52 protein-coding genes (1 of these 52 running past the window's edge) are annotated in these 57,671 nt (G+C 54.2%); 12 read left to right on the forward strand and 40 right to left on the reverse strand.

The annotated features are described in order from the left end of the window. Window positions 1-347: 347 nt before the first annotated feature. The 4 genes from pssA to FFI61_RS16115 form a co-directional block, all read right to left on the reverse strand. The gene (pssA, locus tag FFI61_RS16100) at window positions 348-1,199 is read right to left on the reverse strand and encodes a CDP-diacylglycerol--serine O-phosphatidyltransferase (RefSeq protein ID WP_200371736.1); all 852 of its coding nucleotides are present in this window, start codon (window positions 1,197-1,199) and stop codon (window positions 348-350) included. An 89-nt stretch (window positions 1,200-1,288) separates the two neighbouring features. Further along, entirely contained in the window at window positions 1,289-2,305 is a 1,017-nt protein-coding gene (ilvC, locus tag FFI61_RS16105) for a ketol-acid reductoisomerase (protein ID WP_200204793.1), read from the reverse strand. 67 nt (window positions 2,306-2,372) lie between these two features. Beyond that, a complete protein-coding gene (gene ilvN, locus FFI61_RS16110) occupies window positions 2,373-2,864 on the reverse strand; it encodes an acetolactate synthase small subunit (RefSeq protein WP_200204794.1) in 492 nt (163 codons plus the stop codon). Window positions 2,865-2,866: 2 nt separating this feature from the next. Next, window positions 2,867-4,585 (reverse strand): acetolactate synthase 3 large subunit, encoded by a 1,719-nt coding sequence (locus tag FFI61_RS16115; RefSeq protein WP_200371737.1) that lies wholly within the window; start codon window positions 4,583-4,585, stop codon window positions 2,867-2,869. Window positions 4,586-5,046: 461 nt separating this feature from the next. On the opposite strand from FFI61_RS16115, the gene FFI61_RS16120 reads away from it, so the two are divergent. After that, window positions 5,047-5,511 (forward strand): DUF4124 domain-containing protein, encoded by a 465-nt coding sequence (locus tag FFI61_RS16120; RefSeq protein WP_200371738.1) that lies wholly within the window; start codon window positions 5,047-5,049, stop codon window positions 5,509-5,511. A gap of 74 nt (window positions 5,512-5,585) precedes the next feature. Here the strand turns inward: FFI61_RS16120 and clpB are convergent, their stop codons facing one another. From clpB to rluD, 3 genes are all read right to left on the reverse strand, one after another. Continuing rightward, on the reverse strand, window positions 5,586-8,162 hold the full coding sequence (gene clpB / locus FFI61_RS16125; RefSeq protein WP_200204797.1) for an ATP-dependent chaperone ClpB: 2,577 nt from the start codon (window positions 8,160-8,162) through the stop codon (window positions 5,586-5,588). Window positions 8,163-8,296: 134 nt separating this feature from the next. Continuing rightward, on the reverse strand, window positions 8,297-9,064 hold the full coding sequence (gene pgeF / locus FFI61_RS16130) for a peptidoglycan editing factor PgeF (RefSeq protein ID WP_200204798.1): 768 nt from the start codon (window positions 9,062-9,064) through the stop codon (window positions 8,297-8,299). Beyond that, window positions 9,054-10,031, reverse strand: coding sequence for a 23S rRNA pseudouridine(1911/1915/1917) synthase RluD (rluD, locus tag FFI61_RS16135; protein ID WP_200204799.1), 978 nt, complete (start codon window positions 10,029-10,031; stop codon window positions 9,054-9,056). Before rluD ends, pgeF begins: the two co-directional genes overlap by 11 nt. A 165-nt stretch (window positions 10,032-10,196) precedes the next feature. On the opposite strand from rluD, the gene FFI61_RS16140 reads away from it, so the two are divergent. Next, window positions 10,197-11,030 (forward strand): outer membrane protein assembly factor BamD, encoded by an 834-nt coding sequence (locus tag FFI61_RS16140; protein ID WP_200371739.1) that lies wholly within the window; start codon window positions 10,197-10,199, stop codon window positions 11,028-11,030. A 12-nt stretch (window positions 11,031-11,042) separates the two neighbouring features. Here the strand turns inward: FFI61_RS16140 and FFI61_RS16145 are convergent, their stop codons facing one another. Beyond that, on the reverse strand, window positions 11,043-12,707 hold the full coding sequence (locus FFI61_RS16145) for an NAD+ synthase (RefSeq protein WP_200371740.1): 1,665 nt from the start codon (window positions 12,705-12,707) through the stop codon (window positions 11,043-11,045). 93 nt (window positions 12,708-12,800) lie between these two features. Here FFI61_RS16145 and FFI61_RS16150 point away from each other — a divergent pair, with 93 nt between their 5' ends. The 3 genes from FFI61_RS16150 (at window position 12,801) to FFI61_RS18080 (ending at window position 16,478) form a co-directional block, all read left to right on the forward strand. Continuing rightward, complete coding sequence (locus FFI61_RS16150; RefSeq protein ID WP_200204802.1) at window positions 12,801-14,441, forward strand: sensor histidine kinase; 1,641 nt, start codon at window positions 12,801-12,803, stop codon at window positions 14,439-14,441. A 20-nt stretch (window positions 14,442-14,461) separates the two neighbouring features. After that, window positions 14,462-15,835, forward strand: coding sequence for a sigma-54-dependent transcriptional regulator (locus FFI61_RS16155; RefSeq protein WP_200371741.1), 1,374 nt, complete (start codon window positions 14,462-14,464; stop codon window positions 15,833-15,835). 85 nt (window positions 15,836-15,920) lie between these two features. Continuing rightward, window positions 15,921-16,478, forward strand: coding sequence for a GspH/FimT family pseudopilin (locus tag FFI61_RS18080; RefSeq protein WP_227715014.1), 558 nt, complete (start codon window positions 15,921-15,923; stop codon window positions 16,476-16,478). Window positions 16,479-16,481: 3 nt separating this feature from the next. On the opposite strand, the gene FFI61_RS18000 is transcribed toward FFI61_RS18080, so the two are convergent. From FFI61_RS18000 to murJ, 13 genes are all read right to left on the reverse strand, one after another. After that, a complete protein-coding gene (locus FFI61_RS18000) occupies window positions 16,482-16,940 on the reverse strand; it encodes a type IV pilin protein (protein ID WP_265092154.1) in 459 nt (152 codons plus the stop codon). Then, entirely contained in the window at window positions 16,937-17,329 is a 393-nt protein-coding gene (locus FFI61_RS16170; protein WP_200371743.1) for a hypothetical protein, read from the reverse strand. The genes FFI61_RS18000 and FFI61_RS16170 overlap by 4 nt, the downstream gene beginning before the upstream one ends. Further along, window positions 17,326-20,724, reverse strand: a complete 3,399-nt coding sequence (locus FFI61_RS16175) for a pilus assembly protein (RefSeq protein WP_200371744.1) — start codon at window positions 20,722-20,724, stop codon at window positions 17,326-17,328. Before FFI61_RS16175 ends, FFI61_RS16170 begins: the two co-directional genes overlap by 4 nt. Continuing rightward, on the reverse strand, window positions 20,721-21,290 hold the full coding sequence (locus tag FFI61_RS16180) for a PilX N-terminal domain-containing pilus assembly protein (RefSeq protein WP_200371745.1): 570 nt from the start codon (window positions 21,288-21,290) through the stop codon (window positions 20,721-20,723). Before FFI61_RS16180 ends, FFI61_RS16175 begins: the two co-directional genes overlap by 4 nt. Before the next feature lie 15 nt (window positions 21,291-21,305). Then, window positions 21,306-22,379, reverse strand: a complete 1,074-nt coding sequence (locus FFI61_RS16185) for a PilW family protein (RefSeq protein ID WP_200371746.1) — start codon at window positions 22,377-22,379, stop codon at window positions 21,306-21,308. Then, entirely contained in the window at window positions 22,380-22,784 is a 405-nt protein-coding gene (gene pilV / locus FFI61_RS16190) for a type IV pilus modification protein PilV (protein WP_200371747.1), read from the reverse strand. Window positions 22,785-22,797: 13 nt separating this feature from the next. Continuing rightward, entirely contained in the window at window positions 22,798-23,283 is a 486-nt protein-coding gene (locus tag FFI61_RS18085) for a GspH/FimT family pseudopilin (RefSeq protein WP_413785040.1), read from the reverse strand. Between the two features lie 101 nt (window positions 23,284-23,384). Further along, entirely contained in the window at window positions 23,385-24,335 is a 951-nt protein-coding gene (ispH, locus tag FFI61_RS16200) for a 4-hydroxy-3-methylbut-2-enyl diphosphate reductase (protein WP_200371749.1), read from the reverse strand. Between the two features lie 2 nt (window positions 24,336-24,337). Next, window positions 24,338-24,790, reverse strand: a complete 453-nt coding sequence (fkpB, locus tag FFI61_RS16205) for an FKBP-type peptidyl-prolyl cis-trans isomerase (RefSeq protein ID WP_200204812.1) — start codon at window positions 24,788-24,790, stop codon at window positions 24,338-24,340. 5 nt (window positions 24,791-24,795) lie between these two features. Further along, window positions 24,796-25,320: a signal peptidase II gene (gene lspA, locus FFI61_RS16210; protein WP_200371750.1), complete on the reverse strand. Its 525-nt coding sequence runs from the start codon at window positions 25,318-25,320 to the stop codon at window positions 24,796-24,798. Next, a complete protein-coding gene (gene ileS / locus FFI61_RS16215; RefSeq protein WP_200371751.1) occupies window positions 25,320-28,139 on the reverse strand; it encodes an isoleucine--tRNA ligase in 2,820 nt (939 codons plus the stop codon). The genes lspA and ileS overlap by 1 nt, the downstream gene beginning before the upstream one ends. 49 nt (window positions 28,140-28,188) lie before the next feature. Next, window positions 28,189-29,166, reverse strand: coding sequence for a bifunctional riboflavin kinase/FAD synthetase (ribF, locus tag FFI61_RS16220; protein WP_200371752.1), 978 nt, complete (start codon window positions 29,164-29,166; stop codon window positions 28,189-28,191). A gap of 83 nt (window positions 29,167-29,249) precedes the next feature. Beyond that, entirely contained in the window at window positions 29,250-30,830 is a 1,581-nt protein-coding gene (murJ, locus tag FFI61_RS16225) for a murein biosynthesis integral membrane protein MurJ (RefSeq protein WP_200371809.1), read from the reverse strand. Window positions 30,831-31,140: 310 nt separating this feature from the next. Here murJ and rpsT point away from each other — a divergent pair, with 310 nt between their 5' ends. Next, window positions 31,141-31,410, forward strand: a complete 270-nt coding sequence (gene rpsT, locus FFI61_RS16230) for a 30S ribosomal protein S20 (RefSeq protein WP_200204816.1) — start codon at window positions 31,141-31,143, stop codon at window positions 31,408-31,410. Between the two features lie 82 nt (window positions 31,411-31,492). Here rpsT and proB read toward each other — a convergent pair whose 3' ends face one another. From proB to rplU, 4 genes are all read right to left on the reverse strand, one after another. Continuing rightward, window positions 31,493-32,617 (reverse strand): glutamate 5-kinase, encoded by a 1,125-nt coding sequence (gene proB, locus FFI61_RS16235; protein WP_200371753.1) that lies wholly within the window; start codon window positions 32,615-32,617, stop codon window positions 31,493-31,495. A gap of 58 nt (window positions 32,618-32,675) precedes the next feature. Then, a complete protein-coding gene (gene cgtA / locus FFI61_RS16240) occupies window positions 32,676-33,875 on the reverse strand; it encodes an Obg family GTPase CgtA (RefSeq protein ID WP_200371754.1) in 1,200 nt (399 codons plus the stop codon). A gap of 89 nt (window positions 33,876-33,964) precedes the next feature. Beyond that, entirely contained in the window at window positions 33,965-34,228 is a 264-nt protein-coding gene (rpmA, locus tag FFI61_RS16245) for a 50S ribosomal protein L27 (RefSeq protein ID WP_200204819.1), read from the reverse strand. A gap of 35 nt (window positions 34,229-34,263) precedes the next feature. Then, window positions 34,264-34,575: a 50S ribosomal protein L21 gene (gene rplU / locus FFI61_RS16250; RefSeq protein ID WP_071265462.1), complete on the reverse strand. Its 312-nt coding sequence runs from the start codon at window positions 34,573-34,575 to the stop codon at window positions 34,264-34,266. Between the two features lie 250 nt (window positions 34,576-34,825). Here rplU and ispB point away from each other — a divergent pair, with 250 nt between their 5' ends. Further along, window positions 34,826-35,794 (forward strand): octaprenyl diphosphate synthase, encoded by a 969-nt coding sequence (gene ispB, locus FFI61_RS16255; RefSeq protein ID WP_200204820.1) that lies wholly within the window; start codon window positions 34,826-34,828, stop codon window positions 35,792-35,794. Between the two features lie 7 nt (window positions 35,795-35,801). Here the strand turns inward: ispB and FFI61_RS16260 are convergent, their stop codons facing one another. Beyond that, a complete protein-coding gene (locus tag FFI61_RS16260; RefSeq protein WP_200371755.1) occupies window positions 35,802-36,785 on the reverse strand; it encodes a glutathione S-transferase family protein in 984 nt (327 codons plus the stop codon). Between the two features lie 118 nt (window positions 36,786-36,903). On the opposite strand from FFI61_RS16260, the gene FFI61_RS16265 reads away from it, so the two are divergent. Beyond that, a complete protein-coding gene (locus FFI61_RS16265; protein ID WP_200371756.1) occupies window positions 36,904-37,815 on the forward strand; it encodes a LysR substrate-binding domain-containing protein in 912 nt (303 codons plus the stop codon). A gap of 125 nt (window positions 37,816-37,940) precedes the next feature. Continuing rightward, the gene (locus tag FFI61_RS16270; RefSeq protein WP_200204823.1) at window positions 37,941-39,470 is read left to right on the forward strand and encodes a WS/DGAT/MGAT family O-acyltransferase; all 1,530 of its coding nucleotides are present in this window, start codon (window positions 37,941-37,943) and stop codon (window positions 39,468-39,470) included. Window positions 39,471-39,493: 23 nt separating this feature from the next. Here FFI61_RS16270 and FFI61_RS16275 read toward each other — a convergent pair whose 3' ends face one another. Next, a complete protein-coding gene (locus FFI61_RS16275) occupies window positions 39,494-40,186 on the reverse strand; it encodes a DUF2057 family protein (RefSeq protein ID WP_200204824.1) in 693 nt (230 codons plus the stop codon). A 249-nt stretch (window positions 40,187-40,435) separates the two neighbouring features. Between FFI61_RS16275 and FFI61_RS16280 the strand changes: the two genes are divergently transcribed. Next, window positions 40,436-40,639: a DUF6316 family protein gene (locus FFI61_RS16280; protein WP_200371757.1), complete on the forward strand. Its 204-nt coding sequence runs from the start codon at window positions 40,436-40,438 to the stop codon at window positions 40,637-40,639. A 45-nt stretch (window positions 40,640-40,684) separates the two neighbouring features. On the opposite strand, the gene FFI61_RS16285 is transcribed toward FFI61_RS16280, so the two are convergent. From FFI61_RS16285 to glyA, 8 genes are all read right to left on the reverse strand, one after another. Beyond that, window positions 40,685-41,212, reverse strand: a complete 528-nt coding sequence (locus FFI61_RS16285) for a phosphatidylglycerophosphatase A (RefSeq protein WP_200204825.1) — start codon at window positions 41,210-41,212, stop codon at window positions 40,685-40,687. Further along, the gene (gene thiL / locus FFI61_RS16290; protein ID WP_200371758.1) at window positions 41,209-42,165 is read right to left on the reverse strand and encodes a thiamine-phosphate kinase; all 957 of its coding nucleotides are present in this window, start codon (window positions 42,163-42,165) and stop codon (window positions 41,209-41,211) included. The genes FFI61_RS16285 and thiL overlap by 4 nt, the downstream gene beginning before the upstream one ends. Window positions 42,166-42,168: 3 nt before the next feature. Further along, on the reverse strand, window positions 42,169-42,645 hold the full coding sequence (gene nusB / locus FFI61_RS16295) for a transcription antitermination factor NusB (RefSeq protein ID WP_200204827.1): 477 nt from the start codon (window positions 42,643-42,645) through the stop codon (window positions 42,169-42,171). After that, entirely contained in the window at window positions 42,645-43,121 is a 477-nt protein-coding gene (gene ribE / locus FFI61_RS16300; RefSeq protein ID WP_200204828.1) for a 6,7-dimethyl-8-ribityllumazine synthase, read from the reverse strand. The genes nusB and ribE overlap by 1 nt, the downstream gene beginning before the upstream one ends. A 47-nt stretch (window positions 43,122-43,168) precedes the next feature. Further along, entirely contained in the window at window positions 43,169-44,284 is a 1,116-nt protein-coding gene (gene ribBA / locus FFI61_RS16305; protein WP_200204829.1) for a bifunctional 3,4-dihydroxy-2-butanone-4-phosphate synthase/GTP cyclohydrolase II, read from the reverse strand. Window positions 44,285-44,360: 76 nt separating this feature from the next. Continuing rightward, window positions 44,361-45,476: a bifunctional diaminohydroxyphosphoribosylaminopyrimidine deaminase/5-amino-6-(5-phosphoribosylamino)uracil reductase RibD gene (gene ribD, locus FFI61_RS16310; RefSeq protein ID WP_200204830.1), complete on the reverse strand. Its 1,116-nt coding sequence runs from the start codon at window positions 45,474-45,476 to the stop codon at window positions 44,361-44,363. Beyond that, on the reverse strand, window positions 45,473-45,991 hold the full coding sequence (gene nrdR / locus FFI61_RS16315) for a transcriptional regulator NrdR (protein WP_200204831.1): 519 nt from the start codon (window positions 45,989-45,991) through the stop codon (window positions 45,473-45,475). Before nrdR ends, ribD begins: the two co-directional genes overlap by 4 nt. A 70-nt stretch (window positions 45,992-46,061) precedes the next feature. After that, complete coding sequence (glyA, locus tag FFI61_RS16320; protein ID WP_200204832.1) at window positions 46,062-47,315, reverse strand: serine hydroxymethyltransferase; 1,254 nt, start codon at window positions 47,313-47,315, stop codon at window positions 46,062-46,064. A 304-nt stretch (window positions 47,316-47,619) separates the two neighbouring features. Here glyA and ettA point away from each other — a divergent pair, with 304 nt between their 5' ends. Together ettA and radA are read left to right on the forward strand one after the other, a co-directional pair. After that, on the forward strand, window positions 47,620-49,281 hold the full coding sequence (gene ettA / locus FFI61_RS16325) for an energy-dependent translational throttle protein EttA (protein ID WP_200371759.1): 1,662 nt from the start codon (window positions 47,620-47,622) through the stop codon (window positions 49,279-49,281). Then, on the forward strand, window positions 49,281-50,657 hold the full coding sequence (gene radA, locus FFI61_RS16330) for a DNA repair protein RadA (RefSeq protein WP_200371760.1): 1,377 nt from the start codon (window positions 49,281-49,283) through the stop codon (window positions 50,655-50,657). Before ettA ends, radA begins: the two co-directional genes overlap by 1 nt. Window positions 50,658-50,819: 162 nt before the next feature. Here the strand turns inward: radA and FFI61_RS16335 are convergent, their stop codons facing one another. The 5 genes from FFI61_RS16335 to gltB all read right to left on the reverse strand — a co-directional run. Further along, window positions 50,820-51,188 carry a PilZ domain-containing protein gene (locus tag FFI61_RS16335; protein ID WP_200371761.1) on the reverse strand — a complete coding sequence of 123 codons (369 nt, stop codon included), beginning with the start codon at window positions 51,186-51,188 and terminating at the stop codon, window positions 50,820-50,822. A gap of 107 nt (window positions 51,189-51,295) precedes the next feature. Beyond that, window positions 51,296-52,576: an MFS transporter gene (locus tag FFI61_RS16340; protein WP_200371762.1), complete on the reverse strand. Its 1,281-nt coding sequence runs from the start codon at window positions 52,574-52,576 to the stop codon at window positions 51,296-51,298. 15 nt (window positions 52,577-52,591) lie between these two features. Further along, complete coding sequence (gene hemE, locus FFI61_RS16345; protein WP_200204838.1) at window positions 52,592-53,656, reverse strand: uroporphyrinogen decarboxylase; 1,065 nt, start codon at window positions 53,654-53,656, stop codon at window positions 52,592-52,594. Window positions 53,657-53,784: 128 nt separating this feature from the next. Continuing rightward, window positions 53,785-55,203, reverse strand: a complete 1,419-nt coding sequence (locus FFI61_RS16350; protein WP_200204839.1) for an FAD-dependent oxidoreductase — start codon at window positions 55,201-55,203, stop codon at window positions 53,785-53,787. Window positions 55,204-55,293: 90 nt separating this feature from the next. Then, window positions 55,294-57,671 carry the 3' portion of a glutamate synthase large subunit gene (gltB, locus tag FFI61_RS16355; protein ID WP_200371763.1) on the reverse strand. It continues 2,071 nt past the right edge of the window, so only the last 2,378 of its 4,449 coding nucleotides appear in the window; its start codon lies off the right edge, out of view — the gene reads right to left on this strand; it ends in the stop codon at window positions 55,294-55,296.

The following is a 57,671-nucleotide window of genomic DNA, read 5'->3' on the forward strand; positions in this document are numbered from 1 at the left end:
CTCCAGCCAGCGCCCACACGAATTACTTGGTCAATTTGTTAAAGAGCGTTTGAGCCGTTGCTCAATCAAGGTGGCGTATTCTACATCGTCTCGCCGCCTTGTCAACCGTTTAATTAAAGAATCTTTAAACTCGTTTTCTTTAATACTTTCAAACAGTTGCCCTTCTTAATCCACCCCGTCTCAGCGGTGTGCCCCTCGAAGGAGATGCGCATTCTACAGACACACGCAGATCTGTCAACGGCCATTTTCAATTTATTTCAGAGAACCTCGGTTTCCACCTATGAATTAGCCAGAACAAGGCAGAAACCGATTAAAAACCGTACAGAACCACTAATAGTCTAAGCGCTTTACTTGCCAACCTTGGCTGACCGACGAGTCTTCCCCCGGAACAATGCGCGAACCGGCCCAGAAAGCGCATAAACCAGGAACCCGGTAAACAACACAGTAGCCGGATCCAGCGCGACCACCACAAGAATCAGCACCACAAGAAGTATGGCTGCAAACGGCACCCGACCACGAAGGTCCAGATCCTTGAAGCTGTGATACAGCACATTACTGACCATCAACACACCAGAGCCACCAACAACCACTATTGTCAGGAAGGTGAGCCATGCTGCAGGCTCGAATGAATGGAAGCACCAAACGAGACCAGCAACACACGCAGCAGCTGCAGGGCTGGGCAATCCAACAAAATACTTTTTGTCTACGGAACCGATCTGGGTATTAAACCGGGCCAGACGCAACGCTGTGCCGGCAACGTAGATAAAGGTTATGGCCCAGCCGATTTTATCCAATCCGTTCAGGGACCAGAAAAAAGCAACGAATCCGGGCGCAACACCGAAGGCAACCATATCCGCGAGGCTGTCATATTCCTCGCCAAACTTGCTTTGGGTGTTGGTCATTCGCGCAACGCGACCGTCCAACCCGTCCAATATCATGGAAACAAAGATTGCAATGGCAGCATTATCAAAAACGCCACCTGCCGCTGATACAATGGCATAGAAGCCAGAGAACAATGACGCGGTAGTTAGTGCGTTAGGGAGTAGATATATCCCTTTTTTTCGCACTGGCGCTCCCCCAATCAACTCTTCCTCCACAACCTCACCAGGCTCGATGTCGCACTCGCCCGCGGGGCCGGTAGTAATCTCCGGTTCTGCGGCCGGAGAACTCACTTCTTTATCTTTTCTTTCGTTAGTCATTCCCACTACTCCGGAAAGCATTTGGGCGAAGTATATACGAAAAACGCGGCCACCCGGGCCGCGTTTCATTAAACCAAGCGAAGCTCCACTCAGTTTTTGTCTTTATCTACGATCTTGTTGGCAGAGATCCAGGGCATCATTCCGCGAAGCTTTTCACCTGTCACTTCAATCTGATGCTCGGCATTCTGACGACGACGCGCAGTCATTGAAGGGTAGTTAAGAGCCCCCTCAGAGATGAACATCTTCGCGTACTCACCACTCTGGATACGCTTGAGCGCGTTGCGCATCGCTTCGCGTGACTGCTCGTTGATAATCTCCGGGCCAGTCACATACTCACCATACTCTGCGTTATTAGAGATGGAGTAGTTCATATTGGCGATACCGCCCTCGTACATCAGGTCTACAATCAGCTTCAGCTCGTGCAGACACTCAAAGTACGCCATTTCCGGAGCATAACCTGCTTCGGTCAAGGTCTCGAAGCCCGCCTTAACCAGCTCAACTGCACCACCACAAAGAACAGCCTGCTCACCGAACAGATCGGTTTCTGTCTCGTCCTTGAACGTGGTTTCGATGATACCGGTACGACCACCACCAATGCCGCTTGCATAAGAAAGAGCCACGTTCTTGGCGTTGCCAGACGCGTCCTGGAAGATAGCGATCAGGTCAGGAATACCACCGCCGTTAGCGAATTCGGTGCGAACAGTGTGACCTGGCGCCTTAGGGGCAACCATGATTACATCCAGGTCTTTGCGCGGAACAATCTGGTTGTAGTGAACAGCAAAACCGTGGGCAAATGCCAAAGTAGCGCCCTGCTTCAGGTTTGGCTCGATTTCGGCAGCGTACAACTGGGACTGAAACTCATCTGGCGTCAGAATCATTACAACGTCAGCCGCAGCAACTGCAGACGGTACGTCACTAGTCTTCAGGCCATAGGCTTCTGCCTTGGCGATGGACGAGGATCCTGGACGCAGACCTACAGTTACATCAACACCGGACTCTTTCAGGTTGCACGCATGTGCGTGACCCTGTGAGCCAAAACCGATGATGGCAACTTTCTTGCCCTGGATGATAGAAAGATCGCAATCCTTATCGTAATAAACCTGCATGACTAACCTCTATGATTTGTGATGGCCTTTTCAAGCGGCCAAAGCTTTCGTTAAACACTAAACCGTTTTAAAGACTTAAAACCTTTTCGCCTCTGGCGATTCCGGAAATCCCCGAGCGTACCACTTCCAGCACGCCAGATGCTCCAATCGCCTGAACAAAGCCATCCAGCTTATCGCTTGGCCCTGCCAGCTGAACTGTATAGACCGAACTGGTCACATCAACGATCTGCCCCCTGAAAATATCCACAGTACGCTTGATTTCAGCGCGCTGAGAACCGGTTGCTTTCAGCTTGATCAGCATTAGCTCTCGCTCGATGTGTGGGCCCTCAGTAAGGTCCACCAACTTAACCACCTCAACGAGTTTGTTGAGCTGTTTGGTAATCTGCTCAATCACTCGATCCGGGCCAGTTGTTGTTACCGTCAGGCGAGACAGAGTCTCGTCCTCCGTTGGCGCAACAGTCAGGGTCTCAATGTTGTAGTTACGCTGCGAAAACAAACCAACTACTCGGGACAGAGCCCCCGGTTCGTTTTCCAGCAAGACAGAAATGATTCGACGCATGATCACACCCTCTCCGTTTTGCTGAGCCACATATCTTTCATGCAGCCGCGAGCTACTTGCATCGGGTATACATGCTCAAAGCGGTCAACCTGAATATCCACGAAAACCAGCCTGTCCTTCATAGCCAGAGCTTCCTTGAGCTTGGGCTCCAGATCTTCTTTCTTATCGATCCTGATACCCACATGACCGTAAGCTTCAGCCAACTTGATGAAATCAGGCAGGGACTCCATGTAGGAATGAGAGTGCCTGGACTCGTAGTTCATGTCCTGCCACTGCTTCACCATACCCAGAGCCTGATTATTCAAGTTGATAATCTTCACCGGCAACTTGTACTGGTTACAGGTGGAGAGCTCCTGAATATTCATCTGGATACTGCCCTCACCTGTAATACAGAGCACTTCGTCATCCGGATGGGTCAGCTTGATGCCCATAGCGGCTGGCAAGCCAAAGCCCATGGTGCCGAGTCCACCGGAGTTGATCCAGCGATTCGGCTTATCAAACTTGTAGTACTGAGCCGCGAACATCTGGTGCTGCCCCACATCAGAGGTAACAAATGCATCCCCATTCGTGAGGCGGTGCAGCATTTCGACGACTTCTTGCGGCTTGATTACATCCGGGCTGGTTTCATAGCGCATACCATGGAAAGCGCGCCATTCATCAATCTGCTTCCACCAGGATGCGATAGCCTCTGCATCCGGCTTTTCCTTGCTCTCTTTTACCAGTGCGAGCATTTCCTTGAGAACCGCATCCACCGGCCCCACGATCGGCACGTCGGCGTCGATGGTCTTGGAGATTGATGCCGGATCAATATCAATATGAATAATCCGTGCACCAGGGCAGAACTTCTCTGTTGCGTTGGTGACGCGATCATCAAACCGCGCACCAACCGCCAGAATAAGGTCCGAGTGGTGCATCGCCATATTCGCTTCGTAGGTTCCGTGCATGCCAAGCCAGCCAAGGTGCTGCTTGTCGCTGGCCGGATAACAACCAATCCCCATCAGGGTATTAGTAATCGGATAACCCAACTTGCGCACCAACTCTGTTAGCTGACCGGATGCCTTGCCCAGAATGACACCGCCACCGGCATATATAACAGGGCGTCGCGCCGCCAGCATCATATCGACCGCTTTTTTGATCTGGCCTGCATGGCCACGGATAGCCGGATTGTATGAGCGCAGCTTTACTTTTTTCGGATAAGCGTACTCGAAGCGCTCATTAGGCGCGGTCATATCCTTGGGAATATCCACAACAACAGGACCAGGGCGACCGGTAGAGGCGATGTAATACGCTTTGCGGATAATTTCCGGAATCTCTGACGGATGACGCACACTGAGGTTGTGCTTAACGACAGGCCTGGAAACACCCATCATATCGGTTTCCTGAAAGGCATCTTCGCCAATCAGAGTGGATGCAACCTGCCCGCACAGAACCACCATGGGGATGGAGTCCATGAATGCAGTTGCAATACCGGTAATGGTATTGGTGGCTCCAGGGCCAGAGGTCACAAGCACAGTTCCTGGCATGCCAGTCGCGCGTGCATAGCCATCAGCCATGTGCACCGCCGCCTGTTCGTGCCTTACCAGAATGTGTTTGACCTCGTCCTGCCTGAACAGCGCATCATAAATATGAAGGGCTGCACCACCCGGATAGCCATATATGTACTCGATCCCCTGATCCTGCAGGGAGCGGATCAGCATATCGGCGCCAGACAATAACTCCACGATTTTATACCCTCTTCTACGAGTGAATGAGCCGGGCACACGCCCGGTTGCCTGGGTTCACGGTTACCCTGCTTCTTTTGAAAGCGGAACCGGCTGCTCCACACTTTGTTAAGAGGTTGTCTCCTGGCCAGCCGCCCTCCTGAGGGTTGCGGAGAACGGCCAATCGACGGGTTGCACGTAAGCAACAACCATTCCGCGACAGATGCGCGGCACGCTCAGTGTGGTAAATAACGGGGGATACTTGCACGGGATTGCCTGCCGTTAGCCCCAGTCTTCAGGCAATCCGTAATTCTGACAGCGCTAAACTCCCTGTCAATAGCCACTGTTGCATTCTGTACCCATTGTGTTGGATGCTCTGCGTTAAATAATTGAAACTCAGGTGCGGAGTTTTGAACCAAGCGGAAGAAAATTCCTCGCTCAGGTGGCATGATAGGCGCACGTAAAACACAACGAGTAGAGCCATGAACAGAAAAACCCTGATGCTGACATTATTAATCGCCGTAGCACCCGGCATGGCAATGAGCGCCTCTGTGTACAAATGGACGGACGACAATGGTGTTACCCATTATGGCGACCGTCAGCCGGTTGGAGCCAGCTCCGAGACTGTCAACGTTCGCTCTGGCACATCTTCTGGATCTGACAGCAGCCGCACTAGCCCCCAGCAACGCCTGAACGAGTTACAAGAGCAACAGCAGAAAAAAGCCGAGCGGGAAAATGAGACTGCGGTTGAAGCGGCGCGCCGCAAGCAGCGTGAGGCGAATTGCGAGACAGCACGGGCAAACCTGGAAATCATCGAGAGCAACGCGCGTATCCGAATCGAGGAAAATGGCGAGCAACGCTACCTTGCACCTGAAGAAATCGCTGAACAAAAATTGAAGTTCGAAGAAGTTGTCGCTGAGAACTGTGGCCCAGAGCCCCAAAAATAGGCCTTAAACCCAAGCGCCAAGACAGCAAAAAGTGGGCAGGGCCGAAGCCATGCCCACTTTTCCCTAGTTTTTAATCATGCTTTTTCGAACACCAGCACACTGCCGTCCGCAGAGGCACGAATGGTGTCACCAGAGACAAAGTCTCCCCGCAACAATCTTTGCGCCAACGGGTTTTCAATCATCCGCTGAACGGCTCTCTTCAGCGGCCGGGCTCCGTATACGGGATCGTAGCCGACTTCGCCCAGAAGATTCATCGCAGCATCATCCAGCTCCAACTTCACTCCCTGTTCCTGCAGGCGCCTGTTGAGTATCTCAACCTGAATTTTGGCGATTCCATGAATCTGGTCTCCAGCCAGCGGATGGAACACAACCACTTCATCCACACGGTTAATAAACTCAGGCCGGAAGTGAGCTCCTACCTCCACCATAACCGCAGCCTTCATGGCTTCGTAATTTTCAGCTCCCGCTTTTTGCTGAATGATGTCTGAGCCCAGGTTTGAGGTCATCACGATAACTGTGTTGCTGAAGTCCACCGTTCTACCCTGACCATCTGTAAGACGACCGTCATCAAGAACCTGAAGCAGTATGTTGAAGACATCCGGGTGCGCTTTTTCAACTTCGTCCAGTAACAGCACGGAATAGGGGCGCCGACGAACGGCCTCGGTAAGGTAGCCGCCCTCTTCATAACCCACATACCCTGGGGGCGCACCGATCAGCCGGGCAACGGAATGCTTCTCCATAAACTCCGACATATCGATTCGCACCATAGCGTCATCGGTATCAAAGAGGAACGAAGCAAGCGCCTTGCACAGTTCGGTTTTACCGACTCCTGTTGGCCCAAGGAACAGGAAGGAACCATTAGGCCGCTGCGGATCTGCCAAGCCGGCCCGGGAACGGCGTACGGCATTCGATACCGCCTCTACCGCCTCACTCTGACCAATCACACGTTTGTGCAGGGCCTCTTCCATACGCATCAACTTATCGCGCTCGCCTTCCAGCATTCTGGATACAGGAATACCTGTCCATTTCGAAACAACCTCTGCGATCTCCTCGTCGGTGACACGATTTCGCAGCAACTTCATTTCCATCATTTCTGCCTGGCTTGCCATATCGAGCTGACGCTCCAGCTCCGGGATGCGGCCATACTGCAACTCGGACATTTTGCCCAAGTCACCTGCCCGACGGGCGGTCTCCAGATCAATACGCGCCTGCTCAAGCTGGCTCTTTATTTTCTGGGAGCCGTGCAAGGCAGCCTTTTCCGTATTCCAGATTTCCTCAAGATCAGCGTACTCGCGTTCCACACCCCCGATAACACTGGAAAGCTCTTCAAGGCGCTTCTTTGACGCGGCATCGGTCTCCTTTTTCAGAGCCTCTCGCTCGATTTTTAGCTGGATGAGCCTGCGCTCCAGGCGATCCAGGGGCTCCGGTTTGGAGTCCATCTCCATCCGGATCTGGCTCGCCGCTTCATCGATCAGATCAATCGCCTTGTCCGGCAACTGGCGGTCTGTAATGTAGCGCTGAGACAACTTGGCCGCGGCGATAATCGCTCCATCCGTCACCTCAACACCGTGGTGTACTTCGTAGCGCTCTTTCAGACCCCGGAGAATCGCGATGGTGTCTTCTTCATTCGGCTCATTCACCAGCACTTTCTGAAAACGGCGCTCCAGAGCGGCGTCTTTTTCAATGTTCTCACGGTATTCGTTCAACGTGGTGGCACCCACGCAATGCAACTCGCCCCGGGCCAGCGCCGGCTTGAGCATGTTACCCGCGTCCATGGAGCCTTCGGCTTTACCTGCACCCACCACCGTATGGATTTCATCGATGAACAGAATGATCTGACCTTCCTGTTTGGCGAGTTCATTGAGCACCGCTTTCAAACGCTCCTCAAACTCGCCCCGAAACTTGGCGCCAGCTATAAGCGAGCCCATATCCAGAGACAACACTCGCTTGTTTTTCAGACCTTCGGGTACTTCGCCGTTTACAATCCGTTGGGCCAAGCCTTCGGCAATGGCGGTTTTACCAACGCCCGGCTCGCCGATAAGTACCGGGTTGTTTTTACGGCGGCGCTGCAGCACCTGAATAGTGCGGCGTATTTCGTCATCACGACCAATTACCGGGTCAAGTTTCCCGGCTTCGGCCCGCTCGGTCAGATCAATCGTATATTTGGAGAGCGCCTGACGGCTTTCCTCTGCACCTGCATCATCCACAGTTTCACCACCTCGAACGGTATTAATAGCGTTTTCCAGGGCAGCTTTATCTACACCCTGTTCACGCAACACACGACCAAGCGTGCCACGGTCTTCCAGAGCGGCCAAAAGCATCAACTCACTGGATATAAATTGATCTTTTCGCTTCTGCGCCAATTTATCGGCAATATTGAACAGTCGCCCCATGTCGTTCGACATAGCGACATCGCCTGCGCTGCCACTCACTTCAGGCAGGTTTTCTATTTCTTGCGCGACAGCCTTGCGCACACGACCAGGTTCAGCGCCAGCCTGCTTAAGAAGCGGGGTGATGGAGCTGCCTTGCTGATCCAGCATGGCCTGCATGAGGTGGAGAGGCTCAATAAAGTTATGATCCTTGCCAACCGCCAGTGATTGCGCGTCAGCCAGTGCGGTTTGTAACAGACTGGTGAGTTTATCGATTCTCATGAATTCGTTTCCCCGATTTGTCCAGCGAATGCGATCAGTTATTGCACATTCGATTAGCATTGGGAACTAATGTAGGGGCTATCAGGGGAAGTTCAAGGTCACCACGGACAAAACCGTCAGAAAATTGACAGAGCTCAGGTTTTCCAGATGGCGGTGGCCATGCGACCGGTCTTGCCATCGCGGCGATAGGAATAAAAACGCTGTTTATCGGTAACCGTACAAAAGCCGCCGCCGAAAATCTTTGTAACGCCCATATTCTGCAGGCGCTGCCGGGCAAGCAGATAGATATCGGCCATATAATGCCCCTCTCGAGCACCCTCAGAACTGAATGCACTTTCGGCTTCTGGATCATGCGCCATAAACGCCGCTTTCACTTCCGGGCCTACTTCAAATGTCCCTGGGCCTATGGCTGGTCCCAACCAGGCCATCAAGGTGTTGCCGGGCAACCCCATAGCGGAGACCAGATTTTCCAGAACGCCACCACACAAGCTGCGCCAGCCTGCGTGGGCAGCTGCCACGGTAGTCCCATTCAGGTCACAGAGCATAACCGGCAAACAATCTGCCGTAAGGATAGTGCAGGCGTTATTAGCCGCCTGAGTCCAGCTTGCATCCGCATCAGGAATACTCACACCCTCTGCTGGAGGAAGGCGGACAACGTCAGTACCGTGGACCTGGTTGAGCCACACGAAAGCATCTGCCGGAAGGCTACAGGCACGGGCCAGCCTCAGGCGATTTTCCGCCACGCGTGCAGGTTCATCGCCCACATGACTCCCAAGGTTCATACTAGCCCAAGGCGGCATGCTAACGCCGCCCAACCGGATAGTACACACTGCATGGATGTTCGAGGGAGCAGGCCAATCCGGACGGATCAGCGGCACTTCTGAAACCCAGTCAGAACTCATCGCTCTCCAAATCCTTAACATGCTTGCGCAACGCTGCTAACAAACCCAGGAAGTCTTCCGGCAAAGGCACCTCCCAGCTCAGGATCTCACCGGTTTCCGGGTGTTCCAGCGTGAGCTGTCGCGCATGCAACGCTTGCCGGTGAAATGCCGAGAGTACCTGGCGCAACTCTTCTGTTGTGCCTTTCGGTAATCGAAGGCGGCCGCCATAGAGGGGATCACCCACCAACGGGTGCTTAACATGAGCCATGTGGACTCGAATCTGGTGGGTGCGACCGCTTTCAAGCTTGCAGCGCACATGAGTATGAGCCGCAAAGCGCTCAATCAGGCGATAATGGGTTACCGCGGGCTTGCCACTTTTGACAACACCCATTTTCTTTCGTTCATGGGGATGACGGCCAATGGGCGCATCCACCGTGGCACCACCTGTGAGGGTACCAACAACTACCGCCTCGTACTCCCGACCCATGCTGCGGGTTTGCAGCTGATCAACCAGCGATGTGTGGGCAATCAGGCTTCGAGCAACCACCATAATCCCTGAAGTATCCTTATCGAGACGATGGACAATGCCAGCTCTTGGCAGGTTTTCCACCTCCGGTGCATAGTTCAACAACGCATTGACCAAGGTGCCATCTGCGTGGCCAGCTGCAGGATGAACAACTAAGCCCGCCGGCTTGTTGATCACAAGCAGATGCTCATCTTCATAGACAATATCCAGGCTGATGGCTTCGGCCTGCCAGGTCACCTGAGCTTCAGGCTCTGCGTCCAGCTCTATCCGGTCGCTGAGCATCACCTTGTCTTTCGGCCTGCGAACTTCCCCGTTTACTGTTAACGCACCGCTGCGAATCCAGGATTGCAGGCGCGAGCGCGAGTGTTCGGGCATAAGTTCTGCCACCGCCTGGTCCAGGCGCCGATCGCTCAAAGCGGGTGGCACAGCAAAACTGGCAACTATTCGGTTTTCAGATGACATTAAGCCCCCAGGGCCGGTTTGAGTTAGGTTTTGGTCAGTATATTTGAAACAGTCGGGCTGTGCTTTCCACATTCATCCACATGTAATCATGTGAGGCTGCACATAAGGCGAGTTCCCCGCTACAATAGCGCCCTTGAATTTATCGACATTATACGGGATTCCGGCATGAGATCAGGTGTTCGTTTATTGCTACTTTCAACACTGGTTGTGCTGATCAGTGCCTGCGCCTCTAAAGGGCCAGAGGAAGTGCTTCCGGAAAAAACCTATTATGATAATGCGCGCCAGGCAATGAACTCCGGCAACTTCAATGAAGCCGAACGAAATCTTGACTCCCTGGAGACCTACTACCCTTTCGGCCGGTACGCGGAACAGGCTCAGCTTGACCTCATATATGCCCGCTACCAAAACCTGGATCTTGAAGGCTCCAGAGCTGCTGCAGACCGCTTCCTACGTCTGAACCCTCAAAGTGATCACGCGGATTACGCACTCTACATGCGCGGGTTCGCCTCGTATAACCTGGATATCGGCCTGGCCGCTCGCTACTTTGCAATTGACGTTGCTGCCCGGGATGCCGGGGAGCAGCTCCAGTCTTTCCGTGACTTCAGTGAACTGTTGAACCGTTATCCGGAAAGCGAATACGCAGCAGACGCTCGCCAGCGCATGATCGCCGTTCGCAACCGCATGGCGGAACTGGAACTTCACGCGGCGCGCTATTACATCAAGCGGGAAGCCTATGTGGCAGCCAACAACCGGGCACGCTACATCGCAGAGAACTATCCTACATCACCCGCGGTTGAAGAAGCTCTGATTATCCTCGCAGAAACTTTTGATTTTCTGAAATTCAAAAAAGGGTCTCAGGACGCTATCGCTCTGCTGCGACAGAACTTCCCCGAAAGCGACGCCTTCAACAGCGATGGCGAGTTTGAAGCCAACTTGCTGAAACGCGAAAACCGCTCACTCTCCAGCGTGGTTACCTTCGGGATTCTGGGCGACGAATAACACCCCGCCCGGTCAATTGCCGCTTTTCCATCCACTGGTGATGGGATAGCGGCGATCTTTGCCAAACCCGCGCTCAGTAATGCGAATGCCAATAGGTGCCTGGCGGCGCTTGTATTCGTTGAGGTCCACCAAACGGACAACACGGGTAACATCCGCCGGATCAAAGCCCTCCGCAATAATCGCATCCGCACTGAAATCCCGCTCTACATACAAGTTCAGGATCTTATCCAGCACATCGTAACCTGGAAGATTGTCTTCATCTTTCTGGTCCGGGGCCAACTCCGCCGAAGGTGGCCGCGTAATGACTCGCTCGGGAATCACCGGAGAGACGGAGTTGCGATACCAGGCAAGACGGAAGACCAGTGTTTTGGGAACATCCTTGAGCACATCAAAACCGCCCGCCATATCGCCATAAAGGGTTGAGTAGCCTACCGCCAACTCACTCTTGTTACCGGTGGTCAGTACCAGGGATCCAAATTTATTGGAAAGCGACATGAGCATAACGCCGCGAATACGGGCTTGCAGATTTTGCTCGGTGGTATCGACCGCTGTGCCCTCAAACGGCTCCGCCAAAGCAGTCATAAAGGATTCATACATAGGCTCGATCGAGTAAACATCATACTGAACGCCCATGGCCACCGCCTGAGCCTCCGCATCCTCCAGACTGATATCCGATGTATATCTGAAAGGCATCATGACAGCGCGAACACGCTTCGGCCCCAGTGCATCCACCGCCACAGCCAGAGCAACAGCAGAATCTATACCGCCAGAGAGGCCAAGCACCACAGACTTGAAACCATTCTTGTTCACATAGTCTCGAACACCTGCTACCAGTGCGCTATACACGTTTTCTTCAAGGGTGGGCTCTATGGGCAGGGGCTGGGAGACCGGCTGACAGTGATGCTCACACAGGAAATCCACCGAAAACAGACCCTCGGCGAATTGAGGGGTTTGTACTGCCAGGGAGCCGGAATGATCGTAGACCATTGAGCCACCATCAAACACCAGTTCGTCTTGAGCTCCCACCAGGTTGGCGTAAACAATGCTCACCCGGTTATCCCGGGATTTGCGCTCAAGTAACGCTTTTCTTCGGGCCTGCTTGTCGATGTCATAGGGTGATGCATTCAGATTAATAATTAGCCGTGCGCCCGCAGCCGCAGAGTCTTCAACAGGCCCGTCTGACCAAATATCCTCACAAACAGTCAGGCCAACCGGCACACCACAGATATCGACTACAACAGCACCCTCACCTTCGGCAAAGTACCGTTTCTCATCAAACACCTGATAATTTGGCGGGAACCGCTTGAAGTAATGCCCTGTTATTTCGCCGCCCTCAATCACTACCGCGGCGTTGAAAAGCCTGCCATCCTTCCGAAACGGAAGACCAACAACAATGGCTGCCCCCAGATCTGCACCTTGCAGGCGCCCTAAAGCCTCATTTACCCGAAGATCCATACTGGGCCGAAGCAACAAGTCTTCCGGCGGATACCCGGTAATACAGAGCTCCGGGAAGACAACAATGTCGGCTTCTTGTTCGGCGTAGGCACGCTTTGCTGCCTCAATGATCCGACCGGTGTTTCCTGGAATATCCCCCACAAGAAAATCCAACTGCGCCATCACTACCCGCAGGTTACGGGGGGATGAAGGTGAAAACGGGGTGTTCCCGGAAACAGACATACTTTGGCTCCTGTAACTCATTGCCACGAAAAGGCTATTATACCCTCCCAAAGACCCGGATTTCTTCCGCTCGACAACGGATTTCCAAAAACCATGGCTACAGACTCGGTATCAGCAGTCAAGACCGGCAAACGATCCCCGGGGATCCAACAGGCCAAGCTATTCCGCATCTACAATCATTATCGGGTTGTAATCAGCCTGATGCTGGTGGCACTGCTGTTTGTTGAACCGGTTAATTTTGACACCCGCTTTCGGTTCCTTGACTACTACCAGTTTGGAGTGATGGGTTATTTTGCTTTAAACGGCTTTCTTGCATTCATCATGCTCGCAGGCTTTCAGCCGCGGCAGCAGCACATCACGATATCTATTCTTCTGGATATCCTGATCATGCACGGGCTGTTATTTGCCAGCACGGGCATCACCAGCGGCTTGGCTAATCTTGTGATCATCTCGGTTGCAGCGGGTAATATTCTTACACCCAGCAGAATGGGCACCTTCTACGCAGCTCTTGCCGCAATTTGCTCACTCGGTATTTCAGGCTGGGCGATTCTGACTGTTGATGGGAACGGCGATGACATAGTCCGCGCCGGCTCCTTCGGCATTCTGTACTTTGCGGCCGCATTCGTTCTACAAAACATTTCTCGGAGAATGATGCGCAGCGAAGCGCTCGCCACCAGCCGCGCCAAGAGCATTGTAGAGTTGGAGCAGATCAACCAACAGATTATTCAGCGCATGCGTACCGGCATTCTTGTGCTCGATCGATATGGGCAGGTGAGGCTCGCAAACGCTGCTGCAGAGGAGTTACTTTTCGGAATCCCAACAGATCTAGCCCGACACACCACGCGCTCCCGAACCCTTCCCCAGGCGCTGAAATCGGGGCTGGACGCTTGGCTAAAGCACCCTGAAATGCGCACAAAACCGTTTCAACCGGCGCCTACCTCGCCACTTTTACAGGTAAGCTTCACCCAGCTTGATCAGGAACCCGGGGAACAGATTCTTGTATTTATTGAAGATATGAGCAAAGTGACCCAGCAGGCACAGCAAATGAAACTGGCCTCTCTGGGGCGCCTGACTGCAGGCATTGCTCACGAAATTCGCAACCCGCTTGGCGCCATAAGCCACGCGGCCCAACTAATGGAAGAGTCGCCTCACCTTGATGCAAGCGACCTGCAAATGCTGGACATAATCCAGCGACACTCTCGGCGGGTCAATGGCATTATAGAAAACGTTCTCAGTCTCTCCCGGCGCAGACCAGCAAATGCGGATTTGGTTGATGTGGCCACGTGGCTGGAAGAGTATCGGGCTGACTTTCTGCAGACTCAGAAAGAATCCGACCCACCTACCGATGTAGTTTTAAGCATTGAACCGCACATTCCCGATGCGCGATTTGATAAAAGCCAGATTGAGCAGGTACTGGTAAACTTGTGTGACAACGGTTTGCGGTACAGCCAGCAGCACTCTGGCGAACGAAGGATCGAGCTACGCGCGGGAGCCACTGCTGATGGAGAGCGCACCTATTTGGATGTGAGGGACTTTGGCCCCGGCATAGCTCCTGAATTCAGCCATTCAGTTTTCGAGCCATTTTATACAACGGACAAAGGTGGTACTGGCCTCGGGCTTTATCTGGCCCGAGAACTGTGCGAGGCTAACCAAGCCCACTTGTCCTTGATCGAAGACGATCAACCCGGCTGCTGTTTTCGTATCACCTTTGCCCACCCGGGGCGAATGATCTGACATGGAACTCTAACGACAAGATGACCACTCATACTGCGCTGATTGTTGATGATGAACCGGATATCCGGGATCTTCTTGAGATTACCCTTACCCGCATGGGTATAGAAACCCTGACCGCTCCCGATATTACCAGCGCACTCAAATTGCTGGAAAACCATAGCCCACAGCTTTGCCTGACAGACATGAACCTGCCAGATGGTAACGGCATAGAACTAGTGCAATGGATCCAGAAACATAAGCCAGCCACACCGGTAGCCGTCATCACGGCCTATGGCAGCATGGACACAGCCATCGAGTCGCTCAAGGCTGGTGCATTCGATTTCGTTTCCAAGCCGGTTGAGTTGTCGAGACTCAGAGAACTGGTAAACAGCGCACTTAAACTTACCAAAACCGAGCCAGACGCTGACGATGTTTCGGATGAGCCGGGGCTTCTGCTTGGCAACTCCTCGCAGATAAAGAAACTCAGGAACCAGACTCGCAAACTCGCCAGAAGCCAGGCACCGGTGTTTATCAACGGTGAATCCGGCAGCGGTAAAGAACTCGTGGCCCGTATGATTCACTTACAGGGCCCGCGCAGCGACGGCCCTTTTATAGCCGTTAACTGTGGCGCCATTCCTTCCGAGCTGATGGAAAGTGAGTTTTTCGGGCATAAAAAAGGCAGCTTTACAGGCGCCGTTGATAACAAGGACGGACTCTTTCGCTCTGCAAACGGCGGCACGCTGTTTTTGGATGAAGTGGCCGACCTGCCACTGGCCATGCAAGTAAAACTGCTGAGAGCCATTCAGGAAAAGGCCGTGCGGCCGGTAGGTGATACCAAAGAACTGCCCGTCGACATACGCTTGCTGAGCGCGACCCACCAAAACCTGGCGGAACTGGTTCAGGAGGGAACCTTTCGACAGGATTTGTTTTACCGGATTAACGTGATTGAGTTAGCAGTGCCTCCCCTTCGGGATCGCAAAGATGATATCGAATTACTGGCAAACCACATTCTTGAGCGCATTGCGCGGGAATATGAATGTGATGCAGCTACCCTCAGCCATGACGCCATAGACAGACTCAAAGAGCATGACTTTCCCGGCAACGTAAGGGAGCTGGAGAACATACTTGAACGGGCCTTTACCCTGTGTGATGCAGACCAGATAAATGCCTCTGACCTGCACCTTGGCGGAGGCATGGCTTCTGATGGATCACCATCTCCCGGCATATCTGAGGCTTGCCCATCCTTAGTGCCGGATGGCGATATTGACCTGGAGGGCTATCTTGAATCCATTGAGCGCCAGGCTATTGAGAAGGCGTTAGAGGCGACCCGCTGGAACAAGACGGCGGCGGCGAAGAAACTGGGAATCAGTTTTCGGGCGTTGAGGTATAGGTTGAAGAAGTTGGGGATGGAGTGAGTTTCAGGCTATTCTAAGCACTTAAAGACGGCGATACGCAGGATGCGATCGCTATATAACCCTTAAGACATGGACGTTGAAAAAAATGATTATACGGAATTCTCGCGGGTTTTCGCTTTTGGAGTTAGTGATTGTGGTGGCAATCGCAGCAGTTCTTGTAAACATAGCACTCCCCTCATTAACATCTCTTATAAATAGCCAAGAGCGTAGAGGTGCATTACACGACTTGATGGGCGTGTTTGCTTTTGCCCGCCAACACGCTGTGATGAATGGAGCCATTGTCACAGTCTGTCCGCTTGATGCAACCAATTCTTGCGGCAGGGATTGGAATAGTGATATTCATGCTTTTCTGGATCCTGACAACACCAGAACACTCAACTCAAACGAAAACCTTCTCAGGACCATCTCACCTAATGGCAGTGGACGCTTAGTGACCCGTTCGCTAAGCCGAAGCTTCTTTCAATTCAGACCGACCGGGTTCGCCCACAGCGATTTGGGCAACATCACTTGGTGCCCGGAATCCGGAGACAGCAGGCTGGCAGGTCAAGTTATTATCAGTAGGGGTGGTCGAGTAAGAATCGCCAAGGATACCAATAACGATGGTATCCCTGAGGATTCAAGAGGCCGTCCACTGCGCTGCTAGTTTTTACCAGCAGTCAGCTAGCGCCGCCGATTTGGCCCCAGTCTGCGTGAGACCCATGGTACCGCAACGATCGTTAGACTGAGCCCCTGTCGGAACAGCCCGTAATGCAAAGGTGTTTTGCGTTACGGCGGCCGTAAAGCTCAAATTGTAAAATGTTGTGCCGTTGCGAGGAGACCGAGTGAACGGCAACACCGGCTGGGCCAGAGGGGACCCTTCAAGGTAAGAGAAATCAGCGGCATATTGCCTTTCCATCCACTGCGCAAGCTCCATCAGGTCTGCCTGTGCCGCAGCCCTGCGGGCCTGTCGAACATTCTCCGTGTACGACGGGTAAGCAACAGCAGCTATGATGCCAATGATTGCGACAACAATCATCAGCTCGATCAGCGTAAATCCTGCCGAACGGCTAGAACGGCTAGAACGGCTAGAACGGCTAGAACGGACTGAATATAAGTGCGTGTTCAAAGCGTATCTACTCCTTTCAGCACCAGACGTCCACTCTCACCTTCAGGCTCAGACATCACGTTCATCAGGCGCTGCCCTTCACGCAAAACAGCAGTTGCTCCACCTGCTGAAATCGCCTGGCCGTTGATAATGACGGAGCCTTCCAGGAAGTACTCTCGATCATCTATCACCACCCTTCCCTGCTTGGGATAGATTGCATCCAGAACTGCAGCTTGCTCTAGCCCTTCGGTATCAGAATCGTTATAACCGCGAACACCTTTATGCTCCCCGTCCTGTGCCATGGAGCCTAAGCTCCAAGCACCCAGTGACATAGCAACTATGGTCAAAAGCAATACTCTCATGCTGTTACCCTCTGGTTCTTTGTCGGCGACGCTTTCTACCAGCCTCACTCATTAATCAGCTCGTTCCAACCTCGGCGCCCAGCGTTAACTACGGCTCCGCTAAGTGGGGGGATTTCTACCACGTCTACAGGGTCTTTACTGTTGCTGCCTGGAGTGAAGCGGAAATTGCCCAATATAGTTGATTGGTTAGGGAGCCCACTGCTTTGATAACCCGCAACTTTGGCTCCAAACTTGAGGAAGGCACGTTTTTCCGGCGTCAGTCCATCAAGCCCAAGCGACATCAGCCAACCACTACCGCCGCCCAAGCAAGGGTTTTGATCTGGAATCATCGTATTCAAATACAAAAATTCACCTCGTACCTGCGGACTAACAACAGCCCTTTCCCCACTAACTGGCAAGTCAACATACCACCCTTTGGCTGTTGCGAAATCCATCTTGCCACCGGTTGAATATCGCACTTTTGCTGTAGTTGAACCAGATACGGTCAGTGTTCCCTCTGTGATACTGCGGGATTCCAGAGTGGCGCGAGTTAACCCGGAGGTCCCTTTATCCCATACACCATATACAGATTGAGTCTTGTTGGACGTAACGTCATCAGATTCAAGATACTGGCCAGTTCCGAAATAAACCATCAAGTTCGGCATATTCCCCGCTCTCGGCATGGTTTTGTTCGCCGCCACAGCTGGCGCCGCGGTAATCGCCTGATTTGCTTGAGTAGTGAACAAAGGCTGTGCTAAAGAACCCGTATTATACGATGAAGCCCAAGAACCAGAACTGCTCAGGTTAGCAACCCACAAATTGCCATCCAAATCGCCGGCATAAACACGGTCTACGAGGTAGTCACCTGTTGTATCCAGAGCCGTTAATGGCGATAGACCGTCCCCACCAGATTTAAACTCAACATAGCGGACATCATCATTATCCCAGGTTCCATCCATGCCACCTTCAATATCAAGCATGAAGAACCCGGTGCTAGCTGTAGCTGAGTTATACCCGTTAGACACAAAAGCCGTCCAGCGTGTGTCTGTCCCCCACTTGGTCAAGCCAATCACGGGTGCCTGGGTTACATAGCCCATCTTCGCATTATCAGTGCCAGCGAACTCCCAGAGCACAATTTTCTCTGCGTTTGCCTCTGTGAATTCTGTAGGGTCCGTAACATCCAGTGCAAAAATACCCTTTGCTCCTGCTCTGCCCCCACCAACAATAATACTTCTCCAGTCCTCATCTGAGGTTAATGTGCCATCAGCCTTCTTGCCTTTGGTAAAGATATCCTGCTGCCGTATTTCCAGATCCACATAGTATCGATGCTGATATCCCGGATCTGTCAGGAAATGCAAACCCGCATTAGCATCTGTTGAGTTGTAAACAAAGCCAGGGATATAGGCGAGTACCTCATTCCCACCAGTCTCAGTTCCATTGAAACCATGGAGCATGCCATCGTTCGAACCGGTATATACAACTGGAGCACGAGACTTTGCACTTGCCGCAAAATCAGAGAAGCGGTTAGTCGCAGAACCGAAAGGCTCAGCGTCTGGCCATATTGCTCGAGGCTCACCAACAAATTCCGGTGAGGAGTTAACGATTGACCCCAAGCGACTTCCCCGCTTACGCCAGCCCGCAGTACCATCCAGAGAAATATCACCGCGAATGTACTCAAGCCTCTGCTCTGCCTCTGTGTCACTTACAGAGCCATACTTGAGATCGTTTTTCTGTGCGGTTGACAAATTTGCCCCCCAGCGGAAGCCTTTGGCCCCATTACCGTAAGTAATAATTACACGGTCATCTGCTGATAAATCGCGATTGTCCAGAATCGTTCTAGCAGACCAGCCGTTGCCATTTTTAACTGCATCATTGATATCTGGAACGACCGGAGAGTTAGTACCACCCAGCTTTGCCGCTTTGAGATCGCCCGTCCAGCCATTGGGATCAAACTGGGAGGCAAAGATCAGTGCACCTTGCTGGAAAGACGAAACGTCAAATTCAACCGCCGTTGATGACCCAGCTTCAGCAATTATTGCATTTACGGTTCCCGAGAGTTCCTTTGCAAACTTTTCAGGATCTGCTGCGCTAAAGAACCCACCCCTGCCATTAACCGCCGCATGCAGCATGTCATTAACTGTGTTTTCGGCATCCGAACCGGCCCACCAGTCAACCTTGCTGCCGCTTTCTATAGCTTTAAACGCATCGACTGGATCAACAGAGCCCTCTACACCCAGGCCCACAGTGTAGGTCACCATATGCTGCCAGAACGCCGGGTTTTTGTTCGAGGTTGGAACATAGTTGTTTATATCCGTCCTCAGATCACGCTTCCAAAAATACATGGCCACATCGGCAAGAGTTCCCTCCCCTTTTCCTTCTCCATCTTTGAACGGATCACCAGCTACATACTTGAACGAATCGCCTCTGTTATTAGTGATTTCAGAGCCATCTTTATCATCCGCTTCGTAAACACTGGAACGCGGATCGCTACCGTTGTAATACCCATCTGACATCAAAATCGTATAGGCAAGACGGCATTCCCTGACAGGGTTAGTGCTGCTCACAGACTTCTCAGGGTCATCAGACCAGGCACGCTCGCTGCGCTCGTAGTACCTTCCAGCACCTTCCAGAGCACGCCGGAGCGGGGTCCCACCATTTGCGGGGGCAACATACAGCCAGTCAAGAAACTGCTTTCTCCTCGCCGAGCTATATTCCCTTACTCCCTCTTCGACAGCCCGAATGTTTGTCGCGTCATCAATTTTGTTCTCGTCTCCATCATCGTAGTTGATGCGCCCCCAGCCAAGCCGGAAGTTTGTAGGAAGACCATAGAACGCAGCGCTGATACCTGCTCTCGATGCCTTTACACGGGTGTTATAATAGGAGTACCAATTTGCAAAGTTCTGTTTCTCGGCAGCTGATAGGTCATTGACAGAAACGTGATTATAACAGGCAGCCTGCAGGGGGTTCGCATCACATGATGATGAGCTGTTAAAAGTCCAATAAAACCCACCTCCTTCGACGTAATAACTTCTTATACGAAAATTGTTACTCAAATTATATTTAGAGCTACTTGAGTTATACCCATCTTCAGGTGCAGATGTATATGAAGATGCCGGCAATGCACCTGTTCCATCCGACTTAAGAGGTGGTTCATAGGTCACGCTTGGGTTGTACCACATCTTGTTCACATGGGATGAATAGTAGTACGGATAAGATGCGTCTTTGCCATCCTGATAATTTCTGTTGCCTTTACTCGACTGTATATTGTTGAAACTACTAAGCGCATCCGGCATGTACTCCCAGCCCATAGAACCGGAGTCATCCAGAATAAACATAAGGTTGGGCCCTACAGCACTCCCGATAAACAGTGGTTCCTGAGCCAAGTCGGGCCGAGCTGAATAACCCGCGGCTGGGAGAATGAGTAAAGCTGTGGACATGATAACTTTAAAGTTTAGTGTGCTCATGGATTTGCTCCTGCCAACCCACCGGGCTGAAATACATAGAAACCCTCGAGTAAGCGCATGCTTGAGCCCGATGGCCCAGCTGTTCTTACAAGGATGCGTGCATAATCGAATTCTGCGGGACCAGCGCTGCCATACTGGCTGAAATCACGCGGCAGTTGCCCTTGGGAATCCACAACAACTTTGCCTTTATATTCAAACATGAATTGCGGATCGACACCGTTCACAGCGGCTCCTTTGATAGCATTTTTGGGATCCCCGGATCCGTCCAAGGCCCAGGTAGCTGCGCTAAAAGGTGCTGGCACAGTTGTACTGGCAAGGGTCCCATCATAAAACCCGGTCGTTGAGCCAAACGCAGACAGATCAGAAAGCCCATCAAGCCTTGCTTCGGCTTCGCGCATAGCCGTTTCCGCAATCTCCAGAGCAAACATGCCATCTCTCTGGGCTGTCGACATTCGTTCTTGCATGGTGCTGCCTTGCATCCCCGAAACCGCGAGGAGTGTCAGTACCAGCAAAATAACAAGGGACAACAACAGTGCCGCACCCTTTTGCTTAATCATCATTCGCATGTTTATGTTACCCCGTTAAAACGGATTTCTGAGCGCATTGGTAAATGTATAAACTCTATACATCCGCCGGTCCGCTGCAGTAGTCACTAAGCCCGCGTTGGCAACACAGTCCTGCCAACCTGGAAAACAATACGTCTGAGCGCTGTCCATAATATTGTCATTTGGCGACGCAACAAGAAGACTCACCTCCACTGCGATTACGTTATCCCAGTTAGTCCCAGCCGCAGCAGCGCTCCAGCTTTGAACACCTGTCGCCGCAGTACCTTCACCAAACCGTATCTGCATATCTTCAACGCCTGCGACCAACTCAACGCTTGCTCCATTTGCCTGCCTCATGAATAACGAGCGCCCACCTCCTGCAGCATTGCCTATGAAATAGGCTTCGCTGTAGGGTTCAAAAATCTCTGTACCCCGCCGATAGTCTGCACTCAGGCAGGAACCTGCTGCTGTGCAAGCCGGAGGAGAGTTGCTGCTCAAATCATTTCCGGGGTTACCACCCGCCCCTGCAATGGCGCCAGCAGTTATCTGTATGTTGCCGCCAGAGTTGCTTAGCGTAGATATCTGAAATATATCGCCAAGCTCGCAATTCGATATAAAGACCAAATCGTTAACTGCAAGGTTACCCGCATCTGTAAGCCTGATGTTGCTGGTCGCGGTTACATCCGCAGCCAGTTGCACGATTGCCCCAGGCCGCCTCACTCCTGTGGCGTTAAAAAAATCTGTGCCAGCAATCGCTGTACCAGGCCGCTCGGTTCCAGCTGCCGATACACCTAAGGTGGAAAACCCGTGCAATGCCGCATCGTATAAACCATCAGATCCATCAAGATTATTAGTAATGCCATTCAACGGAAAACAGCCAAAAAATCCAGCGTTGCGTATTGCTCGGGACAATATATCGGCAGCGATCCGCCCAGACTCAAGCGCTCTAGCAGAGGCTTCATTGTGCCGAAACGACTGACTATTGGATGTAAAAACCTGAACTAATCCTACGGTTAACAGCGTGCCCAAGAGCAACGCAATCATCAGCTCGATTAGCGACAATCCTGCTTGCGCTCCGGAAGCGGCTGAAAGTCGATTGAGGCGTTTCATTTACAATCTCGCATCCACAGTGAGTGTTTGGGTGGCCAGGCTGCCGTTCGTAGCAAAGGGATCACGCTCTGTCCATGTTATCTGCACTTGGGCAACGGTTGAGTTTCCGTTCATCGTGACCGTTACGTCAGCGCCCGAACCAAGGTCCGCCAACATTTGTGTTTTCAATTCCGTCAGTTGACCAGCCGTTAAAGTTACTCCACCGTTTGCCCGCAACCTTTCAGCAACAGTCTGGGCATACATTGTGGCTTCTGAGCGTAGCGTTGAGTTGACTGTTTGTTGCATGGAAACCAACTGAACACCAGCCACCCCAAGCAAACCAATTGCAAGCACAAGAACTGCAACTAAAATCTCGATCATGGTAAAACCACGCTGAGGCTTTCGATACAAAAAAGGTTTAATCATTGCAACGACCTCGTTATGGACAAGTTATCCGAGCGGACCTGATTTGACCGCCAGCCGTTAGAGTTATCCGGGTTCCATCCTCACCAGACGTACGGCAGATATCAAATTGGGACCCCCCACTCAGTAGCAACCCTGTAGCGCTAAAACGTGGGTTGGCACCCGTCAGCGTGATCGCATACGCACCTGATGCCCCACCAAAATCACTAATTACAGCCCCACCACCTGCAGTGACCTGGTAACGTTCAGTAAACGTCGGATTGGGTACAACAGAAACCGCAGCACCTCTTCGCACAGCCTCAGAGCGAGCCATATTTAATGCTCCCACGAGGTCGTTATTGGTTGTTGTTAACTGGTTGTTCTGTATCAGCCGGGAGAAATTAGGTATGGCAATTGCTGCCACGACTCCGAGTACCGCCATGAGTATGAGAAGCTCTATTATCGTAAACCCACGCTGCGTCGTTGACCTGCGCATGAACCAACTCCCTGAATATTTTTTCATGTTTATAGAATACGAAAGCACAAAAAAACCGCCAGGCGTTCTCGACAAGTGGCGGTTTAGAAAGGACGAGCGGTAACCAGGAGTTCAGTTCGTGAAACCCATCACACGTTCACCGCATCAATCCGCAACTCCTTAGGCATAGAAAAAACAATATTCTCCTCCCGCCCCGCAATCTCCTCTGGCACATCACCCCCAAGATCCCGTAAGCGGGCAATCACATCATTTACGAGTACTTCGGGGGCAGAGGCTCCAGCAGTTACGCCAACGGACTTCTTGCCTTCCAGCCATTGCGGATCAATCTGGGAGGCTTCGTCGATTAAATAGGCAGGTGTACCCATGCGTTCCGCCAGTTCGCGCAAGCGGTTGGAATTCGAGCTGTTGGGGGAGCCAACCACCAACATCAGGTCGCAGTCGCCAGCCAATTGCTTTACAGCATCCTGGCGGTTCTGGGTGGCGTAGCAGATGTCGTCTTTGCGCGGGCCTTCGATCAGCGGGAATCTTTCACGCAGGGCGTCGATGACGCGGGCGGTATCGTCCATGGAGAGGGTTGTCTGGGTAACGTAGGAGACGTGGGCCGGGTCTTTTACTTCCAGCTTTGATACGTCTTCTTCGTTCTCCACCAGGTAGATATCGCCGCCGGTACTGTGATCGTACTGGCCCATGGTGCCTTCGACTTCCGGGTGACCGTGGTGGCCGATGAGCACGCACTCGCGGCCGTCGCGGCTGTAGCGCATTACTTCCATGTGTACTTTGGTGACCAGCGGGCAAGTTGCGTCGAACACTTTGAGGCCCCGGCGCGCTGCTTCGTTCTGCACGGCCTGGGATACGCCGTGGGCACTGAAGATGACCAGTTTGTCGTCTGGCACTTCGTCCAGCTCGTCCACAAAGATGGCACCGCGGTTGCGGAGGTTATTGACCACAAACTTGTTGTGTACCACCTCATGGCGAACGTAAATAGGCGCACCGAACACATCGAGGGCGCGATTTACGATCTCGATGGCGCGGTCTACGCCTGCACAAAAGCCACGGGGGTTTGCCAATCTTATCTGCATAGTCAATGCGCCTGCCCTGCCGGTTCTACGTCAATTACTTCCACATCGAAGGTCAGTGTACGCCCCGATAGCGGGTGATTGAAGTCCACCTCCACTTCGTCGCCCTCCACACGGCTGACAACACCAGGCAGTTCCTGCTGGCGCGCGTCGGCAAAGGAGATCATCACCCCCGGCTCCAGCACCATATCGGCGCTGAACTCGTGTCGTTTGAAGGTTTGTACGTTATTCGGATTGCGCTGACCAAACGCCTTTTCTGGCGGCACCTGGTAACTGGCCTTGTCGCCGGCTTTCATGCCCATCAGGTAGGCTTCAAAGTTCTCAGGCAGATTTTCATCTCCGATTTCCAGAGAAGCCGGATCTTTGTCGAAGGTGGTATCAATCACTTCGCCACTTTCAAACTTGAGCGCGAAGTGCAGGGTTACGCGGGTACCTTTATCTACAGGCAGTTCTTTCATGGGCTTTATTCACTCCCGTTCGCAGGCGTGCCGGAATCAGCGGGCTTGCGAAACATATCAAGAATCATCATGGCAGCACCTATGGTAATGGCGGTGTCAGCCAGATTAAATGCGGGAAAGTGCCAGTCCTGCCAATAGAAATGCAGGAAGTCGACCACGTAGCCGTGCACTACTCGATCGTACACGTTGCCAAGCGCGCCGCCCAGTATCAAAACGATGGCGATGGCGGTCCAGGTTTCATGGCGCTGGAGGTTTTTCAACCAACCTACCAATACCACACTGACAACCAGCGCCAACGTCACAAAGAACCAGCGTTGCCAGCCAGCGGCACCCGCGAGAAAACTGAACGCCGCTCCGGTGTTGTGCAGCAGCGTGAGGTTGAACATGGGGACAACAGGCACCGGATTGCCGTAAGTCAGCATGGCCGTAGCCATGGCTTTGGTGCCAAGATCGATTACGATCACCAGCACTGCCAGCCAGAGCCACTTGAGCTTTGTTCCTGTTACCTGCTCATTCATTGCCGCATCCATCAAGCAAACGAGCGGGTTTCGCCCGTTCCTTCCACATTGGTGATGCAGCGGCCACACAAGTCTTTGTGCTCGGCATGGCTGCCTACATCTTCACGGTGGTGCCAGCAGCGCTCACACTTGGCATGGGAAGCCGGAGTTACCTTCACGCGCAGGCCTTCGTAGCTGGTCATTTCAGCACCTTCAGCTTCCGACACCGGCCTTACGGTGGCTTCGGAGGTAATCAGCACAAAGCGCAGTTCGTCGCCCAGGAACTCCAGATCAGCGGCCAGATCGCCTTCACAATAGAGGGTGACTTCAGCGCTCAGAGAGCCTTTGATTTCGCCCCGGGCACGGGCTTCTTCCATGCACTTGTTGACGGCTTCCTTGATACCGAATATCCGACGCCAGTAGTCACGGCCCAGCTCGGCATCTTCCGGTAATGCTGTGAGGCCTTCATACCAGGTTTCGTAGAACACGGTCTCGCCGCGCTCACCTGGCAGGTGCTGCCAGATTTCATCGGCGGTGAAGCTCAGGATGGGTGCGATCCAGCGCACCAGCGCTTCAGCAACGTGATACAGCGCCGTTTGGCATGAGCGACGGGCCAGGCTGTCTGCTTGTGTGGTGTACTGGCGATCTTTGATGATATCCAGGTAAAATCCACCCAGTGTAGCTTCACAGAAGCTGTATACCTTCTGATAGATCCGCAGGAAGGCGTAATTCTGGTAGTCCTCATGGAGCTCGTTCTGCAGCTGCAGCGCGCGATCCACCATCCAGCGATCCAGCGCAATCATATCCTCCGGCGCAACCATATGTTGCTTGGGATCAAAGCCGGTGAGGTTGCTCAGCAGGAAGCGCGAAGTGTTACGAATACGGCGATATCCGTCTGCAGTCTGACGCAGGATATCCTTGGACACCGTCATTTCACCACTGTAGTCGGTTGCTGAAACCCACAAGCGCAGAATGTCGGCACCCAGCTCGTTCATAACTTCCTGAGGCGCGATCACGTTGCCCATTGACTTGGACATCTTCAGGCCTTTGCCGTCCACCGTGAAGCCGTGGGTCAGCACCTGCTTATAGGGCGCGACACCATTCATGGCGATGGAGGTCTTCAATGATGACTGGAACCAGCCACGGTGCTGATCCGAACCCTCCAGATACATATCCGCCGGGAACTGTCCCAGTTCCGGGCGCACGCGCAGAACGGAGTCGTGGGTCACACCGGAATCGAACCACACATCCAACGTGTCCGTCACTTTCTCGTAGTTATCCGCCTCTTCACCCAGCAGCTCGCGCGCATCGATCTCATACCAGGCATCAATGCCGTCGGTTTCGATAGCCTGAGCCACTTTTTCGATCAGGTTTTGAGTATCCGGGTGCAGCTCCTGTGTTTCCTTGTGGATAAACAGGGTGATCGGTACGCCCCAGGTGCGCTGACGCGAGATACACCAGTCAGGAGATTGCTGGAACATACCCTCAATACGGTTTTGCCCCCAGGCCGGCACCCAGCGCACGCCCTTGATAGCTTCCAGTGCATCTGCGCGGAGGTTTTCTTTCTCCATACTGATAAACCACTGCGGCGTGGCACGGTAGATCAGTGGTGTTTTGGTGCGCCAGCAGTGGGGGAAGCTGTGACGGAATTTTTCCTTCCGCACCAGCTTGCCTTCACGCGCTAGTGCGTCGCAGACGGGCTCATCGGCCTTATAAACATGAATACCTGCAAACTCGCCAGTCGCACTGGTGTAGGTGCCGTCGGCCTGAACCATGCTCAGTGTGCCGATGCCATAGGTTTTGCCAACCACGAAGTCTTCCATGCCGTGATCAGGTGCCGTATGAACGGCTCCGGTACCGGCATCGATCGAGACGTGGTCACCCAGAATCGCAGGCACCTGTTTGTCGTAGATCGGGTGATGCAGAGCCAGGTGTTCAAGGTTCGTACCGAGGCAGTGGCCCAGCACTTCGTATTTTTCGATTTCCCAGCGTGCCATGATGCCTTCGACCATGGCGGAAGCCAGAATCATCCGCTCGGGGCCGTTGCCTGCGTCAACCTGCACCAGTGCATAGTCCAGATCTGCATTGAGAGACACCGCTTGGTTAGCCGGAATAGTCCAGGGTGTGGTGGTCCAGATCACCACGGACACATCACCTTCGCCTTTGTCCGTTGCAAAAAGCGACAGGGCTTTGGCCTGGTCGACGGCGGTAAAGCGCACATCAATCTGGGTTGAGGTTTTGTCCTGGTACTCCACTTCGGCTTCTGCCAGCGCGGACTGACCCACCACACTCCAGTAAACCGGTTTGAAGCCACGAACCACATGCCCCTTGGCGACGATCTTGCCCAGCGCACGCACAATGCCGGCTTCCACTTTCGGATCCATGGTGAGGTAGGGCTTATCCCACTCACCCATGATGCCAAGGCGGATAAAGTCGGCTTTCTGGCCGGCAATCTGCTTGGTGGCGTAATCGCGGCAGGCCTGGCGGAAGGTTTTGTGGTCGACCTTCACACCGGCTTTGCCGATTTCCTGTTCAACCTTGTGCTCAATCGGCAGACCGTGGCAATCCCAACCCGGCACATAGGGCGCATCAAAGCCCATGAAACCGCGGGATTTGACGATCATGTCTTTCAGAATCTTGTTGACCGCGTGACCAATATGAATGCTGCCGTTGGCGTAAGGAGGGCCATCATGAAGGATGAACTTGTCACGCCCTTCGCGCTGCTTGCGCAGATTGGCGTATACGTTCAGATCCTGCCACCGCTTGAGCATTTCAGGCTCGCGATTGGCCAGGTTACCACGCATGGGAAACGCGGTTTCCGGCAGATTCAGAGTGTGCTTATAGTCGCTCATGGTTTGTGTGCGTACTCTTCAGGTCAGTTTGTTTGGTCTGCTTATGTATTCAATTCGGATCGGTGATGCTTTTCCCGGGGTGTTCGGCCAACCAGGCTCTAGCGGCATCAAAATCTTTGGCTATCTGCGCTTTTAGCGCGTCGATGGACTCAAACTTCTCTTCATTCCGCAGTCCGTGGCGGAAAACAACATCCATTCGTTGGCCGTAAAGTGTGCCAGCAAAGTCTAACAGGTGCACTTCCAGCGCAGGCTGCTTGCCATCCACTGTTGGGCGCAGGCCGATATTGGCAACGCCGTCCTGCTTCTGTCCGTTTCCAAGCGTAACACCAACCACATACACACCGCGCAACGCAGGCATCTGGCGGAGCAGGATATTTGCCGTGGGCGAACCAATTTGCCGGCCCAACTGCCGCCCGTAAACCACCCTGCCCTGAATATGGTACGGGCGTCCCAGCAAAGCCTCGGCTTTTTCCAACTGGTTCTCCAGTAGCAGGTTACGGATTCGGGTGCTGCTTATACGTTCGCCAGCAACGGTTACGGTGCGGGTGTTTTCCACTGAAAAACCGGCGGCTTTACCCACCTTCTCCAGGAGCGCGAAATCCCCGGCCCGATCACAGCCAAAGCGGAAGTCATCGCCGACAACAAGGTGGCGCACCGCGAGGCCATCAATAAGCACATCGTCGATGAAACCCATGCCGGAATAGCTGCGAAAGGTTCCATCAAACCTCAGGCAGAGTACTATATCTATACCCGCCGCACGCAGGGCTTCAAACTTTTGCCGAAACCCCATTAACCGGGGAGGCGCTTCCATTCCCTGAAAGAATTCCCGTGGCTGAGGCTCGAATATCATTACGACCGAAGGCAGGCTCAACGCATTTGCCTTGTTTTTTACCTGGTCGATAATGGTTTGATGGCCCAGATGAACGCCATCAAAGTTGCCAATTGTGGCAACACAGCCTTGTGCCAGCGGGGAATCCGCTTGCCTTGAAAGCATTTTCAGGTTGGTCAGGCCCCGGATCAGACGCATGCAATGCGAACCTTCATTTGCCAAGTGGCTTTGCGCGCTCAATCAATGCGCAAAGCGCTGGTGAGAAAACGCGCGATTATACCTTACCTCTGGCGAAAATGTCTTACCCGCACCCCGGTTAGCGCCAGAACAGTGAAGTAGGCACCGGCACTCGCCACGACTATTACGCCCATATACAGAGAACGCTCGATACCATCTGCCGACAGCCAGCGCATAACGGGGTAGTTCAGCCAAAGGATAACCGCGACCATGGCCGCATTAGCCAGGCTTATCTGCAGGAGATATTTGCCCCAGCCTGGCTGGCTTTTCCAGGCACCCTGGCGCTTGAGGCCCTGCCAAAGCAAAATCGCGTTAAGCCAGGCCGAAAGTGACGTAGCCAGTGCCAGGCCAGCGTGGGCCAGAGGAACAATAAGAGCCAGATTGAAGATCATATTGGCAACCATGGCAATAATGCCAATCTTCACCGGCGTGCGGGTGTCCAGACGCGCAAAAAAGCCCGGAGCAAGCACCTTTATCACCATAAAGGCCAGCAGTCCTGCGGAATAAGCTCTCAAGCTCTGAGCCGACATAGCCACATCCCTGTCGGTCACCTCACCATAGTGGAATAACGTTGCAATGAGAGGCTCTGCCAGCAACGCAAGCGCAAGCGCGGCAGGCACCCCGATAATCAACACCGCACGAACGGCCCAGTCCAGAGTGGCGGAGAACTGGTCAGTCGAGGCAGCGGCGTGTTTGCGGGATAAACTCGGCAAAATAACCGTAGCGATGGCAATGCCAAATACACCCAAAGGCAACTCGGAAAGCCGGTCTGAATAATACAGCCAGGACACACTCCCGGTTTGCAGAAAAGACGCCAGAACCGTGTCGAGCAACAGGTTGATCTGGCTGACCGATACACCAAACAACGCCGGCACCATAAGTTTGAGAATCCGGCTGACGCCTTCATGCCTGTAATCAACCCGAGGCCGAGGCAAAAGCCCTAGGCGCATAAGGAACGGTAGCTGGAAAAACAGTTGCAAGGCACCGGCGATGAACACCCCCCAGGCCAAAGCCATAACTGGCTCGCTCATCAAGGGAGTAAGGTAAACAGCGGCACCAATCATCGCGAGATTTAGCAGCACTGGCGTAAAGGCAGGCACTGCGAAACGATCGTAGCTGTTGAGAATGCCGCCAGCAAAAGCCGTCAGGGAAATCATCAGCAAATAAGGAAAGGTGATGCGCAGCATGTCGCTGGTCAGCGCGAACTTTACGTCATCACCAAGAAACCCCGGGGCAAATACCGCAGTCAGAAGCGGCGCGCCCAGCATGGCCACCAGCGTGATACCCAGCAGAACCAACCCCAGCGAGCCCGCAACCGCATCCACCAATCGTTTTACATCCGAGGCCGACTGATTCTCGCGATAGGATGACAACACCGGCACAAACGCCTGAGAAAACGCACCCTCGGCGAAAAGCCGGCGCAGAAAGTTAGGGATTTTGAAGGCTACAAAAAAAGCATCAGCCCCCGCGCCCGCACCAAAATAGCGCGCAATGACCATATCCCGAACCAGCCCCAGAACCCTGGAAAGCATGGTCATAACGCCGACCAGACCAGACGAGCGCAGCAGCCCGGGCGCTTTAACCGGCGGCTTGTTTTCAGGCGGGATTGAGGGTTGCGACGACATGCGGGTTCGTATCCGGGTTATGCATTGTTTTCGGTCGGGTGTCTCGGGAATTACCTGCTTCCCCGCCATACCCTTATCCGGCGAGCCGCGAGTTTAGCACAGGCCTTTTATACCGGGGGACTATCTGTCACCCTGACGGGGTTTGGTATTGACATTTCCGGGTTTGAGCGGCATAGTTCCGCGTCATTTATTTCGACGCGCTGGTTATGGGCGCGCCCGCGATTTCAGGGTCCCTCTGGATGGTATTTTGCCCAGAGTTTCCCGTACGAATCATTCAGTAACGAATTTAAGTACTTTCAGGAGTTTTACGGTGGCAAATTCCCCGCAAGCCAAAAAGCGCGCACGTCAGAACGAGAAGAACCGCAAGCACAATGCCAGCCTGCGTTCCATGACCCGCACTTACATGAAAAAAGTTCAGGCCAAGATCGAAGCTGGCAACTATGAAGAAGCTCAGGCTGCTTTCCAGGCCGCACAGCCGATCATGGACAGCATGATCAACAAAGGCATCTTTACCAAGAACAAAGTTGCTCGCCAGAAGAGCCGCATGGTCTCCAAGATCAAGGCTCTGAAGAGCGCCTGATAGCGTCCAACGCTTGAAAGCTCTTATTGCGAATCAAAAAAACCGGCCATGAGCCGGTTTTTTTGATTCAGATTCTTTTGCTTCAGATGATGATCATATTATCCCGATGAATCATCTCCTCCTCTGAGATATACCCCAGAATATCAGAGATGCTATTACTGGAACGGCCCGCTATCGCCGTGGCCTCATCCGCATCGTAATTCACCAAACCACGCGCAACCTCCGCGCCATCCTCGCCGACACAAGACACCATCTCACCGCGCCGGAACCGCCCAACAACGCCCTTCACTCCAACCGGCAGCAGGCTGCGACCACCCTGACGGAGTACCCGCACCGCCCCATCATCCAGCGTGAGCTTTCCACGAGTCTGAAGATGGCTTGCCAGCCATTGTTTGCGCGCCGCAATACGACCCTGCTCCGGGAGCAACAAGGTGCCATATACATCACCTTGCCGAAGGCGGGTAAGCACGGATTCAATACGGCCACCCACAATCACCGTAAAAGCTCCGGAGCGTGCTGCCAAGCGCGCTGCACGCAACTTGGTCAACATACCACCGCGGCCAAGCTCGCCAGCACCGCCGCCCGCCATGGCGTCCAGGGTACGATCTCCGGCAAACCGCTCGGTTACCATAACGGCATCCGGGTTCTTGCGGGGGTCTTTATCGAACAACCCCAGCTGATCGGTGAGGATAATCAGGCCGTCGGCCTCAACCACGTTCGTGACCAGCGCACCCAAAGTATCGTTATCGCCAAAACGGATTTCGTCGGTAACCACTGTGTCGTTTTCATTTACGATGGGCACAACACCAAAATCCAGCAACGCCCTGAGCGTGCTACGGCCGTTCAAATAGCGCTTGCGATCGGAAAGATCATCGTGGGTCAGTAGAATCTGGGCGGTATGAATACCGTGGCGCTTGAATTGCGCCTCCCAGGTTTGCACCAATCCCATCTGGCCGACAGCGGCAGCGGCCTGCAATTCATGCAGTTGTTCCGGGCGCTTTTTCCACCCCAGCCGGCTCATTCCTTCCGCAACTGACCCGGAAGAAACCACCACTAATTCGACACCCTCGCGGACCAAGGCCGCCATCTGGTCTACCCAAAGACCCAACGCCTCTACATCCAGCCCCCTACCATCATTAGTCAGGAGGGCACTTCCAATTTTAACCACCAGGCGGCGAGCCTGCTGCAGCTGGGCGCGTTGCGTCATGATACGAGCTTGTCTCTCTCGGTAGAACGGGATAATTCAGACATAAAAAGGCCGAAATCTAATCCTTCACATACACCACTTCAACGTCGTAATCATCATCGTCGTCAAAGTCATCATCATCGCCAGCGGCCTCGCGAGCAGCCCGACGAGCACGCCGCTCTTCCTCTACGCCAGCCCGTGCTTCTTCGTCCATCCTCCGACGCCTTGCCGCTTCCTGCTCAGCAACCTCAGGGTTCTCTGCCTCTTCCTCGGCGCGTTCTTCAATCCAACGCATAACTGCCTGAGTCAGCGGCTTGGTGCCCTCACCACTTAACGCTGAAATACGGAACACCGGCCCCTGCCAGCCAAGCTCATCAACGATCGCCTGACAATGAGCCTCCCGATCTTCTTCCGGCACCATATCGACCTTGTTCAACACCAGCCAGCGATCCCGGCTCGCCAGGGTTTCGCTGAACTTCTCAAGCTCATGAGCAATCACGTTTACCGCATGTGCTGGCGATGAACCGTCGTAAGGCGCCACGTCCACCAGGTGCAACAACAAGCGAGTGCGCACCAGGTGCCTCAAAAAACGCACGCCGAGGCCCGCGCCTTCAGCAGCACCCTCAATCAAACCGGGGATATCGGCAATAACAAAACTCTGGTGGGCCTGCACACTCACCACGCCCAGATTCGGCACCAGGGTGGTAAACGGATAATCTGCCACCTTGGGCGTTGCAGCAGATACCGACCGTATAAACGTCGACTTACCGGCATTGGGCAACCCGAGAAGACCCACATCGGCCAAAACTTTCAGCTCCAGCCGCAGGTTCCTGAGCTCGCCTTCTGAACCTTTTGAGGTTTGGCGGGGCGCACGGTTTATAGATGATTTGAACCGGGTGTTGCCGAGGCCATGAAAACCACCCTGAGCCACCTTCAAGCGCTGACCTATGCGAGTCAGGTCGCCAAGCACCTCGTGGGTATCGACATCAACCACTGTGGTGCCCACAGGTACTGGCAGTATGAGATCCTCACCCTTGGTTCCGGTGCAATTACGCCCCGAACCCTGCTCACCGCCTGGCGCTTTGTGCTTGCGCTGAAACTGATAATCAACCAGCGTGTTAAGCGAATCGCTCGCCTCAAGATACACGGAGCCACCATCCCCGCCATCGCCCCCATCAGGGCCGCCCTTGGGAACGTACTTTTCACGCCGGAAACTGAGGCAGCCATTCCCGCCGTTACCGGCTTCAACGATGATTGTGGCTTCGTCTACGAATTTCATGAATCAACCCTTTGCGCATGGCGCATAAACTAAAAAGCCCCGCAGCCTCAAGGAAGACGCGGGGCTCAACAGAACCGGATCGCCGCTGCTTAGGCAGCAGCTGGAACGATACTTACGAACTTGCGGTTCTGTGGACCTTTCACTTCGAACACAACCTGACCGTCTGCTTTCGCAAACAGCGTGTGGTCTTTGCCCAGGCCAACATTGGTGCCGGCGTGGAAACGGGTTCCGCGCTGACGAACGATAATGCTGCCTGCAGATACTGATTCGCCGCCGTAGCGCTTGACACCAAGTCGTTTCGACTCGGAATCGCGACCGTTACGGGTACTACCTGCTGCTTTTTTGTGAGCCATGACAAGCCTCCTGATTAAGGGGTGTTTTCCAGACCTTAGCCCTGGATACCCGTGATCTTGACTTCAGTGAACCACTGACGGTGGCCCTGACGCTTCATTGAGTGCTTACGACGACGGAATTTGATGATGTTAATCTTGTCGTGACGACCGTGGCTAACCACTTCCGCAGTCACTTTGGCACCATCAACTACCGGCGCGCCAACTTTGAAGTTGTCGCCATCAGCGATCAGCAGAACGCGGTCAAACTCGATGTTGCCGCCTGTTTCCACTTCCAGCTTTTCCAGCTTCAGCGTTTCGCCTTCTTTAACACGGTGCTGTTTACCACCGCTAACAATAACTGCGTACATTAACTTTACTCCGCGATTGACCCATCCCTGCTCTTATCCACCTGGTTCTAAGGGAAGCGCTTCGGCAACCCTATAGCAGGGAGCGCAGGTTGGGATGAGTTGGGCGCGTGATTGTACGAAAAGGCAGCCAGCAATACAAGCCAAGTTGACACTAACCGCCGCAATACCTAGCATTGCCGCAACCTGCCTGTATTAACAGTACACTAGACAGCTATCTAACCACGACATCAGCAAGGGATCCACAAGCCGCATGACAGCCCAGCGCATTTACGACACCGTGGCAGACGACTTCAGCCGCGTTAATGACCTGATCATCCAGCGGCTTTCCTCCGATGTCCCCCTGGTAGAAAAAATAGCCCAGCACATCATTGAAAGCGGCGGTAAGCGGTTGAGACCCTTACTGGTTTTACTTTCCAGCCGAGCTGCTGGTTACAGTAAAGACGAACACTTGAAGCTGGCTGTGGTGATTGAATTCCTGCACACCGCCACCCTGCTTCACGACGATGTTGTGGATACATCGGATATGCGCCGGGGCCGCAGCACAGCAAATGCCAACTGGGGAAACGCCCCCAGTGTATTAGTAGGTGATTTCCTCTACGCCCGCGCATTCGAGATGATGGTCGAGCTGAAGAGCCTGCCTATTATGGAGATTCTGTCGCACGCCACAGCCGTGATCGCCCAAGGCGAAGTAATGCAGCTGATGAACGTGAAAAACCCGGATCTCACCGAAGATCAGTACATGACTGTGATTCACAACAAAACCGCCATGCTGTTCGAAGCAGCATCACACTCCGGCGCCATACTCGCCAATGCGAGCGAGGCTCAGGAGCAGGCGCTGAAACACTACGGCAAACACCTGGGGCTGGCCTTCCAGCTAGTGGACGATGTTCTGGATTATCGCGGTGACGCCGAAACCATGGGCAAAAATGTGGGCGATGACCTGGCGGAAGGTAAAACTACCCTGCCACTGATTCACGCAATGGCGAACAGCAGCGAAGCAGACCGCCAGCTCATACGCCAGGCCATCCGCAAAGGTGGGTTGGATGATTTGCCAAAGGTTCTCGAACTGGTAGAAAGATCCGGCGCACTGGAGTACACCATGGAGAGAGCCAGGGCCGAAGCCACAAAAGCTTCTGACACCCTGGCTGTTCTTCCTGACTCACCCCACAAAGCCGCCCTGGAGCTATTGGCCCAGGTTGCTGTAGCGCGAGTCAGCTAGAGACCATTTACAGACCGTCGCGGCCGTGGGGTGCGGTGAAATCCAACTGCGGCCCCACCGGCACGACCTGTGTGGGATTGATAGTGCGCTGGCTCACATAGTAGTGCTGCTTGATCTGCCCAATATCCACGGTACCGGCCACTCCTTGCACCTGGTACAACTCCCTCAGATAACCTGAAAGCGCCGGAAAATCGCTGATGCGCTGACGATTACATTTGAAGTGGCTGTAATAGACCGCATCAAACCGAACCAGGGTTGTGAACAGGCGCCAGTCCGCTTCTGTTATCGTATTCCCCGTCAGATACCGCTGCTTCGACAGCTTCGCTTCCAGCCAGTCCAGAGACTCGAACAGCTCGGCATAAGCTTTTTCATACTCATCCTGAGCCGTTGCAAACCCTGCCTTGTACACACCATTATTAACCGTGTTGTAAACCCGCTCGTTCACCGTATCAATGCCTGCCCGCAGCGCTTCCGGATAAAAGTCCAAATCAGCGTTCACACCTTCCAGCCCGTCAAACGCCGAGTTGAACATACGGATAATCTCCGCCGACTCGTTGCTGGCGATGGTGTTCTGGTGCTTATCCCACAACGCAGGAACCGTGACCCGTCCCGAATAATCCGGCGCTGCTTTGGTATACACCTGATGCATAAAGCGGAAATCATGCAGATCATCCTTGTGCGCACTATCGCCAGGTCGGAATTCCCAGCCGTTCTCGACCATATCCGGGTGCACAACTGACACGGAAATGTGCTTTTCAAGACCTTTCAGCTTCCGGAAAATCAGCGTGCGATGGGCCCAGGGGCAAGCCAAAGACACATACAAATGATAGCGCCCGGACTCGGCTTTGAAACCACCTTCACCGTCAGGCCCCGGCGAACCATCTGCCGTTACCCAGTTCCGGAACCGCGCTGCTTCGCGCTCGAATTTTCCACCGGTTTTACTGGTGTCGTACCACTTGTCCTGCCATTTTCCGTCAACAAGAAGACCCATAATGAATACCCCTCAAAAAAACTGAATTTATGTGCCAACATATGCAGAGAAGAATAGCGGCTTGCCCGCTAACCTCACAAGCAACCAATTCTGGCCAACAACTTCAGATAATTCGAACATGCACACAGCCATTACTATAGACGCCCTGAGAGTCCTCGATGCCATCAGCCGCAAAGGCAGCTTCGCCGGTGCTGCCGGCGAACTATTCCGGGTGCCATCGGCGATCAGCTACACGGTGCAAAAGCTCGAGGAAGACCTGAACGTCACCCTGTTCGACAGAAGTGGTCATCGCGCCGTGCTCACGCCTGCAGGCCTTTACCTACTCGAGGAAGGCCGCATTCTGCTTGATGCCGCCGAGAACCTTGCGCACTCAACCCGGCAGGTCGCGCAAGGCTGGGAAACCAGGCTGCGGATCGGATTCAACTCATTGCTGCCAGCGGAGTGCCTATTCCCGGCCATCAAAGACTTCAGCGCCTTGGGCGTGCCTGTCGATGTTCAGATTGTTGAAGAAGTGTTTGCCGGCACCTGGGATGCGCTTCAAAGCCGCAGGGTGGACCTTGTTGTGGGAGCCGACGACATCAGCAAGCCCGCCGGAAACTTTACGTGTCAAAACCTTGGAGTAATGGATTTCATTTTCGTCGTCTCACCCGGCCATCCTCTGGCGAACGCGGAAGAACCTCTGAGCGAGGAAGATATCTTACGTTTTCCCGCTGCCGTTGCCGCTGACTCGTCTCGATCTCTTCCCGTTGGTCACGCAGGCATCTTCCACCGACAGCGCACCTTGACCGGCACCAACATGGACCACAAAATCGCCTTGCAGAAAGCAGGCCTCGCCGTAGGCTGGCTGCCCAGATCCCGAGTGAACACCTTGGTTGCCAACGGCGAACTCATCGAAAAGCAGGTGAGAGAGGCGAGGCAATCCGTTTCGCTCCAGGCCGCCAGGCACGCGGAGGACAAGGGTAAGGCCCTGATGTGGTTTTGGGACCGGCTGATCGACGATCCGGCAATAGCAGACTGGCTCACCACCTGAGCGTACGCGCAAGGCATGGGGCGAAATGGCTCCGCAGCAGAACTCTGGCAGGCAAATGAGTCAACGGCATCAACAGACAGTTCATTTATACTGCAGCGAACCACACTAACGAACGGAGCTCATTGATGCGGCAGCTATCGGAACTGGATGCCTCCTTCCTGTACCTGGAATCAGCCAATGCACCGATGCACATCGGCAGCATTTACGTGTTTGACGCCAGCGAACGGGAAACACCCCTGGCGTTCAGCACCTTTATTGCCTATCTACGGAGCCGCCTTCACGTCGTCCCGGTGTTCCGCCAGCTACTAAAAGAAATCCCGTTGCGCATGGGTCGGCCCTACTGGATAGATGATCCGGATTTCAGTATTGAGCGACACCTGGCCTATGTCAGCCTCGGCGAAAACAGCCGTGAATCACATCTGATGACTCTTGCATCCAGGATACTCGAAGATCCTCTGAAGCGTGATCGCCCACTCTGGCACATTACCTTCGTGGACGGTTTCCGCCTGGGTGACGATAAAGAAGGCAAGGCCGGCTTCGCTCTCATTGTAAAACTGCACCATGCAGCCATCGATGCCTTCAGCGGGGCTGAAATCATGGGCAAACTGATGGAATACACTCCTGAGCCACAACCCATCCGTACGCCACGCCCCTGGCAACCACGGCCGAAACCTTCAGAAGAGCGTGTTGTTATACAGGCAGGCGTCAACATGCTGCGAACCCCCTGGCGCGCGACGTCTCTCGCCGTTGGTGCGGCAGAGGCAACAGTGCGCGGCCTGATCCAGAAGCAACTGCGGAAAATACCTTTGCCATTCCCGCTGTTTTCAGCTCCCCACAGCCCATTCAACCGCCAGATCACAGCCAATCGCCAGATAATCTCAGCGAAGGTAGACTTATCTCGCCTGAAAGCAATCAAGGCATCCCTGGTGGATGTAACACTTAATGATGTGGTGCTGGGGCTTTGTGCAGAAACCCTGCGTCGATACCTGGATGATCAGGGTGCAAGCACTAGTGAGTCGTTGATTGCCATGACGCCCATCTCCGTGCGTTCAAGTACATTGAACAAAGCCACCGGCAGCCAAATGTCTGCCATGCTTCTGGATCTGGCAACCGATGAGCGTAACCCGGCCCAACGTATTCGCCGGATTCACTGGAACGCTGTCGCCTCCGAGCCATACCGGGAGGCCATTGCTGCAGATCGACTTACTGAATTATTGCCCTCAACGATGCTGGCGTTGTCAGCACGACTGTATTCGGAACTACAGATTGCTCAGCGCTACCAACCGGTATTCAACCTGCCCATTACCAATGTGCCCGGGCCACAGGTTCCCCTTTACTTACAAGGTGCGAGACTGGTTCAACAGTACAATGCCGCTCCACTGTTCGACAGTTTGGGGCTGGTTATTGTGGCCGTAAGCTATCAAGGTAGCCTCACCCTCAACTTCACCATCTGCCCGGATGTGGTCGCTCATGGAGAGTCTCTCCGAAGTCATGTCTGTGACAGCCTTGACGCCATAGAAATCGCCGCCAACAAGCTTGCCCCCGAGGAAATGTACACCCCGCTCGAAGAATCCCGGAGCCAGACACTGGCAGACGATGCCATGAATCTGCTTGAAGGCGCACTGCAGAAACTGACCGCGCGCTTCAGGCGATAGCGAGCAATATTAACGCTGGGTTCTTACTCAAAGGCCCAGCGCAGAAATGCCTTTTTGTCTTCATCGCTCGCGGTTTCCCAGACCGACTTGAGACGGCTAAGTGCATCCACGCCATCATCAGCGACAGCATTCCCATCTGAAAGCATTGGAGCCCGATCTGCGCGGGGGCTATCGGCGGGTGACCAGTTTGTGGAGTAAGCAAGCGCTGCGCCTTCAGCGCCTACAATCGCTGCGGAAAACTCAGGCATCTCTTTTTCGGCCTGCTTGCGGGATTCCGGCTTGGAGAACTCAAACTGGTATATGGCATCAGGGCTTGCTTCAAAGCGCACGACTTGCGGCTTGCTTTCAATCACGTGGACCTTTGACTCACCGTTATCCACAACACCGGATTTGGCCCAAATGGTTTTGTAGGTGAACACTACCTCGTTTTCACCCGGCAGCAGTGCATAATCCAATGCCAGGTCGTCCATCAAATAACTCTTCATCTCGCGCCCGTTAACCTGGCTAACGTGAATAACACCCGGCGCCTTCAAGACTGCTGCATTCTCTGCACCTGCGGGCTCACCCTCCCAGGTTTCGAGCTTGGTTACTGCCATTGAGCAACCAACCAGAGTTGTCAGCAACAACGATGCAAACACAAACCGGCACATCTGCGACCACCGGTTCAGACAGCGCATCTCCAACCTTGCAACACGTAAAATGTGAACCATACTCATGTTATCTCCTTGAGGGTAAGAGGAAGCCCGGTGCGAGGGTGCGACCTGCTATGGCGCATTTTGAACATCAAGACTACCAAGCGCAACCAAATGCGCAAACATGCGCAGCAGGCAGACCGGCCATGGCAACTTCAATTTAATTGTTAATAATTGTTGAATTTGCCCCAAATTGGTTTAATTTTAAACAGAACATCATCAATCACACTGCGCCCGACACACAAAATCAGAAGTCAGGCACCGGAGCCGGCCATGAACACCCAGGTCAGATCAGGAGAAGACAGGCACATCCCCTTTCGCAGCAGTCGGTACTTTTGCGTCGGAAATAAATGGTACTTCACGACCAGGGAGGGCTTTGACAGCGGCCCCTTCGCATCAAGGGAGCGCGCTGAAATCGGGCTGAAGCGCTTTCTTCATGTGGTCAAGCTGCTTCCGGAAGAGTCGCAGGTGCATTAGGGTCTGTTGCGGGCCTGCCACCCAAGCCGGGCCCAAATGCCTCTTCTATTGGATGAATGGCATCAGCCAGGTGTCGATTGCGAGCAGGCAAAGAAGTGCCATGACTGCAGCGACGACATCGTCCACCATGATACCCAACCCTCCTGGCAACCGTTCATCCAGCCAGTTGATTGGCCACGGTTTCAAAACATCGAACAACCTGAAAACCAGAAACGCCAGTAATACACCGTAAACGTGCTCCGGAAACAGCCCCAGAGCTATCCACATCCCTACAAACTCATCCCACACGATACCGCCATGGTCGTGCACTTTCAGATCCGCAGCAGTTTTGCCACATATCCAGATACCGGCCACAAATGCAAGTGCAACAACAAGCCAGTAAGCAGCCGGTGGCATCCATGCAAAGCAGTACCACAGTGGAATGGCGGCGAGGCTTCCCCAGGTTCCCGGCGCCCTTGGGGCTGCACCGCTGCCAAAGCCGAAAGCTAAAAGGTGCACGGGATCTTTCAGAAAACCCGGCGGCAAAATAGCCTGCGGTATATCTGGATCCGGCCACTGATCTTCCTGGTTCATGCTCTTCTCCTGAAATGGTCAAAACCTGTCGCTTCTGAGCCCGAAGCCACATCAATACCGTCGAGGCGCAAGCCTGGGGCAGGCTCAATCGCACCAACTACCGTGAAATGCTGCTTCAGCGCCTCAGGCGCAGTTGCCCAAGTTGCCTCCGGGATGGTCGCGCATAGTTCGTAATCATCGCCGGAGTTCAGCGCATAATCCACGGCTGCGTCGCCCTTCAGGCGAGCAAGCGCCAGCGACACTGGCACCTGGGCCCGCACTATATTTGCGCCTACACCGGACGATTCGAGAATATGATTGAGATCCGCAAGCAACCCATCAGAGACATCAATGGCAGCCGTAGCGAGACCTCTCAGGGCTATGCCTAATTTCAGCCTCGGTTGCGGATGATGGTATTGCTCCAACACGCACTGTTCGTCTTCCGAAGGACTGAGGGCATCAAGATAATCCAGGGCTGCCCCTGCATCGCCCAGTGTGCCAGACACTACAACCAGGTCGCCAACACTGGCTCCGGCACGCCGGATGGCCAGCCCCTGCTCCACCAAACCATGTACTTGCAGGCTCAATGCGAGTGGGCCGCGAGTTGTATCCCCTCCGGCAAGCACCAAACCGAAGGATTCGGCCGCACGACCGAGCCCGCCGGCGAAGCCCCGCAACCAGGGTTCGTCGACTTCAGGGAGTGTCAGTGCAAGGGTAAAGCAGGCAGGCTCGGCACCCATGGCGGCCAGGTCACTCGCAGCAACTGCAAGCGCCCTCCAACCAAGAAAATCCGGGCGATAGCCAATGGGAAAGTGCACACCTTCAACCAAGGTGTCGATAGAAAAAACCAGATCAGAGCCGGGAGGAATACTTTGAATTGCACAGTCGTCGCCCGGCCCCAGCAGAACAGAGCGAGAACCGTGCAGACGCGCTAACGGCATGAAATACTGCCGGATCAGCTCAAATTCACCCATCGGTTAGCGTGAGCGGGTCTCGGCAAGACGCAAACGACGGCCCAGCTTATCAAGCACACTGTTAACAAACTTGTGCCCTTCCGTGCCCCCGAATCGCTTCGCCAGCTCGATACCCTCATTGATAACGACCTTGTAGGGTACATCAACCCTGTGGCGAAGCTCATAGGCACCCACCCGCACAATGGCAAGCTCCACAGGATCCACCTCAAGTAGCGGGCGATCAAGGAACGGTTCAATCAGCTTGTCCAACTCGGCCTGTTCACGGTGAACGCCTCGCAGAACATCACGGAAATACAAGGAATCAACCTTGGTCATGTCGTTATCGACCATGAACTCCGCTTCAATATCCGTAATCGGACTCTTGGTAAAGTGGCGCTGGTAAAGCCCCTGCATTGCCAGAATCCGGGCACGGCGACGATCGCCAGCTTTTGGCTGGCCTGACGGCGCCGGGCGGGGTGTCGTACTGTCAATATCGCTCATTACTCACCCAGCTTGTTGAACAGGCTAACCATTTCCAGCGCTGTGATAGCCGCCTCGGCGCCCTTGTTACCAGCCTTGGTACCGGAACGCTCAATGGCCTGCTCGATTGAATCTACAGTCAGCACACCAAAGGTAACCGGCACGTCTGTTTCCAGACTCACTGCCCCAATGCCACTGGACGCTTCACCAGCCACATACTCAAAGTGCGGCGTACCGCCACGTATAACGGCGCCCAGTGCAATAATGGCACTGTAGCCACCAGTTTCTGCCACACGCTTGACGGCCAGTGGCATTTCATAGGCACCTGGCACCCGCACAATGGTGATGTCGCTGTCGGGAATGCCGTGGCGGCGCAAGGTGTCGATAGCACCCTCTACCAGGCTTTCCACAACAAAACTGTTAAAACGACCAACCACCAGCGCATAACGCCCAGTGCACTGGGTAAAATCACCTTCAATTACTTTGATATCCGCCATTGGTGGCTCCTTCTCGGGTTGCAGCCACTATGCTGCAACCAGGTTTATCATTCCGGGGTGTAGGGTATGTACTCAACCACTTCCAGATCAAATCCGGAAATCGCCGAGTATTTTACGGGCGGGCTAAGCAAGCGCATTTTGCTTACACCCAGATCCCGCAGAATCTGAGAGCCTGTACCCACGGTGAAATACACACCGGAGCTGCCCTTGCCAGCGGGGCCTTGCCCCTGGTCAAAGAATTCCTGGATTCGGTCTTCAAGGTTGTAGCTGTCCTCTGCACTGTTGAGCAGGACTACAACGCCGCTGCCTTCAGCGGCCACTTTCTCAAGCGCATGGTGCAACGGCCAGCTGCGGGAATCCTTGCGGCGCGCACCCAGCAAATCCCTGAGCGTGTCGGTAATATGAACTCGTACGTGCACAGGCTCATCTGCCGGAATCTCTCCGTAAATCATAGCCAAGTGCGTGGAGCCCTGAATAATATCCCGGTAAGTGCGCAGCTTGAACACACCGTACTCGGTATCGAGCAAGTTCTCTTCAATGCACTCGACCGTGCGCTCGTGCGTCGTGCGGTAGTGAATCAGGTCAGCAATGGTGCCAATCTTGAGGTTATGCTCTTCGGCAAAACGTTCAAGGTCTTCCCGACGCGCCATGGAGCCATCATCGTTCATGATTTCACAAATGACACCTGCGGGCTCACTACCTGCAAGGGCGGCCAGATCACAGGAGGCTTCCGTGTGACCTGCGCGACTAAGCACTCCGCCAGGATCAGACATCAGCGGAAAGATATGCCCGGGCTGAACCAGGTCTGACGCCTTGGCATTGCGAGCCACTGCCGCTTGAACCGTACGTGCACGGTCCGCCGCTGAAATACCGGTGGTTACGCCGGTGGCCGCTTCAATAGACAAGGTAAACTTGGTGCCGAAACCTGACGCATTCTGCTGAACCATCAATGGCAAGCCCAGCTGCTCACAACGATCCCGTGTCATAGGCATGCAGATAAGACCGCGACCAAAACGTGCCATGAAGTTGATGTCTTCGGCGGTACAGTGTTCGGCTGCCATCACCAGATCACCTTCGTTTTCCCGATCTTCATCGTCCATCAGGATAACCATCTTGCCCTGGCGGATGTCTTCTATGATTTCTTCAACGCTGTTCAGTGCCATACTGTTTTGCACCCTTTCAATGCGCCCATTGCCACTTTTCAGAAGCAGCCATGGTGCGCACCGTGAATTTAATCGCTTAGCGGCGAACCAGGATCAGACGCTGGTCTTCTCCAACCTGTCGCCTGTCTTGTACGGTCCATTCGATCTTGTCTGCCATCGTCTCAAGCGGAAGATGCGCCGTCGGTCGACCGTTGCTTCCCAGAAAAACTGGTGCCTGATAAAGCCAGAGCTCGTCTACTAGCTGTTCGTTGATAAATGTGCCTGCCAACGTCGGCCCAGCTTCAACCAACAATTCATTAATGCCCATTTCCCCCAGCGAATCCAAAAGCTCGGAGACATCAATACCATTATCCTTCCATGCGACGCCCTTCAGGCGAATTCCCAGTGCGGCAAGATCCTGCGCCGGTGCGGTTGTCAGCGTCGAAGATGCGCAAAAAACCTGAACCTTTCCGCCCCGCAAAATGGTTGCGGAGGGAGGCGTTCTGGCGTCCCTGTCTGCAATCACACGCAATGGTTGCCGCGAGGGCTCGGTAGCAGCGCCAATATCCCCGAGTTCTTCACGGCGAACGGTCAAAGAAGGGTCGTCCGCGAGCACGGTACCAACACCGGTTAGAATTGCATCGCTCTCGGCACGGAGCCGCTGTACATCGCGACGGGCTTCGCTACCGGTAATCCATTGACTCTCTCCGGACGCCATGGCAGTGCGGCCATCGAGGCTGGAAGCCATTTTAAGCCTGACCCAGGGGCGCCCCGTATTCATGCGTTTCATAAAGCCACGATTCAGGCGCGCCGCTTCTTCTGCCAGCAGCCCTACATGAACCCTGATACCGGCTTCGCGGAGCATGTCGAGCCCCCTTCCGGAGACCGACGGATTCGGATCTTGCGTGGCTGCAAACACACGGGATATGCCCGCATCAATCAGCGCTCGGGCGCAGGGCGGTGTGCGCCCAAAATGACTGCATGGCTCCAGAGTGACATAGGCTGTAGCGCCACGGGCATCCGTGCCAGCCTGGCTCAATGCCCGTGTTTCCGCATGGGCTTCGCCGGCCCGTTCATGCCAGCTCTCGCCCAAAATCCTGTCGCCACGGGCTATCACGCAGCCAACCCGAGGGTTGGGGTGCGTTGAATAGCGGCCCCGCCACGCAAGCTGCACGGCTCGAGCCATCATGGACCGGTCCCGAAGCTCCGTCATTTCTTTCTTTCCGGGGGCTGCTTGCCCACCAGGACTTTTGCAACATCAACCGCAGTTTCGCCGTTAGTTGCCGAAAGCCGCTCGATTTCTTCTTTAAATTCGTTGATATCCTGGAAGCTGCGATAAACAGAGGCAAACCTTACGTAGGCCACTTTGTCGAGCTGACGCAGCTCTGTCATCACTTCCTCACCCAACTGCATGGACTTTACCTCACGCTCGCCGGTCGCTCTCAGGCGATAGCGAATGCGATTCAGTGCAGCATCAATTTGCTCAATGCTCACCGGGCGTTTTTCCAACGCTTTCATTATTCCGGAGCGCAGCTTTTCTTCATCGAAAGGCTGACGAATACCATCCTGCTTGACCACCCGTGGCATGACCAACTCGGCGGACTCAAACGTGGTGAAGCGCTCATGGCAGGAAAGACACTCTCTGCGGCGGCGCACCTGATCACCCTCGGTCACAAGACGCGAGTCAATAACTTTGGTATCTGCTTCACCACAGAAAGGACAATGCATAACGGTACTCCGGAGAGGGACCGGGAGGTGCGATGTTTACGCACCCTGCCCGGCAGGTCTTACCAGACGTTTAGCTGTATACCGGGAAGCGCGCACACAGGGCTTCAACCTGTCCGCGAACACGGCTGCTAACAGCTTCGTCTTCCAGATTATCAAGGATATCGCAGATCCATCCTGCAAGCTCACGGCATTCAGCCACACCAAAACCACGGGTAGTGATCGCGGGCGTACCCATGCGCAGGCCAGAGGTCACAAACGGCGAGCGTGGATCGTTGGGAACCGCGTTCTTGTTGACGGTAATGTGCGCACGACCCAGGGCGGCGTCGGCATCTTTACCGGTGATGTCCTGCTTGATCAGGCTCACCAGGAACAGATGGTTCATGGTACCGCCGGAAACCACATCGTAGCCACGATCAACAAACACGTTCGCCATGGCTGACGCATTCTTGACCACTTGCTGCTGATAGGCTTTGAACTCGTCGCTCATGGCTTCTTTGAAGCAAATTGCCTTGGCGGCAATCACGTGCATCAGAGGGCCACCCTGGCCGCCCGGGAAAACAGCAGAGTTCAGCTTCTTGTGCAGAGCTTCGTCGTCGCAGGCCAGAATCAGGCCGCCACGGGGTCCACGCAAAGTTTTGTGAGTTGTGGTAGTTACCACGTGTGCGTGGGGCATCGGATCGGGATACACGCCCGCCGCAACCAGACCGGCCACATGGGCCATATCCACGAACAGGTAAGCACCAACCTTGTCAGCAATGGCGCGGAAGCGGGCGAAATCCAGTTCCTGCGAATAGGCGGAGAAGCCGGCAATGATCATCTTCGGCTTGTGCTCAACGGCCATAGCTTCCAGCTCGTCGTAATCAATCAAGCCAGTATCTGTGTTGATACCATACTGCACAGCATTGTAGATCTTGCCGGAAAAGTTAACGCTGGCGCCGTGGGTAAGATGGCCGCCATGCGCAAGACTCATACCCAGAACCGTATCACCCGGTTCAACCAACGCCATGAAAACGGCAGAGTTGGCTTGGGAACCAGAATGTGGCTGCACGTTGGCATAAGCGGCGCCGAACAGTTCCTTGGCGCGATCGATCGCCAACTGCTCAGCAATATCAACAAACTCGCAGCCACCGTAGTAGCGCTTGCCGGGATAACCCTCGGCGTATTTGTTGGTCAGATCACTACCCTGTGCTTCCATAACCCTGGGGCTGGTGTAGTTCTCTGATGCAATCAGCTCAATATGAGCCTCCTGACGCTTGCTTTCCGCCTGCATGGCGTTCCAGAGTTCGTCGTCGAAACCGGCGATCTTCATATCACGATTAAACATCGGTGCGCTGCCCCTGTGTGCTTGACTGGCCCGGAGGGTCTTGGGAATGCCTCCGGAATCCCTTAAAATTCGGGCCGCTATTCTAGCCCATTACCGGGTTGGAAATCATCCTTTATGCTGTGCGCAGATACCGTCATGCGGATATCGGCGGTTTTCCTGAAATTGCTATAGCACCCTTGTTTCGATACCTTACAAACCCAACTATTTATTCCTGTTTACAAGGTTCCATGGAGCTATAGCGAAAAACAGCGAAAAGCGCCTCCGAAACCTGCCACATCCTGTTTGAAAAGAGGGTAATGCCTTTATGGCTCAGTACGTTTACAGCATGAATCGCGTTGGCAAGGTGGTTCCGCCCAAGCGCGAAATCCTCAAGGATATTTCCCTGAGCTTCTTCCCGGGCGCCAAGATTGGCGTACTCGGCCTGAACGGTTCTGGTAAATCCACCCTCCTACGCATTATGGCGGGTGTGGACCAGGATTACATCGGTGAAGCCCGCCCCCAGCCCGGCATCAAGGTGGGCTACCTGCCTCAGGAGCCGGAACTGGACGATACCAAAACCGTGAAAGAGATTGTCGACGAGGCAGTTTCTGAAGTTCATGACGCACTTGCCGAACTGGACAAGGTTTATGCAGCCTATGCTGAGCCGGATGCGGATTTCGACGCTCTGGCCAAGAAGCAGGGCCAACTGGAAGCACTGATTCAGGCCACCGACGGCCATGACATCGAACGCAAAATGGAAGTTGCGGCAGACGCCCTGCGCCTACCCGCCTGGGACCAGCCGGTAAAGAACCTTTCGGGTGGTGAACGCCGCCGTGTGGCTCTATGCCGCTTGCTCCTCTCCGGCCCGGACATGCTGCTGCTCGACGAGCCCACCAACCACCTGGACGCAGAGTCCGTAGCCTGGCTGGAGCGCTTCCTGCACGACTATGAAGGCACTGTGGTTGCCATCACTCACGACCGCTACTTCCTTGATAACGTGGCTGGCTGGATTCTGGAACTCGACCGGGGCCAGGGCATCCCGTTTGAAGGCAACTACAGCCAGTGGCTTGAGAACAAGCAGCAGCGTTTGAGCACCGAAGCCAAACAGGAAGCCTCACATCAGAAAGCCATGAAGCAGGAACTGGAATGGGTGCGCAGCAACGCAAAAGGCCGCCAGTCCAAGAGCAAGGCCCGCCTTGCCCGCTTCGAGGAAATGAGCTCTCAGGAGTTCCAGAAGCGTAACGAAACCAACGAAATCTACATTCCACCCGGCCCCCGCTTGGGCGATAAGGTCATCGAAGTGGAAGGTATCAGTAAAGCCTTTGGTGACCGCTTGCTCTACGAAGATGTGTCCTTCACTGTGCCGCCAGGCGCTATTGTGGGCATTATCGGTGGTAACGGTGCGGGTAAATCCACCCTGTTCCGCATGATCGCCGGCCAGGACGAGCCGACCTCGGGCAGTATTACCGTGGGCGAAACGGTAAAGCTGGCCTATGTAGACCAAAGCCGCGATCTGGATGGCTCGAAAACCGTGTGGGAGCTGCTCAGTGACGGGCAGGACATGATTAAAGTAGGCAACTATGAAACCCCTTCGAGAGCCTATGCCGGCCGCTTTAACTTCAAGGGCTCGGATCAGCAGAAGCGCGTGGGCGATTTGTCGGGTGGTGAGCGTAACCGCTTGCACCTGGCCAAGCTGCTGAAGGAAGGCGGCAACGTATTGCTGCTGGACGAACCTACCAACGACCTGGATGTAGAAACCCTGCGTGCCCTGGAAGAAGCCCTGCTGAGTTTCCCTGGCTCAGCCATGGTTATTTCTCACGACCGCTGGTTCCTTGACCGTGTAGCCACGCACATTCTGGCGTTTGAGGATGATGGTGAGGTGGTGTACTTCGAGGGTAACTTCGCCGAATACGACGAAGACCACAAGAAGCGTAAAGGGGATTCCGCCATGGTGCCCCAGCGCATGAAGTACAAGAAGCTGGCCTGATGGCAAAAGCCAAAACCGCTTATGTCTGCACCGAGTGCGGTGCAGACTATTCCAAATGGCAGGGTCAGTGTACGTCCTGCCAAACCTGGAACACTGTCAGTGAAGTTCGTGGCGTTAGCAGTAATACCAAAGGCGCTCGCGGGGTTCGCTTTGAAGGTTTCGCCGGCAGCCTCTCGGCCGTCCAGAGCCTGGATGACGTTAGCCTTGCCGAGCAGGAACGCATCAGTACTGGCATGCAGGAGTTCGACCGGGTTTTAGGCGGCGGGCTTGTAGAAGGCTCTGCTGTGCTAATGGGCGGCCACCCTGGTGCCGGCAAGAGTACTCTGCTGCTTCAGGCAGTGTGTCACTTGGCCGCCAGCGTTCCGGCACTGTACGTGACCGGCGAGGAGTCCCTGCAACAGGTGGCTATGCGAGCCAAGCGCCTTGGTTTGCCCACCAAAGATTTGAAAATGCTCTCTGAGACCAGTGTCGAGCGACTGATTCAGGTGGCTGAAGCTGAGAAACCACGAATTCTGGTGGTGGACAGTATTCAGGTGATGCATGTTGCAGATATTGAATCTGCTCCCGGCTCTGTTTCTCAGGTTCGTGAAAGCGCTGCATTTCTGACCCGTTTTGCCAAGCAAACGGGCACTATTCTGTTCCTTGTGGGTCATGTTACCAAGGATGGCAGCCTGGCTGGACCCAAGGTTCTGGAGCATATGATTGACTGCTCTATCCTGCTGGAAGGTTCCAGTGACAGCCGTTACCGGACGCTGCGAGGCATCAAGAATCGTTTTGGCGCCGTGAATGAGCTGGGCGTGTTTGCCATGCTTGAGCAGGGCCTGAAGGAAGTTAAAAACCCCAGTGCGATTTTCCTGAACCGCGGTGAAGAGGCCGCGCCTGGCAGTGTGGTCATGGTGGTGTGGGAAGGCACCCGGCCGATGCTGGTGGAGATTCAGGCGTTGGTTGATATGGCTCAGGGTGGATACCCGAGGCGTGTGGCGGTTGGTCTGGATCAGAATCGCCTTGCGATGCTTCTTGCTGTTTTGCACCGGCATGGCGGCTTGCATGTATCGGATCAGGATGTATTTGTGAACGTGGTGGGTGGCGTGAAGGTGAATGAGACCAGTGCGGATTTGGCGTTGCTCGCTGCCATTGTGTCTTCGTTTCGTGATCGGGCTTTGCCGCAGGATTTGGTGATTTTTGGGGAGGTTGGGTTGTCGGGGGAGATTCGGCCGGTGCCCAGTGGTCAGGAGCGGATTAATGAGGCCGCGAAGCATGGGTTTACTCGTGCCTTGGTACCCAAAGCCAATGCGCCCCGCAAGACTATTTCGGGTATGAAGGTGATTCCAGTGACCAAGCTTAGTGAGGCTATTACAGCTCTTGAGGAGCTTTGATCTCGATCTTCGGAGTTTACGGCAGGGTTAGGCTTTACCGTCCAAAAACCGCTACGAGCACATCCATGTGCGCTTGTCTTCGGCCGTCCCTGGCCTACGACATTTTTGGACGGTAAAGCCTAACCCCGCCTGCAGACACAGATGCACCACCTCCAGATCAATCTAGTCGATCAAGTGAGCTAACTCCCTCTCAAGAAGAACCTGATCCCCCAGATTTAATTCAACAAGACGCCTCAGATGAGTCGCGCTTTCCAAATCTATGTACTGACATTTGAAGCCCAGCCTGTGGGACTCGATGTGTTTTAGCTCAACCGCCATAACAATCCCCACCTTCTCCCCGTCAAGATGAATAACCACCTCGCAGGGTTGGTTCAAGGGCACATCCCACCCTTGTGGTCGTTTAACCAGAACCCCTTTCAGGGAGATATCCAGCACCTCGGTTGTCCACAGGCTTTCGAGGGCGTGAAGTTCGCACGGGGCATCAAAGCTTATGCGGTGGAACTTCCGTTTATCAGGCGCTTTGGTGGGCAAGGGACAGCTCCTTTATTGGCTATATCATCTGAGATGACTATAGCCCGATCGGTGTCAGGCATCCAGACAGGCTCTATTTACTGAAACCGCCAAGGCGGGGGAATGGATTAACAATCCTTCCCGCTTTCCTCTTGGCATCGTGGGTCGAGGTCTGTTGCCATGGGAGCGGCATCGGGAAGGGGAACGAATTTTTCCTTTTGTTCCATGGGGGCCGCTGGTCTCTTGTAGATGCGGATCAATACATACATGGCGTACATCAGAGCCACTGCCGATTCAAATACGAAGAAGCTGAAGGGGCCGGAGGCTGCCATAAGTCCAGCTGCGAGTAGTGGTCCGAGCGTTGCGCCTATAGAGTGGATCATCAGCAGGCGCCCGGATGCAGCAACGTAGTATCTGCGTTCGAGCCGGTCGAAGGTTTCTGCAACGCTGAGCGGATAGATGCTGCTCATTACACCACCAAAAAACAGAGCCAGAATCAGCAGCTTTGCAAAGGGTACTCCTGAAGCAAGCAGGCTCAGCAATACTGCCCAGGCACCACCAACCAGGATTAGAGCAATGGACATGACTAATCGCCGGTCTAGCCTGTCGGCCAGCATGCCTATGGGTAACTGGAACACCAGGCCGCCAAGCACGACCACGCTCATGAACATGGCGGATTCAGCCACGCTCAAACCGATCCTGCGTGCGAAGACTATGCCCAAGGCGTAAAAGGAGCCGATCAACACCCCTGACACCGCCGCGCCGACCATGCCAACCGGTGATGCTGCGTAGAGAGTTTTCAGGTTGAGTGCGCGGCTTTCGCTGAGATTTGGCTCACCCAAACTCGTCGTGGCAACGGGTATTAGCGACAAAACGATGAGAGCTGCCGCCAGCATGAAGAGATCAGGCGCTGCGGGATCTGCGAGGTTAACCATTGTTTGGCCGGCAGCGATGGCCAGGTAATAAGCGAGCATATAAAAGCCGAGAACTCGCCCTCGGGTTTCGTTGCTGCTTTTGGTATTCAGCCAGCTTTCGATTGTGGCCGTTAGACCGGCTATACAGAAGCCGTTGATAATACGGAGAACGACCCATGCTGTGGGGTGGGTAAAGGCAGTGTAAGCCAGAGTGACTGCGGCTGTTAATGCAGCAAAGGCTGCAAATGCGCGAATGTGACCGATGCGAAGAATTATCCGTTTCCCGCGCAACCCCCCAAGCCCGAGGCCAAAATAGTAGGCCGCCATGATCGCCCCGATCAGGGCTATCGGGTAGCCTGCCGCTTCCATCCGGAACGGCAGAACAACACCAAGCAGGCTGTTGCCGGCAATCAGGGCGGCCGTACCGCCCAACAGGGGACGTACCGAGACAAGAATCTCGCTTACGCTTCGCACCATTGTCCGGTAGTCACCCATTGGCTCAGCTCTTTTTTAGCTGTGGTATTCCGGGCTCAATTCAACAACGGCTTCAATGAAGGCTTTGGCGTTCTCGGGCTTCACTTCAGGAGTGATACCGTGCCCAAGGTTGAAGACGTGCCCGGGGCCTGAACCATAACGACGCAGGATGTCACCCACTTCCTCGCGGATCCGTGCCGGTGAAGCGTACAGCATAGTCGGGTCCATGTTACCCTGCAGAGCAACACGGTCGCCTATACGGGCACGGGCGTCGCCGATATCCGTGGTCCAGTCCAGCCCAACAGCATCGGCTCCTGTATCTGCGATGGACTCCAGCCACTGACCACCATTTTTGGTGAACAGAATCACTGGAACGCGGCGACCATCGTGTTCACGGATCAGGTTATCCACGATCTTCTGCATGTAATTCAGCGAGAACTCTTTATAGGCCCAAGTGCTCAAGAGTCCGCCCCAGGTATCAAATATCTGAACAGCCTGGGCGCCTGCCTTAATCTGGCCATTGAGGTAATCAATTACGATATCGGCAAGCATGTCCAGCAGGCGGTGCATAACCTCAGGCTCGCTGTACATCAGTTTTTTGGCTTCGCGGAAGTCTTTGGAGGATCCGCCTTCAACCATGTAGGTTGCCAGTGTCCAGGGGCTTCCGGAGAATCCAATCAAAGGAACGCGGCCATTGAGCGCGCCACGGATGGTGGAGACTGCATTCATTACGTAGTCGAGGTCGGTTTCTGCCTTGATAGCTGGCAGGGCATCCAAGTCTGCTTTGGAGCGTATGGGGTGCTTGAACTTGGGGCCTTCACCCGTTTCAAAATACAACCCCAGGCCGAGAGCATCCGGAATGGTGAGAATATCCGAAAACAGAATCGCGGCGTCCAACGGAAAACGCTCAAGGGGCTGAAGTGTTACTTCACATGCCAGCGGCGTGTTCTTGCACAAGCTGAGGAAATCGCCAGCTTTCTCCCGGGTAGCACGATACTCGGGTAGATAGCGTCCGGCCTGGCGCATCATCCATACCGGGGTACGATCAACAGGCTGGCGCATCAAGGCGCGCAGAAAGCGGTCATTCTTCAACTCGGTCATAGGGATCCCAACGTTGTCTCTTTCAGATGGTCTTTGTAGAACGGATGCAATGATACCCCGTTTATCATAATAAAAAAGGCCGGCTTACCCTTAGTCAGCCGGCCTGTCGAGTCATGATACAGCCTTAATCAAATATCAAGATAATCCATGATGCCCTCGGCTGCCTGGCGACCTTCCCAGATTGCCGTAACCACCAGATCAGAACCCCGAACCATGTCGCCACCAGCGAATATCTTGGGATTGCTGGTCTGGAAACCAAACTCTGCCTTTTCCGGGGCGGTGACCCGGCCCGATTCGTCGATGTTAATTGCATGGTCAGCAAACCAGTCGGCCGGGCTGGGCCGGAAGCCGAAAGCCACGAGCACGGCATCGGCTGGAATGACTTCTTCGCTACCGGGAATCACTTCCGGGCGGCGACGGCCGTTTTCATCCGGTTCACCGAGCTGCGTCGATACTACTTTTACACCTTCAACCTGACCCTCACCAACAATGGCAATGGGCTGGCGATTGAACAGGAATTTTACCCCCTCTTCTTTGGCGTTGGACACCTCTCGGCGTGAGCCCGGCATATTTGCCTGGTCGCGACGATAAGCACAGGCCACACTCTCCGCCTGTTGGCGGATGGAGGTTCTGTTGCAGTCCATCGCGGTATCACCACCACCGAGTACCACCACCCTCTTGCCTTTCATATCAATGAAGTCAGCAGCATCTCTTTCGAAACCTAGACGACGATTCACATTGGAGACAAGGAAAGGCAAAGCATCGTAAACACCCGGAAGGTCTTCCCCCGGGAATCCGCCCTTCATGTAGTTATAGGTACCCATACCCATAAACACGGCATCGTAGTCATCAAGGAGTTCCTGCATCTGCACATCCTTACCCACCTCGGTGGACAAGCGGAACTCTACACCCATTTCTTCAAAAACCTGGCGCCGGCGGGCCATAACGGACTTTTCCAGTTTGAATTCGGGAATGCCAAATGTGAGCAGACCGCCGATTTCCGGGTAGATATCGAACACCACTGGCTTCACACCGTGGCGAACCAGCACATCGGCACAGCCAAGGCCTGCCGGGCCAGCGCCAATTACCGCCACCTTTTTATCCGTCCACTTGACCGCAGACATATCCGGCTTCCAGCCCAAAGCAAACGCCGTGTCGGTGATGTATTTTTCAACCGAACCAATGGTCACGGCACCGAAGCCGTCGTTGAGGGTGCAAGCACCTTCGCACAGGCGGTCTTGCGGGCAAACACGGCCGCAGACCTCGGGTAGTGAGTTAGTTTGATGACACAACTCAACCGCCTTCATGATGTTGCCTTCCGCAACCAGCTTCAGCCAATTGGGAATGTAGTTGTGAACCGGGCACTTCCACTCACAATAGGGATTGCCGCATTCCAGACACCGGTGGGACTGGGATGCTGCGCTATCTGCAGTGAACGGGTGGTAGATTTCACCAAACTCCTTTTTGCGTTTCTTCGCAGGGACTTTTTTCGGATCTGCCCGCCCTACTTCTACAAACTGAAAATCGTTACTAAGTCTTTCTTTCATGTTGGCGCTCTCATCAACTCAATTTCGACAGGGGCTGCACCACTCGGCAACCCTGAACCCTCGCAAGTAACCAGATTAAAAACACAGCGCTTATTCAGGGCGCGCACGGGTACTTGCCAACAAGCTGCGCAAACTTGCAGCCTTGGGTTTCACCAGCCAGAAGCGGCCGATGTAGTCGTCGAAATCTTCAAGAATATGCTCGGCCCAAACACTGCCGGTTTCCGATATGTGCTCACGAATCACGCTGCGCAGATGGTTGCGATAAGCTTCCATTTCTTCACGGGAAATACGCTGTATTTCCACCAACTCGTGGTTGTATTTGTCTACAAACGTGTTGTCCATATCCAGCACATAGGCGAAGCCGCCCGTCATACCGGCACCAAAGTTGGGGCCTGTAGAACCCAACACGGTAACCAGTCCACCGGTCATATACTCACAGCAATGATCGCCGGCGCCCTCAACAACTGCATGGGCGCCAGAGTTGCGCACTGCGAATCGCTCACCGGCGGTGCCAGCCGCAAACAGTTTGCCGCCGGTGGCTCCGTAGAGGCAGGTGTTACCGATGATTGCGGTCTTCTGGGACTCGAAAACACTGCCGCGGGGTGGCTTGATGACCAGTTTGCCGCCAGTCATGCCTTTGCCCACATAGTCGTTAGCATCGCCCTCAAGAATCAGATTAAGCCCGCCAACGTTCCAGACACCAAAGCTCTGGCCCGCAGTGCCCACAAGACCCAAGGTTATTGGCGCGTCTGCCATTCCCTGGTTGCCGTGCTTTGCCGCAATCTCACCGGCAATTCGCGCACCAATCGAGCGGTCGCAGTTAGTGACGCGATAATTCCAGGCACCACCGGTTTTGCCTTCAATGGCCGGAGCAATGGCTTTCAGCATCTCTTCCGCCAGCAAGCCCTGGTCGAATGGCACATTGCGCTCGATCTGGCAGGTTTGCGGCTTGTCCGCAGGAATGTGATCGTTAGACAGCAACCTAGAGAGGTCTAGCTGTTTCTGGCGCTCGGTATCGCCAGGCAAACGAACGAGAAGATCCGTTCGGCCTACAAGCTCTTCCAGCGTACGCACGCCCAACTTGGCCATCCACTCACGGGTTTCTTCCGCGACAAAGCGGAAGAAGTTCATGGCCATTTCCACGGTGCCTTTGAAGTGCTCTTCCCGCAGGTGCTCGTTCTGGGTGGCAACACCGGTAGCACAGTTATTCAGGTGGCAGATGCGCAGGTACTTACAGCCCAAAGCCACCATGGGGGTGGTACCAAAGCCAAAGCTCTCGGCACCAAGAATAGCGGCCTTTACCACATCCAGGCCGGTTTTGATGCCGCCATCTGTTTGCAGCCGAATCTTTCCACGCAAGTCGTTGGCGCGCAGCGCTTGCTGGGTTTCGGTCAACCCCAGCTCCCACGGTGAGCCGGCATAGCGAATCGATGCCAGAGGGCTGGCCGCCGTGCCTCCGTCATAGCCGGATACGGTAATCAGGTCGGCGTAGGCCTTGGCTACACCTGCTGCAATGGTGCCAACACCCGGTTCTGAGACGAGTTTTACAGAGACCAGAGCTTGTGGATTAACCTGTTTGAGGTCAAAGATCAGCTGCGCCAGATCTTCAATGGAGTAGATATCGTGATGCGGCGGTGGCGATATCAAGGTAACGCCGGGCACAGAGTAGCGCAGTCGTGCGATCAACTGGTTGACCTTGCCACCGGGTAGCTGTCCACCCTCGCCTGGCTTGGCTCCCTGAGCAACCTTGATCTGCATAACATCGGCGCTGCGCAGATACTCTGCGGTTACACCAAAGCGGCCGGAGGCCACCTGCTTGATCTTAGAGCGCTTTATGGTGCCGTGGCGAACCGGGTCTTCACCGCCCTCACCGGAATTGGAACGGCCGCCAAGCGTGTTCATAGCCACGGCTAAAGCTTCATGAGCTTCTGGCGACAAGGCGCCAAGGGACATGGCAGCCGAGTCGAACCGGGGAAAGATTTGCTCCACTGGCTCAACAGCTGAAAGCTCGATGGCTTCTATACCTTCACGAAACCCGAACAAATCCCTGATCGTCGCGACCGGGCGCTCATTGACCAGCGCCGCGTATTCTTTGTAATGCCCGTAGCTGCCACTGGTTACCGCTTCCTGCAACTTGGTCACCACATCCGGGTTAAAGGCATGATACTCCTGCCCATGGATGTATTTCACCAAACCGCCCGGGGTGATGGGCTTGCGCGGCTTCCAAGCTGTCGCGGCCAACTGCTCCTGGTCTTGCTGCAAATCGAAAAAGCCTGCTCCCTGAATGCGGCACGGAACGCCTTTGAAGCACAGATCTGCAACGTCATCAGCCAGACCAATAGCCTCAAAAAGCTGGGCGCCCCGATAAGAGGCAATGGTGGAAATGCCCATTTTGGACAAGATCTTCAGCAGGCCCTTGTTGATCCCTTTGCGATAGTTGTTCTTCGCCTCGATAGGATCCATCAACA

The sequence above is a fragment of the Marinobacter sp. DY40_1A1 genome, assembly GCF_016597815.1.
GTDB lineage: Bacteria > Pseudomonadota > Gammaproteobacteria > Pseudomonadales > Oleiphilaceae > Marinobacter > Marinobacter xiaoshiensis.

What these genes read in the sequence shown, in the direction of transcription:
- ispH (WP_200371749.1), bottom strand. Translation starts at nt 24,335, where the DNA reads ATGCAGATAAGATTGGCAAACCCCCGTGGCTTTTGTGCAGGCGTAGAC.
- FFI61_RS16265 (WP_200371756.1), top strand. Translation starts at nt 36,904, where the DNA reads ATGCACACAGCCATTACTATAGACGCCCTGAGAGTCCTCGATGCCATC.
- FFI61_RS16340 (WP_200371762.1), bottom strand. Translation starts at nt 52,576, where the DNA reads ATGGGTGACTACCGGACAATGGTGCGAAGCGTAAGCGAGATTCTTGTC.
- nrdR (WP_200204831.1), bottom strand. Translation starts at nt 45,991, where the DNA reads ATGCATTGTCCTTTCTGTGGTGAAGCAGATACCAAAGTTATTGACTCG.
- FFI61_RS16180 (WP_200371745.1), bottom strand. Translation starts at nt 21,290, where the DNA reads ATGCGAATGATGATTAAGCAAAAGGGTGCGGCACTGTTGTTGTCCCTT.
- FFI61_RS16275 (WP_200204824.1), bottom strand. Translation starts at nt 40,186, where the DNA reads ATGAGTATGGTTCACATTTTACGTGTTGCAAGGTTGGAGATGCGCTGT.
- FFI61_RS16145 (WP_200371740.1), bottom strand. Translation starts at nt 12,707, where the DNA reads ATGTCTGTTTCCGGGAACACCCCGTTTTCACCTTCATCCCCCCGTAAC.
- ribF (WP_200371752.1), bottom strand. Translation starts at nt 29,166, where the DNA reads ATGCGTCTGATCCGGGGCCTGACCAACCTGAAAATGCTTTCAAGGCAA.
- ilvC (WP_200204793.1), bottom strand. Translation starts at nt 2,305, where the DNA reads ATGCAGGTTTATTACGATAAGGATTGCGATCTTTCTATCATCCAGGGC.
- pilV (WP_200371747.1), bottom strand. Translation starts at nt 22,784, where the DNA reads ATGATTAAACCTTTTTTGTATCGAAAGCCTCAGCGTGGTTTTACCATG.
- FFI61_RS18080 (WP_227715014.1), top strand. Translation starts at nt 15,921, where the DNA reads ATGATTATACGGAATTCTCGCGGGTTTTCGCTTTTGGAGTTAGTGATT.
- rpmA (WP_200204819.1), bottom strand. Translation starts at nt 34,228, where the DNA reads ATGGCTCACAAAAAAGCAGCAGGTAGTACCCGTAACGGTCGCGATTCC.
- ispB (WP_200204820.1), top strand. Translation starts at nt 34,826, where the DNA reads ATGACAGCCCAGCGCATTTACGACACCGTGGCAGACGACTTCAGCCGC.
- FFI61_RS16270 (WP_200204823.1), top strand. Translation starts at nt 37,941, where the DNA reads ATGCGGCAGCTATCGGAACTGGATGCCTCCTTCCTGTACCTGGAATCA.
- ribE (WP_200204828.1), bottom strand. Translation starts at nt 43,121, where the DNA reads ATGGCGGATATCAAAGTAATTGAAGGTGATTTTACCCAGTGCACTGGG.
- ettA (WP_200371759.1), top strand. Translation starts at nt 47,620, where the DNA reads ATGGCTCAGTACGTTTACAGCATGAATCGCGTTGGCAAGGTGGTTCCG.
- ileS (WP_200371751.1), bottom strand. Translation starts at nt 28,139, where the DNA reads ATGAGCGACTATAAGCACACTCTGAATCTGCCGGAAACCGCGTTTCCC.
- FFI61_RS16260 (WP_200371755.1), bottom strand. Translation starts at nt 36,785, where the DNA reads ATGGGTCTTCTTGTTGACGGAAAATGGCAGGACAAGTGGTACGACACC.
- murJ (WP_200371809.1), bottom strand. Translation starts at nt 30,830, where the DNA reads ATGTCGTCGCAACCCTCAATCCCGCCTGAAAACAAGCCGCCGGTTAAA.
- thiL (WP_200371758.1), bottom strand. Translation starts at nt 42,165, where the DNA reads ATGGGTGAATTTGAGCTGATCCGGCAGTATTTCATGCCGTTAGCGCGT.
- ribBA (WP_200204829.1), bottom strand. Translation starts at nt 44,284, where the DNA reads ATGGCACTGAACAGCGTTGAAGAAATCATAGAAGACATCCGCCAGGGC.
- FFI61_RS16155 (WP_200371741.1), top strand. Translation starts at nt 14,462, where the DNA reads ATGACCACTCATACTGCGCTGATTGTTGATGATGAACCGGATATCCGG.
- FFI61_RS16140 (WP_200371739.1), top strand. Translation starts at nt 10,197, where the DNA reads ATGAGATCAGGTGTTCGTTTATTGCTACTTTCAACACTGGTTGTGCTG.
- FFI61_RS16150 (WP_200204802.1), top strand. Translation starts at nt 12,801, where the DNA reads ATGGCTACAGACTCGGTATCAGCAGTCAAGACCGGCAAACGATCCCCG.
- lspA (WP_200371750.1), bottom strand. Translation starts at nt 25,320, where the DNA reads ATGGATGCGGCAATGAATGAGCAGGTAACAGGAACAAAGCTCAAGTGG.
- rluD (WP_200204799.1), bottom strand. Translation starts at nt 10,031, where the DNA reads ATGTCATCTGAAAACCGAATAGTTGCCAGTTTTGCTGTGCCACCCGCT.
- FFI61_RS18085 (WP_413785040.1), bottom strand. Translation starts at nt 23,283, where the DNA reads ATGAAAAAATATTCAGGGAGTTGGTTCATGCGCAGGTCAACGACGCAG.
- proB (WP_200371753.1), bottom strand. Translation starts at nt 32,617, where the DNA reads ATGACGCAACGCGCCCAGCTGCAGCAGGCTCGCCGCCTGGTGGTTAAA.
- FFI61_RS16185 (WP_200371746.1), bottom strand. Translation starts at nt 22,379, where the DNA reads ATGAAACGCCTCAATCGACTTTCAGCCGCTTCCGGAGCGCAAGCAGGA.
- fkpB (WP_200204812.1), bottom strand. Translation starts at nt 24,790, where the DNA reads ATGAAAGAACTGCCTGTAGATAAAGGTACCCGCGTAACCCTGCACTTC.
- FFI61_RS16350 (WP_200204839.1), bottom strand. Translation starts at nt 55,203, where the DNA reads ATGAAAGAAAGACTTAGTAACGATTTTCAGTTTGTAGAAGTAGGGCGG.
- rplU (WP_071265462.1), bottom strand. Translation starts at nt 34,575, where the DNA reads ATGTACGCAGTTATTGTTAGCGGTGGTAAACAGCACCGTGTTAAAGAA.
- FFI61_RS16120 (WP_200371738.1), top strand. Translation starts at nt 5,047, where the DNA reads ATGAACAGAAAAACCCTGATGCTGACATTATTAATCGCCGTAGCACCC.
- pgeF (WP_200204798.1), bottom strand. Translation starts at nt 9,064, where the DNA reads ATGAGTTCTGACTGGGTTTCAGAAGTGCCGCTGATCCGTCCGGATTGG.
- glyA (WP_200204832.1), bottom strand. Translation starts at nt 47,315, where the DNA reads ATGTTTAATCGTGATATGAAGATCGCCGGTTTCGACGACGAACTCTGG.
- FFI61_RS16280 (WP_200371757.1), top strand. Translation starts at nt 40,436, where the DNA reads ATGAACACCCAGGTCAGATCAGGAGAAGACAGGCACATCCCCTTTCGC.
- ribD (WP_200204830.1), bottom strand. Translation starts at nt 45,476, where the DNA reads ATGACGGAGCTTCGGGACCGGTCCATGATGGCTCGAGCCGTGCAGCTT.
- FFI61_RS16175 (WP_200371744.1), bottom strand. Translation starts at nt 20,724, where the DNA reads ATGAGCACACTAAACTTTAAAGTTATCATGTCCACAGCTTTACTCATT.
- radA (WP_200371760.1), top strand. Translation starts at nt 49,281, where the DNA reads ATGGCAAAAGCCAAAACCGCTTATGTCTGCACCGAGTGCGGTGCAGAC.
- ilvN (WP_200204794.1), bottom strand. Translation starts at nt 2,864, where the DNA reads ATGCGTCGAATCATTTCTGTCTTGCTGGAAAACGAACCGGGGGCTCTG.
- nusB (WP_200204827.1), bottom strand. Translation starts at nt 42,645, where the DNA reads ATGAGCGATATTGACAGTACGACACCCCGCCCGGCGCCGTCAGGCCAG.
- clpB (WP_200204797.1), bottom strand. Translation starts at nt 8,162, where the DNA reads ATGAGAATCGATAAACTCACCAGTCTGTTACAAACCGCACTGGCTGAC.
- cgtA (WP_200371754.1), bottom strand. Translation starts at nt 33,875, where the DNA reads ATGAAATTCGTAGACGAAGCCACAATCATCGTTGAAGCCGGTAACGGC.
- FFI61_RS16285 (WP_200204825.1), bottom strand. Translation starts at nt 41,212, where the DNA reads ATGAACCAGGAAGATCAGTGGCCGGATCCAGATATACCGCAGGCTATT.
- pssA (WP_200371736.1), bottom strand. Translation starts at nt 1,199, where the DNA reads ATGACTAACGAAAGAAAAGATAAAGAAGTGAGTTCTCCGGCCGCAGAA.
- hemE (WP_200204838.1), bottom strand. Translation starts at nt 53,656, where the DNA reads ATGACCGAGTTGAAGAATGACCGCTTTCTGCGCGCCTTGATGCGCCAG.